The organism is Prevotella koreensis (genome assembly GCF_003977605.1).
In the GTDB taxonomy this organism is placed as follows: Bacteria; Bacteroidota; Bacteroidia; order Bacteroidales; family Bacteroidaceae; genus Prevotella; species Prevotella koreensis.
Genome location: NZ_RYYU01000001.1, coordinates 1 through 57671, shown reverse-complemented (window position 1 = coordinate 57671; position 57671 = coordinate 1). Strand labels below are relative to the sequence as shown.

At 44.7% G+C, this 57671-nt stretch carries 46 protein-coding genes and 1 pseudogene (1 of these 47 running past the window's edge); 7 read left to right on the top strand and 40 right to left on the bottom strand.

Annotation, left to right across the window (positions count from 1 at the left end; genetic code table 11):
- The 24 genes from EHV08_RS00235 to EHV08_RS00120 form a co-directional block, all read right to left on the bottom strand.
- A protein-coding gene (locus EHV08_RS00235; protein WP_126677452.1) for a tetratricopeptide repeat protein crosses the window boundary here: on the bottom strand, nucleotides 1-143 show its 5' portion. The gene continues 1066 nt to the left of window position 1, outside the view; the window shows 143 of its 1209 coding nt (coding positions 1-143); it begins with the start codon at nucleotides 141-143; its stop codon lies beyond the left edge, outside the window.
- A gap of 27 nt (nucleotides 144-170) precedes the next feature.
- The gene (locus tag EHV08_RS00230; RefSeq protein ID WP_126677451.1) at nucleotides 171-1340 is read right to left on the bottom strand and encodes a tetratricopeptide repeat protein; all 1170 of its coding nucleotides are present in this window, start codon (nucleotides 1338-1340) and stop codon (nucleotides 171-173) included.
- A gap of 34 nt (nucleotides 1341-1374) precedes the next feature.
- A complete protein-coding gene (gyrA, locus tag EHV08_RS00225) occupies nucleotides 1375-4050 on the bottom strand; it encodes a DNA gyrase subunit A (protein ID WP_126677450.1) in 2676 nt (891 codons plus the stop codon).
- A gap of 197 nt (nucleotides 4051-4247) precedes the next feature.
- The gene (locus tag EHV08_RS00220; RefSeq protein WP_238987975.1) at nucleotides 4248-5105 is read right to left on the bottom strand and encodes a glucosaminidase domain-containing protein; all 858 of its coding nucleotides are present in this window, start codon (nucleotides 5103-5105) and stop codon (nucleotides 4248-4250) included.
- Between the two features lie 241 nt (nucleotides 5106-5346).
- Nucleotides 5347-7287 (bottom strand): NAD(+) synthase, encoded by a 1941-nt coding sequence (locus EHV08_RS00215; RefSeq protein WP_126677448.1) that lies wholly within the window; start codon nucleotides 7285-7287, stop codon nucleotides 5347-5349.
- A 12-nt stretch (nucleotides 7288-7299) separates the two neighbouring features.
- Complete coding sequence (locus tag EHV08_RS00210; protein ID WP_126677447.1) at nucleotides 7300-8535, bottom strand: S-adenosylmethionine:tRNA ribosyltransferase-isomerase; 1236 nt, start codon at nucleotides 8533-8535, stop codon at nucleotides 7300-7302.
- Between the two features lie 15 nt (nucleotides 8536-8550).
- Nucleotides 8551-9237: a phosphatase PAP2 family protein gene (locus tag EHV08_RS00205; RefSeq protein WP_126677446.1), complete on the bottom strand. Its 687-nt coding sequence runs from the start codon at nucleotides 9235-9237 to the stop codon at nucleotides 8551-8553.
- A gap of 5 nt (nucleotides 9238-9242) precedes the next feature.
- A complete protein-coding gene (locus EHV08_RS00200; protein ID WP_126677445.1) occupies nucleotides 9243-11804 on the bottom strand; it encodes a BatD family protein in 2562 nt (853 codons plus the stop codon).
- A 21-nt stretch (nucleotides 11805-11825) separates the two neighbouring features.
- Nucleotides 11826-12518: a tetratricopeptide repeat protein gene (locus EHV08_RS00195; protein WP_126677444.1), complete on the bottom strand. Its 693-nt coding sequence runs from the start codon at nucleotides 12516-12518 to the stop codon at nucleotides 11826-11828.
- Nucleotides 12519-12529: 11 nt separating this feature from the next.
- Complete coding sequence (locus EHV08_RS00190) at nucleotides 12530-13558, bottom strand: vWA domain-containing protein (RefSeq protein WP_126677443.1); 1029 nt, start codon at nucleotides 13556-13558, stop codon at nucleotides 12530-12532.
- 12 nt (nucleotides 13559-13570) lie between these two features.
- A complete protein-coding gene (locus EHV08_RS00185) occupies nucleotides 13571-14569 on the bottom strand; it encodes a vWA domain-containing protein (RefSeq protein WP_126677442.1) in 999 nt (332 codons plus the stop codon).
- Entirely contained in the window at nucleotides 14557-15621 is a 1065-nt protein-coding gene (locus tag EHV08_RS00180; RefSeq protein WP_126679370.1) for a BatD family protein, read from the bottom strand. The genes EHV08_RS00185 and EHV08_RS00180 overlap by 13 nt, the downstream gene beginning before the upstream one ends.
- A 69-nt stretch (nucleotides 15622-15690) precedes the next feature.
- The gene (locus tag EHV08_RS00175) at nucleotides 15691-16560 is read right to left on the bottom strand and encodes a DUF58 domain-containing protein (protein ID WP_126677441.1); all 870 of its coding nucleotides are present in this window, start codon (nucleotides 16558-16560) and stop codon (nucleotides 15691-15693) included.
- 218 nt (nucleotides 16561-16778) lie between these two features.
- Nucleotides 16779-17774, bottom strand: coding sequence for an AAA family ATPase (locus EHV08_RS00170; protein ID WP_126677440.1), 996 nt, complete (start codon nucleotides 17772-17774; stop codon nucleotides 16779-16781).
- 200 nt (nucleotides 17775-17974) lie between these two features.
- Nucleotides 17975-19348 (bottom strand): HU family DNA-binding protein, encoded by a 1374-nt coding sequence (locus tag EHV08_RS00165; RefSeq protein ID WP_126677439.1) that lies wholly within the window; start codon nucleotides 19346-19348, stop codon nucleotides 17975-17977.
- A complete protein-coding gene (locus tag EHV08_RS00160; protein WP_126677438.1) occupies nucleotides 19341-19634 on the bottom strand; it encodes an HU family DNA-binding protein in 294 nt (97 codons plus the stop codon). The genes EHV08_RS00165 and EHV08_RS00160 overlap by 8 nt, the downstream gene beginning before the upstream one ends.
- A gap of 29 nt (nucleotides 19635-19663) precedes the next feature.
- Nucleotides 19664-20980: a 30S ribosomal protein S12 methylthiotransferase RimO gene (gene rimO / locus EHV08_RS00155; protein ID WP_126677437.1), complete on the bottom strand. Its 1317-nt coding sequence runs from the start codon at nucleotides 20978-20980 to the stop codon at nucleotides 19664-19666.
- Between the two features lie 25 nt (nucleotides 20981-21005).
- Nucleotides 21006-21962 (bottom strand): signal recognition particle-docking protein FtsY, encoded by a 957-nt coding sequence (gene ftsY, locus EHV08_RS00150; RefSeq protein WP_126677436.1) that lies wholly within the window; start codon nucleotides 21960-21962, stop codon nucleotides 21006-21008.
- Nucleotides 21963-22103: 141 nt separating this feature from the next.
- Nucleotides 22104-22262, bottom strand: a complete 159-nt coding sequence (locus EHV08_RS00145; RefSeq protein WP_126677435.1) for a DUF4295 domain-containing protein — start codon at nucleotides 22260-22262, stop codon at nucleotides 22104-22106.
- A gap of 16 nt (nucleotides 22263-22278) precedes the next feature.
- A complete protein-coding gene (gene rpmG, locus EHV08_RS00140; protein WP_126677434.1) occupies nucleotides 22279-22467 on the bottom strand; it encodes a 50S ribosomal protein L33 in 189 nt (62 codons plus the stop codon).
- A gap of 5 nt (nucleotides 22468-22472) precedes the next feature.
- Nucleotides 22473-22736, bottom strand: coding sequence for a 50S ribosomal protein L28 (gene rpmB, locus EHV08_RS00135; protein ID WP_126677433.1), 264 nt, complete (start codon nucleotides 22734-22736; stop codon nucleotides 22473-22475).
- Between the two features lie 141 nt (nucleotides 22737-22877).
- Nucleotides 22878-24995: a T9SS type A sorting domain-containing protein gene (locus tag EHV08_RS00130; RefSeq protein ID WP_126677432.1), complete on the bottom strand. Its 2118-nt coding sequence runs from the start codon at nucleotides 24993-24995 to the stop codon at nucleotides 22878-22880.
- An 8-nt stretch (nucleotides 24996-25003) separates the two neighbouring features.
- Entirely contained in the window at nucleotides 25004-27139 is a 2136-nt protein-coding gene (locus EHV08_RS00125; protein ID WP_126677431.1) for a T9SS type A sorting domain-containing protein, read from the bottom strand.
- A 131-nt stretch (nucleotides 27140-27270) separates the two neighbouring features.
- A complete protein-coding gene (locus EHV08_RS00120; RefSeq protein WP_126677430.1) occupies nucleotides 27271-28077 on the bottom strand; it encodes an MBL fold metallo-hydrolase in 807 nt (268 codons plus the stop codon).
- A 119-nt stretch (nucleotides 28078-28196) separates the two neighbouring features.
- Between EHV08_RS00120 and EHV08_RS00115 the strand changes: the two genes are divergently transcribed.
- Nucleotides 28197-28661 carry a hypothetical protein gene (locus tag EHV08_RS00115; RefSeq protein ID WP_126677429.1) on the top strand — a complete coding sequence of 155 codons (465 nt, stop codon included), beginning with the start codon at nucleotides 28197-28199 and terminating at the stop codon, nucleotides 28659-28661.
- On the opposite strand, the gene tamL is transcribed toward EHV08_RS00115, so the two are convergent.
- From tamL to lepA, 3 genes are read right to left on the bottom strand one after another with little or no spacing between them, the layout of a single operon-like run.
- A complete protein-coding gene (tamL, locus tag EHV08_RS00110; RefSeq protein WP_203227029.1) occupies nucleotides 28615-30837 on the bottom strand; it encodes a translocation and assembly module lipoprotein TamL in 2223 nt (740 codons plus the stop codon). The two genes, EHV08_RS00115 and tamL, sit on opposite strands and share 47 nt — an antisense overlap.
- Nucleotides 30838-30844: 7 nt before the next feature.
- Complete coding sequence (locus tag EHV08_RS00105; protein WP_126679368.1) at nucleotides 30845-31441, bottom strand: Crp/Fnr family transcriptional regulator; 597 nt, start codon at nucleotides 31439-31441, stop codon at nucleotides 30845-30847.
- A gap of 51 nt (nucleotides 31442-31492) precedes the next feature.
- Complete coding sequence (gene lepA / locus EHV08_RS00100) at nucleotides 31493-33274, bottom strand: translation elongation factor 4 (RefSeq protein ID WP_126677428.1); 1782 nt, start codon at nucleotides 33272-33274, stop codon at nucleotides 31493-31495.
- A 110-nt stretch (nucleotides 33275-33384) separates the two neighbouring features.
- On the opposite strand from lepA, the gene EHV08_RS00095 reads away from it, so the two are divergent.
- Nucleotides 33385-33771 carry a hypothetical protein gene (locus EHV08_RS00095; RefSeq protein WP_238987974.1) on the top strand — a complete coding sequence of 129 codons (387 nt, stop codon included), beginning with the start codon at nucleotides 33385-33387 and terminating at the stop codon, nucleotides 33769-33771.
- Nucleotides 33772-34041: 270 nt separating this feature from the next.
- Here the strand turns inward: EHV08_RS00095 and EHV08_RS00090 are convergent, their stop codons facing one another.
- The 7 genes from EHV08_RS00090 to EHV08_RS11565 all read right to left on the bottom strand — a co-directional run bounded on the left by EHV08_RS00090 (nucleotide 34042) and on the right by EHV08_RS11565 (nucleotide 40502).
- Entirely contained in the window at nucleotides 34042-34767 is a 726-nt protein-coding gene (locus EHV08_RS00090) for a YebC/PmpR family DNA-binding transcriptional regulator (protein ID WP_126677426.1), read from the bottom strand.
- 71 nt (nucleotides 34768-34838) lie between these two features.
- Nucleotides 34839-37301, bottom strand: a complete 2463-nt coding sequence (gene pheT, locus EHV08_RS00085) for a phenylalanine--tRNA ligase subunit beta (RefSeq protein WP_126677425.1) — start codon at nucleotides 37299-37301, stop codon at nucleotides 34839-34841.
- A 105-nt stretch (nucleotides 37302-37406) separates the two neighbouring features.
- Nucleotides 37407-38030, bottom strand: coding sequence for a TetR/AcrR family transcriptional regulator (locus tag EHV08_RS00080; RefSeq protein WP_158676023.1), 624 nt, complete (start codon nucleotides 38028-38030; stop codon nucleotides 37407-37409).
- Between the two features lie 48 nt (nucleotides 38031-38078).
- A complete protein-coding gene (locus EHV08_RS00075; protein ID WP_126677423.1) occupies nucleotides 38079-38789 on the bottom strand; it encodes a DUF2461 domain-containing protein in 711 nt (236 codons plus the stop codon).
- A 27-nt stretch (nucleotides 38790-38816) separates the two neighbouring features.
- Nucleotides 38817-39452, bottom strand: a complete 636-nt coding sequence (gene nth / locus EHV08_RS00070) for an endonuclease III (RefSeq protein ID WP_126677422.1) — start codon at nucleotides 39450-39452, stop codon at nucleotides 38817-38819.
- 217 nt (nucleotides 39453-39669) lie between these two features.
- Nucleotides 39670-40275: an OmpH family outer membrane protein gene (locus EHV08_RS00065; protein ID WP_126677421.1), complete on the bottom strand. Its 606-nt coding sequence runs from the start codon at nucleotides 40273-40275 to the stop codon at nucleotides 39670-39672.
- On the bottom strand, nucleotides 40272-40502 hold the full coding sequence (locus tag EHV08_RS11565; RefSeq protein ID WP_126677420.1) for a hypothetical protein: 231 nt from the start codon (nucleotides 40500-40502) through the stop codon (nucleotides 40272-40274). The genes EHV08_RS00065 and EHV08_RS11565 overlap by 4 nt, the downstream gene beginning before the upstream one ends.
- A 91-nt stretch (nucleotides 40503-40593) precedes the next feature.
- Between EHV08_RS11565 and EHV08_RS00055 the strand changes: the two genes are divergently transcribed.
- From EHV08_RS00055 to EHV08_RS00040, 4 genes are all read left to right on the top strand, one after another.
- Nucleotides 40594-42048 (top strand): aminoacyl-histidine dipeptidase, encoded by a 1455-nt coding sequence (locus EHV08_RS00055; protein ID WP_126677419.1) that lies wholly within the window; start codon nucleotides 40594-40596, stop codon nucleotides 42046-42048.
- Nucleotides 42049-42301: 253 nt separating this feature from the next.
- Nucleotides 42302-44356 (top strand): molecular chaperone HtpG, encoded by a 2055-nt coding sequence (gene htpG, locus EHV08_RS00050; protein WP_126677418.1) that lies wholly within the window; start codon nucleotides 42302-42304, stop codon nucleotides 44354-44356.
- 382 nt (nucleotides 44357-44738) lie between these two features.
- A complete protein-coding gene (locus EHV08_RS00045) occupies nucleotides 44739-45986 on the top strand; it encodes an ABC transporter permease (protein ID WP_126677417.1) in 1248 nt (415 codons plus the stop codon).
- 242 nt (nucleotides 45987-46228) lie between these two features.
- On the top strand, nucleotides 46229-47893 hold the full coding sequence (locus EHV08_RS00040; protein WP_126677416.1) for an AMP-binding protein: 1665 nt from the start codon (nucleotides 46229-46231) through the stop codon (nucleotides 47891-47893).
- 108 nt (nucleotides 47894-48001) lie between these two features.
- On the opposite strand, the pseudogene EHV08_RS00035 reads toward EHV08_RS00040, so the two are convergent.
- The 3 genes and pseudogenes from EHV08_RS00035 to EHV08_RS00025 all read right to left on the bottom strand — a co-directional run.
- Nucleotides 48002-49522, bottom strand: a pseudogene (locus EHV08_RS00035) (NAD(P)(+) transhydrogenase (Re/Si-specific) subunit beta); the annotation flags it as partial.
- A 3-nt stretch (nucleotides 49523-49525) separates the two neighbouring features.
- On the bottom strand, nucleotides 49526-49837 hold the full coding sequence (locus tag EHV08_RS00030) for an NAD(P) transhydrogenase subunit alpha (protein WP_126679367.1): 312 nt from the start codon (nucleotides 49835-49837) through the stop codon (nucleotides 49526-49528).
- A 159-nt stretch (nucleotides 49838-49996) separates the two neighbouring features.
- Complete coding sequence (locus EHV08_RS00025; protein WP_126677414.1) at nucleotides 49997-51154, bottom strand: NAD(P) transhydrogenase subunit alpha; 1158 nt, start codon at nucleotides 51152-51154, stop codon at nucleotides 49997-49999.
- 250 nt (nucleotides 51155-51404) lie between these two features.
- On the opposite strand from EHV08_RS00025, the gene lipA reads away from it, so the two are divergent.
- Nucleotides 51405-53237, top strand: a complete 1833-nt coding sequence (gene lipA, locus EHV08_RS00020; protein ID WP_126677413.1) for a lipoyl synthase — start codon at nucleotides 51405-51407, stop codon at nucleotides 53235-53237.
- A gap of 381 nt (nucleotides 53238-53618) precedes the next feature.
- Here the strand turns inward: lipA and EHV08_RS00015 are convergent, their stop codons facing one another.
- From EHV08_RS00015 to EHV08_RS00005, 3 genes are all read right to left on the bottom strand, one after another.
- Entirely contained in the window at nucleotides 53619-53891 is a 273-nt protein-coding gene (locus EHV08_RS00015) for a hypothetical protein (RefSeq protein ID WP_126677412.1), read from the bottom strand.
- Between the two features lie 356 nt (nucleotides 53892-54247).
- Complete coding sequence (locus EHV08_RS00010) at nucleotides 54248-55945, bottom strand: leucine-rich repeat domain-containing protein (protein WP_126677411.1); 1698 nt, start codon at nucleotides 55943-55945, stop codon at nucleotides 54248-54250.
- Nucleotides 55946-55985: 40 nt separating this feature from the next.
- Complete coding sequence (locus EHV08_RS00005) at nucleotides 55986-57530, bottom strand: hypothetical protein (protein WP_126677410.1); 1545 nt, start codon at nucleotides 57528-57530, stop codon at nucleotides 55986-55988.
- Nucleotides 57531-57671: the final 141 nt, after the last annotated feature.

Here is a 57671-nt window from a genome sequence, read left to right as displayed (position 1 = left end):
ATCGACTCCTCTGCCTTATCAAGATTTTTGCCGCTCTTAATATTAGTCCGTGCCTGAGCGATCTCTTTCTTCTGAGCGTTCATGCACGGACCTAAGATTGTCAAGAGAAGCATTGTCAGAAACAAATACTTCTTACGTGTCATTCTTATTGGGTTATTATTCTTTATCTATTACGGCAAAGCCTGTATTTCCTCAGACTTGGCATTGTCGCCGAGGATGTAATAGCATTGCGCCAACGGATATCTCCACTGAACGAGTTCGTGGTTAGGATCCTGTTCACGGATAATATTAAGGTTTGCTATTGCTTCGTTAATCAAAGCCTTTGCCTCGTCAGTAACATTACCACCGGCCTTATCAATGATAGTCATTGCCTTCTCTTTCTGACTTGCCGCGAGGTTAAAACGAACCTGAGTGAATGTCGGGTCTATCGCAACAGCCTTTGCATTTGCAGCAATGGCAACATCATAATCCATGCTGTTGAGAGCGGTCTGACCTTTCAATGCCCATGCCATCTTGTTGTTAGGATTGGCAGCAATGGCACCTTCGAGAATCTTATTCACCTCTGCAGCATACTGCGGTGCAGAATAGAAAGTAACGATTTTACCCAAAATTGCATCATCTGCCTGGCCTGCCGGGAACTTACCGATGTATTCTTTCATCGTGTTTACGAAGTTGACAGAGTCTTCCTTTGACTTAACTTCCTTCTCCATAGCACTCAAGAAAAGATGCATTGATGTAGCACCGTATGTAGAATCGTTAAGAGCATATACAGAGTATTTCTTAACACTCTTCAAATCGTTAAGTTCTGAAGCACCGTATGTTGCGAAATATGCTATCTGAGCAGCATTCGGATCCATCTCAACCTTACCGTCATAAACGATTTCGGCAGCATCAACATAGAGTCCGAGGTTTGAGAGAACCTTGTTATAATCCTTTGAATCAAGACCTTCCTGACCGCCATCAAGCAACATTGCGCGAGCCTTGTTTATCTGCTCAACATACTTGATTGCTGCTTTAGAATTTACATGACGAAGAGATAATGCAGAGTTGATAAAGTTACGAGCAGACATATATGCCCTGTTTGCATCAAAAGCGTCGGGGGCGATGTCTTTCTTGATGTAGTTGTCTTCCTCTGTCGAGAACTCCTTTGCAGCAAGGTCACACACCTTTGTAAGAACCTTACCCTTGTCTTCATCGCTCAAGGCATCTATGCCCTGATTAACAAGTTCCATGGCATCGTTGTATGTCTTGGCTTTCTTAACCAACTTGACGATGTCCGTCTGTGCATTGGCTGATGCAGCAAACAAAGCAGCAACCGCCATCATTATTAATTTCTTCATAATAATTAATTAAAAAAAAGGTTGATATTATTCATTATTGATTATCATTCTCCGTCTCTTCAAAGTCAATCGGAGTGATGTTTTCATTCTCGTCATCTATCGGAAGATTGGCTCTTTCGTCATCAGACACTACAGTATCTCCCGCAATTCCGGTCTCGTTCCTGAACGCCTCATTGCTCTGTGCAAACGCCTCACGGCTCTTTTGCTCGGCAAGAGCCTCCAGTTCCGAACTCATGACCTTACATACACTTGCTATGACATCATTCTTTTTCGAGAGGTTTATCAGCCTTACGCCTTGGGTGTTTCTACCCATCACCCTACACTCGCTCACGGCAAGTCTTATGGTGATACCGCTCTTGTTGATTATCATCAAGTCGTTCTCATCGTTAACGTTCTTTATTGCCACGAGGCGACCGGTCTTTTCGGTTATGTTCAAGGTCTTAACGCCCTTCGCTCCACGGTTGGTGACACGATATTCCTCCACTTGCGAACGCTTGCCATAGCCATTCTCGCTGACCACCATGATGCTCTCTTCGTCAGGTTTGTTCACAACAACCATACCAACTACGGCATCATCGCCCTCATCAAGACGCATACCTCGCACACCGGTAGCCACACGTCCCATCACGCGGACAGCATTCTCGTTGAATCTTACGGCTCTTCCGTTACGGTTGGCAATGATTAGTTCGTTCCGGCCGTTAGTAAGTCTAACGTCAACAACCTCATCGCCCTCGGTTATATTTATCGCAATGACACCGTTTGCACGCGGACGAGAGTAGGCCTCAAGCGAAGTCTTCTTCACCAAACCATTCTTCGTGGCGAATACTACATAATGAGAGTTCACGAACTCTTGGTCATCAAGTCCTTTGTTGCGCAGTCGCATGAATGCCGTAACCTGATCGTCAGGCTCAATATTGAGCATATTCTGAATTGCCCTTCCTTTTGAGTTCTTGTCGCCCTCCGGTATATCATAACACTTCAGCCAGTAACAACGACCTTTCTGTGTAAAGAACATCATGGTCTGATGCATCGTTGCGGGATAGATATATTCGGTGAAATCCTGTTCACGGCTCTTCGCTCCCTTGCTTCCCACTCCACCTCTTGTCTGTTCGCGGAAATCCGAAAGCGGTGTGCGCTTGATATATCCGAGGTGGCTAACGGTAATTACCACGGGATCGTTAGGATAGAAGTCTTCGGCGTTGAACTCATGTTCGTCAGGCACAATCTGTGTGCGACGGTCGTCCCCATATTTCGCTTTAACCTCCTGAAGTTCCTCTTTCATCACTTTCTTGCATAGTTCCGGGTCATCAAGAATGCTTTGCAGATACTCAATCTGTTTCATCAGTTCGTCAAACTCGGCATGCAACTGATCCATGCGCAATCCTGTCAACTGCGACAGACGCATGTCAACGATAGCCTTCGACTGTAATTCGTCAAGTTCAAAACGCTCCTCAAGATTGCGCTGTGCATCAGCCGGAGTCTTCGAAGCACGAATTATTTTCACCACCTCATCGATGTTGTCGCATGCAATAATCAGTCCTTCCAATATATGCGCACGCTCTTGAGCCTTCTTTAGGTCAAACTTCGTTCGGCGTATTGTAACCTCATGTCTGTGTGCAACAAAGTAACTGATGCACTCGCGCATCGTAAGCAGTCGCGGATAGAGTTTAGTATGGTCGTTACGACTGGGCACCAACGCAATGTTATTTACAGAGAAAGAACTCTGTAGAGCAGTCATCTTGAACAGTTTGTTCAGAATGACATTGGCATTAGCATCTTTCTTTATGTCAATGACGATACGCATGCCTTGTCGTCCGGTTTCGTCATTGGCATTTGAAATGCCCTCAAGCCTTCCCTCTTTCACGAGGTCGGCGATATATTCTATCAGTTGCGCCTTGTTTACTCCATACGGAATTTCCGTTATGACAATCTTGTCGTGGTTCTCGTCGCTCTCTATTTCTGCCTTTGCACGCATCATGATGCGACCGCGTCCTGTCTCGTAAGCCTCCCTAACGCCCTGTAGTCCGTATATATATGCACCGGTAGGGAAATCGGGAGCGGGTATATATTTCATCAGTCCGTCGGTATCAATCTCCGGGTTGTCAATAAATGCGCAGCATCCGTCAACCACCTCACCGAGATTATGCGTCGGCATGTTCGTTGCCATACCTACGGCAATACCGTTTCCACCATTAACCAACAGGTTTGGAATCTTCGTCGGCATCACGCTCGGCTCCGTCAGTGAGTCGTCGAAGTTGCTCACCATATCCACGGTGTCCTTCTCCAAGTCGTCCATGACGTGCTCGCCCATCTTCGAGAGGCGGCACTCTGTGTAACGCATGGCAGCAGGCGAGTCACCGTCAACAGAACCGAAGTTTCCTTGTCCGTCAACAAGCGTGTAACGCATATTCCATTCCTGTCCCATGCGCACCAATGCTCCATATACCGAACTGTCGCCGTGCGGGTGGTACTTACCAAGCACCTCTCCAACTACACGGGCACATTTCTTATACGGTTGGGTACTAACATTGTTTATACCCTTCATTCCGTACAATATGCGTCGGTGCACCGGTTTGAATCCATCACGTACATCCGGCAGGGCACGTGCCACGATTACCGACATAGAATAGTCGATATAGGAGGTTTTCATCTCCTCCTCAATGTTGATTTTTATAATCCTGTCCTGGTCAAATGTCTGATTTTCGTCCATCTTATCTTATATTGTTAATTTCCTTAAAAATGCCCTTAGAGAGCGTTTAAACGCGTTCTGATGCGTTTTTCGAGCCTTTAAAACATGGCAAAGTTAATACTTTTTCCCGATATACGAAAACATTTAAGCCTAAATTTACGCATTTAAAAGAAAAAGAATTAACATGCCCGCACATTATGCAATATACGTTTGTAATATCAACGTATTCGCAGTTTGTCGCCCACCTTGACCATATAGTCAGGCGGAAGGTTGTTTATCTTATACAGTGTCTTCACCCTCATCGCGTATATCTGTGCTATGGAGTGAATGCTCTCGCCTTCTCTCACTTCGTGATACTTGCCTTTATACACCTTCGAGGCATGTTTCGACTTCTTTTCAAGATATATTGGAGAGCCGGGCTTCAACCTCATCTTCCTTGGAATCTCATTATATTTTGCCAACCTTCTCACAGAGACACCGGTCTTTTCACTGATTGATTCCAGCGTTTCACCATCCATTACAACAACGTATGGAGTATTGTTGCATATCAACACCTTGAACTCTTCTATCGTATCAATAGGTTTATGATGCTGCCGTTTGCTCTTATCGTAATCGTAGAGTTGATATTGCTCGATTATCCTTATCAATATGTCTGCGTATGCAGGGTTCGTGGCATAGCCTGCGGCCTTAAGTCCCCTTGCCCAACCACGATAATCCGACTTTGACAGCGAGAAAAGACCCCTGTAACGTTGACCTTTGACGAGGAAAACACTATGGTCTTCATAACTTTGGCGCACATTGTCGTATGCCCTGAAACACTCACCTGCGAGGTCATCGTCATGATATATCGTCCTTCCTTGCCATCCATGACACTTTATGCCGAAATGGTTGTTACCGTTACGAGCCAACTCGCTCTGCCCTGCCCCACTCTCTATGAGACCTTGGGCAAGCGTTATGCTCGCAGGTATTCCGTGAAGTTTCATTTGTTCCATTGCCAAACCGGCATATCTTTCGATGTATTTCAGATACGCAGGGTTAAGTCTCGCGTTCTGTGCATTGCACTGAATTGCGACCACAAGTATAAGTAAAATTCTAAAAACGTGACGCATGGGGATTTCGTTTAAGTTTCACATTAGTTTTATTATAACATCATCAGCACTCCGTTTCTTTGCTTTCATACAGCAATTTACACTAATCATATCGTGCAATTTGGCGAATTTGAAAAGCAATTCGGGCGAAATTCATCTGCAAATTCGGCTGTTTTGGTCAGCAAAATCGCCTGTTTTACAATACGCCGGGTATGCCAATGTAGAGGTATCAGAGTTTCCATAGGTCGGAAGAAGCATCTGATGGCATGCGCCAGTCGCCCCGCGGGCTGAGACTGACACTGCCAACCTTAGGGCCGTCGGGCAGACACGAGCGTTTGAACTGCTGCGAGAAGAATCGCCTTATGAACACGTCAAGCCAGTGCTTTATTGTCTCTTCGTCATATTTCTCGTTGTCTGTTCCGGTCTTGAAAGCATTTAGTGCCAATAACAATATCTTTTCAGGTGTGAAGCCGTAGCGCAACATGTAATACATGAAGAAATCATGCAACTCGTAAGGTCCCACAAGTTGTTCGGTCTTCTGTTTTATGTTGCCACCCGCATCGGCAGGTGTAAGTTCCGGGCTTATCGGCGTGTCTATGATGTCGAGCAATGTGTCGCGCGACTTTTCATCAATTCCGTCACTCTCTGCCACGCTTCTCACAAGGTAGCGTATAAGCGTTTTCGGAATGCTTGCATTGACTCCATACATCGAGATATGGTCTCCGTTGTATGTTGCCCAGCCAAGTGCCAGCTCCGAAAGATCGCCGGTTCCGACTACCAATGCCGACTCCTTATTGCTAAGATCCATCAATATCTGAGTACGCTCACGTGCTTGTGAGTTTTCGTATGTAACATCATGGTTATCAACATTATGTCCAATATCCTTAAAGTGTTGGGTAACAGCCTCTGCAATACTTATCTCGCGCATCTCTATGCCTAACGACTCCATTAGCGAGAGGGCGTTGCGATAAGTCCGATCTGTTGTGCCGAAGCCCGGCATGGTTACTCCGAGAATGTCTTTTCGCGACATTCCCAACTTATCGAAAGTCTTCACGCACACGAGCAATGCAAGCGTACTGTCAAGTCCTCCACTAATGCCGAGAACCACACGCTTGCATCTTGTGTGCACAAGTCGTTTGGCAAGTCCCATCACCTGTATGTTGAATATCTCGTCACATCTGTCTTGCAGTATTTCCGTTGATGGCACGAACGGTGTGGGGTTGATGTCTCTCAAAAGATGGAAAGTGCTACGCTCGCTTGTATTTGGCAGACATTCTATCACCCTCGGTTCTTCTTTTACAAGAGCCTCGGATGCTGCGAAGATGTTGTTGAGTCGTCTTTCCGAGCGCAAGTGTTCAATGTCTATCTGTCCTACAACGAGTTGCGGGTCTATCGAGAAACGCTTGCCATGTGCTATCATTTTACCATTCTCGAACACCAAGGCATTTCCGGCAAACACAACATCTTGCGTACTCTCGCCAAATCCGCAAGAACTAAATACGTAGCCGCTGATGGTGCGTGCGCTCTGTTGTGAGATTAGGTTAAGCAGATATTCATGCTTGCCTATCAGTTCGTCTGATGCCGAGAGGTTGAAGATGATGTCTGCACCCGAGACGGTCAGAATATTGCTCGGCGGTATGGGGCTCCAAAGGTCTTCACACACCTCTGTTCCGAATATCACTCCATCGGATGTGCGGAACAAAGTGGGTCTCCGGGATATAATAACCTGCTGTTTGGCGTATGTGATTATTGTTTCGCAAGGGATGTCGCGAGCCGAAGAGAACCAACGTTTTTCATAGAACTCGGAATAGTTGGGCAGAAACGTTTTCGGAACAATGCCCAGCAAAGTGCCTCGTTGTATCACTGCGGCACAGTTCAAGAGCAACGAGCCCACTATCACCGAAACTCCAATGATGACAATAATGTCTGACGAGCGGGTGTGCTCGACAATCCTTTCCACCGATTTTTCGGCCTCAACCAACAATAGTTGCTGATGAAAAAGATCCTGACAGGAATAGGACGTGATGCCCAACTCAGGGAAAACAACTATCTCAACACCTTTTCCGTCGGCTTCGTCTATTAGTCGTATAGTCTCTGTCGTGTTAAATTTACAATCGGCAACCTTGACTGACGGTATGGCCGAAGCAACTGTTACAAATCCGTATTTCATAGGGTCTATATTTTAAACATTATCCGTTGGCGGTATCAAAAGACTGCTGTCGCCATAACTCAAGAAACGGAAATCGTGAGACAAGGCATAGTCGTAAACCTCGCGCCAATGTCCTTTCAGAAACGCACTGACAAGCAACAGTAATGTGCTTTGCGGTTGATGGAAATTGGTAATCAGTCTTCTGACATATTTATACTCATATCCGGGCGCAATGATTATCTGTGTGCTCGTGTGCAATGACGAGAGATTGTTACGGTCGAGATAGTCAATGATGTTCTGCAAAGCGTCTTTCGGCGAAACGGTATGGCTTTTCTCGTAAGGCTCCCACTGGTTTACGTGGAGTTGTTCCTCCGGAATTTCAGGGTTTTCGGCAAGTTTTGAGCCTATGAAATATAGGCTTTCAATGGTTCTTACGCTCGTAGTGCCTACTGCAACGACCTCTGCGTCATGGGCAACGATGCTCTCCAGCACCTCACGTTTAACGCATATATATTCCGTGTGCATTTCATGTTCACCGATTTCGGCCGACTTCACCGGCTTGAACGTTCCTGCTCCGACATGCAGTGTCACCTCCTGACGCTCTATTCCCTTGTCATCAAGAAGTTTAAGAACATCGTCACTAAAATGGAGTCCGGCCGTTGGAGCGGCCACACTGCCTTTTATCTTTCCATATACGGTTTGATATGTGGTCTTGTCGCTTTCCTCTGTATCTCTGTTAAGATACGGAGGGATGGGAAGTTCGCCAACGGCTTCAAGTATTTCGCTGAACGAATAGTCTTCACAATCCCACGAGAAACACACATTTTCATACTGTGAAGATTCTGCTTTCTCTCTCTTTTCAGCCTTTAAAACCACTGTTTTATCACCAATCTTTATCTCACGGACGAGCGTTTCACCCTTCCATTTCTTCAGATTGCCTATCATGCAAAGCCAAGAGCATGACTTTTTCTGTAAAAAAATGCGTTCGTAATCGGCCGGAATGTATGGTTCGAGAAGGAAAACCTCAATCAACGCACCTGTTGTTTTGCGGAAATGAAGCCTTGCCTGTATCACTCGCGTGTTGTTGAAGACCATAATAGAACCGCTTGGGAGATAATTCGGAAGATTGTAAAAAGCATCTTCACCCAATTTCCCATCCTTATACAACAACAGTTTGCTATGGTCTCTCTGCGACAAGGGGAACTTTGCTATCCTCTCATCAGGCAGTTCGTAATTGAAGTCTTCTATTTTTATTTCTCTTGTAATCATTGTCCGTTACGTTATTCATACGAAGATTGCCGCTATTGAAGCGACAAGCAACGTAAACATCATTATATTGAATATCAAATGAATGTCGTTATAGTTATATCCGGTTGATGTGTATTGGCTTGAGATATAGTTCATGTTGGTGGATATTTTCACATATACCTTATTATATATTATATACACGATGAAGCCCACCGATGCTCCGCAAAGCAAGCCTACAAGAATATCACCGGGATAATGGACACCGAGATAAAGTCGGGTATAGCAGTTCAGTAACGACCATAACACCATAAGACATGACAGCATCTTACTTCTGAACAGCAAGGATACGAACGTAGCAATGCCCATTGTGTTGGCAGCATGGCCGGAGAAGAATCCGAACTTGCTTTCTCTGAATCCGTTAACGACATCGATACTGTATTTTATTATTGGGTCGTTGGTAGGTCGCCAACGCTCAAAGTATGGCTTTGCCAGCACATCGGCAGCCAGACTCGTAAGCAATACACACACTATCGCTGCACCTATTGCCAGCAATATCTGTGGCATTGTTTCGTTGTTCTTTATTATCACGACAACCAAAGCCAAATACAGAGGCACCCAAGTCAGGGCATTGGTGAGCACAAGCATAAGTCCGTCAACATATAGCGAGTCGCTGCCGTTGAAGAATGTCAGTATCGTTTGGTCGAGTTTTATAAGTTCTTCCATCTGTTTTAAATTCTTTCCAGCACTTTGTTAGACACCCATCCCTCCTTACCGTTGGCAATGTGTATGCACTTCCAGTCGTTCATTGAGTCATCTATAATCTCTACTTTCGTTCCCTCGTGAATAAGGAATACATCGTTTCCGCTTGTCTCCGGACTCGATTTGACATTGGCCGAGGGTGAGATAATCACGGCACCCGTGCGGTTTACGAGCATTGTGCGTTGTCGGTAGGCGAAGATATTAGACATGATGAACAAGAGCAGCATTGCCAATCCTGCGAAAAATCCTATCTTACGCAACCACACACGAGAAGAGAATATATATACGAAAGCCAGGCACAAGGCCGAAACAAGGGCAACAAGTGCAATGTAGGCCCAACCATCAACGTTGGTAAGACTTACCAAAGAACGATACCATGTCACGAAAAACATCTCGCTCTCCGGCGCAATCTTGTCTATTGTCTTTGAACGTGCAAGTTGCAGATTGAAACGTATGTCTGCATCTGCAGGCGATAACAGAAGAGCACGTTCATAATTAATTATTGCCTTTGTTATATTATCCGAGCGGTAGTATGCGTTGCCCAAGTTGTAATAAACGTCCGAACTCACGCCATTCTTCAGCATTTGTTCATAATAGTTTATTGCCTGTTGGTAATTCCCTTTACGGTATGCGTTGTCAGCAGAAGCCTTCAACGAACTTCCGGCATACGCTGAAAGCGGCATTAAGAGCAAAATCAAGAGTGACAAGGTTGCACCCGCTTTCTTGGCTTTCTTCACCGTTTCTTCTATCTTCATTATTGCAGTCATTGCCGATTCGAATGTCTTGTTCATGTTTCCTTTTGCATCACCGGGGGCATAACGTTGGTACTCACACTCATCAAGTGCACCTACAAAATTACTTATAACTGTCTCTTCGACACCTTTTTCATTAAGAATGTCATTGATATTCTCACGCGAAAGATGCTCCACCGGGATATTGAACTTGTCACCAACATATCCCCACAATGCTCTCAACACCTCATCATAAAACTCTGACGAGCGGTTGGCAAGCATCAATGAGTTGGCCACTCGCAATCTCTTGGTCGCCACCTTGTTCGCTTTCTTACCACGCATCATAACCACATTGGCATTGTTCAAGGCTCGTTTTCTGAACATGAACATCAGCGTGAGGAAAACAAGCAGAAGTACGCTTATTATCAACAGGTAGGCCAACGAACCGAAGAAGAAAGCATCAGAAGCCTCCACTTCAACGTCCTTTTCCTTTATCGGTCTGATATCTTTATTCTTTATATCCATGAAATCGTCAGACTCGGCAGTACCATCGCCCTGTTCCACGGTGATGTTGAACGACTGTGTCTTTATCGTCTTATATGTCTTGGAACCGGTATCGAAATAGGTGAACTCTACTGCCGGTATCGTGTAATTGCCCGGATTGCGAGGCACTGCAAGGAAATCGTAAATCATATTACCATCAAGACCTGTGCTCATGAGTATCGTCTTGTCTGTCACCTTCGGGTCGTACTTGTCAAAGTCTTTCGGGAAAACCACCGTTGGCCGCTTTATAAGTTTCAGGTTTCCGTTACCACCGACTACAACACGCAACGACAATGGTGTGCCGGCCTTTACGACATTATTGTCCAACTGAGCCGAGATATTGAATTTTCCCACTCCTCCAGAGAACCCGGCAGGCTTGGCAGGCAGTGGTTCCACATTAATGGTGATGCCGGGAGCATTGATGCTTCGTTTCACTTCAACATATCCGGAACCTCCATTCAGAAACGCTTCGAAAGGATCTACGTTTCTGTTCTGCTGCACCACAGTACCATTAAAAGTGATACTCGGAATCTCAAGTTTGCCGGTCATCTGTGGATACATTACATACTGACTCCATGTGACACAACGATAATTGCGCCCATTCAAGTTTTCTATATGGAAAGACTTCTGCTGAGGCAACTTCACCTCTTGTGTATGAAAGCCTGTAAGATCGGGCATCTTACCCTCAAGTTGACTCAAATCTACCAACGTATATACTTTATATGTAAGCAACACAGGCTCTTGCTCATATACACGTGTCTTGTTTGCGCTTACCTTTATAAACAAGTCGCTACCGGATATTGGTGTACCCGCGCTGTTAACTCTTCCCGATGGTTCGCTGTCATCATGCATACGCGGTGCTCCACCGGTATTTGCGGCCGTACCCGAAACATTTATTTTAGCGGCAGAAGAACTGATTGTCTTACCTCCAACAGTCAAACGGGCGGCAGGAATGGTGTAATTACCGGCCTTGCTCGCACTCACAATGAATGTGAACGTTACCGAACAACTACTCCTTGTATGACCATTTGTCATCTGATAACTTGCCTGTTCCGATTTATACGGCCCTGCTATCAACTCCAATCCTTCCGGAATATTGCCCAAACGCAGTTCTCCCGTGCTCTGCGCATTTATGGTGTACGACAATCGGAAGTTATCACCGGTCGTAACATGTGACGGCGCATTGACAGTAAGTGTTTGTGACCGTGCAGTCACAAACATTACAAGTAAAGCCAAAAGGGTGAAATATTTTTTCATAAATGACCAATCTATTATTATTTACCAATTCTTATTGTTGCGGCTTCTTCGTGGCTGCTGCATCGCCTTTTGCAACCTCTGCTGTGTTTGTTTCTCGTCTTGCATCGCCGCATTCAGCAACTGTTCTGCATTATCCTTGCTCATCTGTTCATTCTGAGGAGGATTCTGCTGCTTCTGCTTGTCGTCTTTATCGTCTTTATTCTTATCTCGTTCTTTGTCCTTATTGTCCTTATCTTGTTTTTTATCTTTATCCTTATTATCGTTATTCTTATTGTTATTCTTCGGCTGATTCTTCAATAATTTCTTGCATAATGCGAGATTATACCTCGTCTGATCGTCGTTTGGATTATCTCGCAGTGCCTTCTTATATGCTTCGATGGCCTTGTCGTACATCTTATGATTTTGGAAAACGACACCCATGTTATGGTTCGACTTTGCACGACGGAACTTGTTTGTTTCGAGTTGTGAGGCTCGTTCAAACTGCAAAACGGCCACAGAGTCTTTCTGCAACATCATCAAAGCACAGCCCAAATTATACACCGCCTGCGGATTTTCAGCATTAACCGACAATGCCTTACGATACTCCACCTCTGCCTTGTCAAACTTCTTGGCACGATAAAGCCTGTTGCCGCTTCTGATATAATCGCGGTCATTCTGTGCGAACGCCGTTGAAACGACTGTCAAGAGTATAAATATGACAATATTTCTAATCATCTGCTATCACTTCAATTTGTTTTTCTCTTAAAGAGTTTTATATTCTTCAACATCGGATTACGTCTCTCCATAATACAAATCTCTGCTATCAACAGCAGCAGCACTATTATGGCAACGGCTCTGAATTGCTCGTCATATTCGCTGTATATCACGCTGTCTATCTCGCCTTTTTGCAGTTTTGTCAATGCCGCATTGAGTTTCTCTTGCGCCACATTTGTATTATCAACGTGTATATATACCCCGCCGCCGGCATCGGCAATCTGCTTACACATACCGTCATTGAGTGCCGACATGACCTCTGCACCCGAATTATCCTTTATATATCCGCCTTGTCCATCAGGAATCAAGGCTCCTTTCGACGATCCGACACCCAAGACAAAGACATTCATTCCTTTCTTTCTTGCCGCAGCGGCAGCCTCTTCTGCCCCGCCTTCATGGTCTTCTCCGTCAGTGATTACGATGATAGCCCGACCGATGTTATCGGCTTTCGTGAAACTGCTTGATGCAATTCTTATAGCCTCGGCAATGTCGGTGCCCTGAGAGGAAATCAATTCAGGTTCGGTGTTCTGCATGAACATCTTGGCCGAAACATAGTCGCTCGTGATAGGCAGTTGGATAAACGCCTCACCGGCAAATACCACAAGTCCAACCTTATCGTTGGTAAAGTTATCCACCATGTTCTCTATCAGCATCTTACTCTTTTCCAAGCGCGACGGAACAACATCTTCTGCCCTCATAGAGTTACTGATGTCGAGTGCGATTATGGCCTCTATACCGTTCCTTGTCTCATTGCTAATCTTCGAGCCGGACTGCGGACGTGCAAGCATTATTATGAGCATTGCCAAAGCCGACTGCAGCAGCCAGAACTTCACTATGCGGCGGGTCTTTGACACACCGGGCATCAGTTCGTTCAGAAGAGTGATGTCTCCGAACTTCGCAAGTTTCTTTTTCCTGTTTCTCTGCATGACCCATCTGAGGGCAACCATCATCGGGATGAGAACCAAGAGGTATAAATATATAGGACTCTCGAATCTGAACATTTGCTTTCTTTGTTATGGAATACGACGGAATATGGTAAGACGCAAAAGCACTTCGAGCAACAATGACAGCAGGGCAGCCAATGCAAAAGGCTGATATATGTCATATCGTCGAGAGAATTTCTTCACGTCCATTCTCGTTTTTTCCAATTTATCTATATCTTTATAAATCTGTTTCAACTCCTTGTTATTCGTGGCACGATAGAAATGACCATCAGCAGTAGCGGCAATATCGCTAAGTGTTTTGGTGTCAATATCTGCCTTGGCATTGACATACTGCGTTGTACCACCCACCTGAACAGGGTATGGCGCAACGGTCTTTGTGCCCACAGCGACCGTATAGACACGAATACCGAGACTCTTCGCGATATTCGCTGCGGTGAGCGGAGAGATGTCACCCATGTTGTTACTACCGTCGGTAAGCAGGATAACAACCTTGCTCTTCATCTTGCTTTCTCTCAATCTGCTTACGGCATTGGCCAGTCCCATACCAATGGCGGTACCATCGGCGATGAGTCCTCGTGCCGCAATATCGGTTCTTACATTCTGAAGAAGATTCAGCAAAGAGGTATGGTCGGTGGTCATGGGGCACTGTGTGAAAGCCTCGCCGGCAAATACCGTCAGTCCGATATTGTCGTTGGGGCGGTCGGATATAAATTCCGTTGCCACCTCTTTGGCTGCCTCTATGCGGTTAGGTTTCAGGTCTTCGGCGAGCATACTCGTCGAAACGTCCATTGCCAGCATTATGTCGATGCCCTCGGTTGTTCGGTTTCCCCACGCTGTATGTGTCTGCGGGCGTGCCAGAATTATAACAACAAGCACGAAAGTGAGCACACGCAGCGCATCAGGCAACCACATAAGTCTCACCTTAAGACTCTTTGAAGCATAGCGATAGACGTTGGTATCGCTCATCTTCATCGTAGGTTCGCTCTTCTTCCAATATAGCACATACCATAGGAAATATGGCACGAGCAGCAACAACAGCAAGAAGCACTCTTTATTCAGAAACTCCATATCTCAAGTTCATACGACAACAGCGTTGCCGCGTTATAGATTATATATACCAGAATGACCACACAAACAGCAGTGAGCGCACCGATTGTCCATTTCAAGATGCGTCTGTAACGCATGCCTTGTTTCTCTTCGGTGGTAAGTTTCGGTTCTACTCGCTCCACCTGCGGACGGTCTTCAACCTTTGTGGTGTTGATGAACTGTATGGCATTCACAAGATTATTGTCGTTCTCGTTGATTTGTGTCGAGTGCTTGGCAAACTTCACGAGGTCGGCTGTCTCGAACAAACTCCTCAACTCCATTATCATATCACTGTCGCCATTTGCTTTCAGACCGGATATTATCTCGGAACTCGTCATCTCCATTGCACTGAATCCGAAACGCTCCTCGATATACTTTCTTAACGTGTCTGTAAGTTGGGTGTAGTATTCTTTCTGATTTTCCGACGATGTCATGTTGTCTGCCTTGATGCGCTCTATCTCTCTCATGGCCTTCTGATGCGGAAGAACACGCTTAACAAACCTCACCTTGGCTATCACAGGTTTGTTTTCCTTGAACCTCGTAAACAGATAATAGGTCAGGATGACGAGCAGCGTCAGCAACACACTCATACTGAAAAGCCCACTCCAGTCTTCCCATTTGAAAGGATTGTTCTGTACGTCCTTCGGAGGATAAAAATTCTCCGGGTGCAACGTATCTACCTCTACCGTGAACACTTTAAGAGCGAGTTCACGACTCTTATAGTCCTTCCCATCAACCTTCACATTCATCGGTGGGATGTAATAGATGTTCTCATCGAAGGACGTTAGTGTATATATTCTCGACACCTTCAGCATGTCGTTGTCGAGTTTTGACGTGTCGGCAACACTTTGTTCAACAACCTCTAAGCCCGGAGTAATGTGTTCCAAAGGCTTATATTCAGGAAGAACGAGTTTCATGCCCGACTTCAATGTCACGTCGAGAGTGATGTGTACCTGTCGGCCGATATATGTTTCGGTGGAGTCAAGTCTCGACTTCACCTCAACTTGAGCAGACATTGGCAACACGCTCAACATCAACACTATCAGCGATATTATCTTTTTATATCCTACAAACACCTTTCAAAAGCATTAATTTGTTTACGACTATCCTCGCATTGCAAACAATTGCATCAAGGATTTCACATAATCATCGGTTGTACAGATAGATACATTATCAACCCGACTCTTTATAAAGGTATCGCGCAACACACGCTGCCGCTTCATCCAATAGTTATGATGGGCAGCACGAAGTTTCTTACTACCGGTGTCGATATACATCTCATGACCTGTCTCGGCATCGAGAACTTTCATCAGTCCCACATCGGGAAGTTCGCTTGCACGTCGGTCATACACTTGAATAGCCACCACATCGTGCTTGCGATTGCATATAGTGAGGGCATTGGCGAAATCTCCTTGGTCATAGAAATCGCTCAGAACGAAAGCCGTGCAACGTCTCTTTGTGACACTTGTAAGGAACTCCACGGCACTTTTCAAGTCGGTTTTCTTGCTCGAAGCATTGAAATCGAGCAACTCACGAATAATATACAATATATGCTTGCGGCCTTTCTTTGGCGGGATATACTTCTCTATCCTGTCTGAGAAGAACACCACGCCTATCTTGTCGTTGTTCTGTATGGCACTGAAAGCCAGCGTCGCGGCTATCTCTGTAACCATTTCACGCTTCATGCACTTCTCTGTTCCAAAATCCAGCGAGCCGCTGACATCTATCAGTAGCATCACCGTGAGTTCGCGCTCCTCCTCATAAACCTTGATATACGGACGATGGAAACGGGCGGTGACATTCCAGTCAATATCGCGAACGTCATCGCCGAACTGATATTCGCGAACCTCACTGAAAGCCATACCGCGCCCCTTGAACGCAGAATGATACTGGCCGGCAAATATATTGCGGCTCAATCCTCGCGTCTTTATTTCTATCTTGCGAACTCTTTTCAGTATGTCCGTTGTTTCCATTTTCTTATTTTTCCTTGTACTTTAATCCTAAAAAACGTCATTAAAACACGTTCTGTCAGAAGTTTAACCGCACATCGCAAAGCCGGCAACAATGACACGCTCGGCAAACTGGGCGAAATTGGTCGGCAAATTGGGCGAAATTGCTTTTCAAATTTGCCTGTTTTACAAAACAAATTGGGCGAAATTGTTTTCCCAACAGCCAAAAAGTAAGGAATTATTTATGGTACTTCTACCTTGTTTATGATGCTGCTAACAATTTCCTCGCTGCTCACGTTACTTGCCTCAGCCTCGTAACTCAGTCCGATACGGTGGCGGAGCACATCGTGAGCCACGGCACGCACGTCTTCGGGAACGACATATCCTCTGCGCTTAATGAACGCGAAAGCCCTTGCAGCCTTGGCAAGATTGATAGAGGCACGCGGAGAACCGCCAAACGTAATCATGTCTTTAAGCGACACCAAGCCATACCTGTCGGGATAGCGCGTCGCAAAAACTATGTCGGCAATATACTGTTCTATCTTTTCGTCGATATAAACCTGTCTTACCACCTCTCGTGCATCGAGAATTTCTTTTGCCGAAATAACCGGAGTTACCGTGGGCAATGCGCTCTGTAAATTCTCTCTTATGATGAGTTTCTCTTCGCTTATGGTAGGATAGTCTATTATCACTTTCAGCATGAAACGGTCAACCTGCGCCTCCGGCAACGGGTATGTTCCCTCCTGCTCTATCGGGTTCTGGGTAGCCATTACAAGGAAAGGAGTTGGCAAACTGAATGTCTCACTGCCAATGGTCACGATATGTTCCTGCATGGCTTCGAGCAATGCGCTCTGTACTTTGGCCGGAGCACGGTTAATCTCATCTGCCAAAACGAAGTTGGCAAACACCGGACCTTTCTTCACATGGAAGTTCTCGTCCTTTTGTGAGTAGATGAGTGTACCAATGACGTCTGCCGGAAGCAGGTCGGGAGTGAACTGAATACGACTGTAAGCAGCATCAATAAGTTGTGCAAGAGTTTTTATTGCAAGGGTCTTTGCAAGTCCCGGTACACCCTCAAGCAGAATGTGACCATCGCTAAGCAGACCTATAAGGAGCGAATCTATCAGATGTTTTTGTCCGACAATCACACGATCCATGCCCATAGTGAGCGTACTAATAAACGAACTTTGTTGCTCTATACGATTATTCAATTCGCGTATATCAAATGCTTCTGCCATAGTTTATATCTATTTTTGTTTGTATTCTTTATTTAAGCGCAAAAGTAATACTTTCGCCTTTGATAGTCGAAAAAACGCGACTAAAAAGTATTAAAAAAGTTTCTTAAAACTTACTTTTAAGAAACTTTATGTTTATTACCCTTAAAGTTGTGCCAAACCTGCCTCTAAGCGTTATATTGCCGAGGAATGGAAGGTGTTCTTCACCTCTTTGTTTTCTTCTTCAAACTGAGTTTGGGAATCTTCAATTTCTGCCCTTCTTTCAATGTCGTTGTCCCGTTATGCACCTCGATGTAGCAGACCATATCCTTACCGAGATAGGCTTTCGCAACAGATGTCATAGTCTGTCCTTTCTTTATGGTTATCACCTTGTCGGTACCCACGATGTTGTAAGCACCGTGCTGTACGAGTCGGCGCGAATATTCAAGTGCTTTATCGTTTGTTTCCGGTTTTGCCACCGGCTTTGCCGGCTCTGCTTTTTTTACCTCCGGCTTTGGTGCCGGCTTCGGTTTCGGTTCGGGTTTTGCCTTTACCTCTTTTTCCTTTATCGCCAATGCAGTGATAGAATCCTCCACAGCCTTTTCTATGCTTGCCTGCTTCAATGAGTCTGCCTGCGATGCGGAATCAGCGACATGCTTATCCTGCGACGAATTTCTCGCTGTCATTACATGGTTTGTAATAATTTGTTCGTTAGCCACAGTTTCTCTTTCATTGTAAAAAGAAACGAAATAATACACCAATAATCCCGACACTCCGATAAGCGCAATGGCTATAAGCCAACGCTTCCATGCACTGTTTTTTTCTGTTGCATAGATGCTTTCAGTGTATGATTCCTCCGTTTCTTCCTGTTCCACAGCAAGAGGAATGGCGGCAGACGGTTCTTCATCTACGGTTTCCTCTATCGTTTCGCCTTGTGTTTCCTCCTCCTCATCGGCATCTTCAGGCTTCTGTTCTTCAAAACAATCATCACTTGTGTCCTCACATGCAGCCTCATCAGTTACATCTTCTGTTTCCTCGCTGTTCTCGTCTTGACTCTCTATTGGCTTTACATTGCTATTCATGAAATTCCATACGAGCAATGCCTCGCTGAAAGAATCGTCCTGGACGAGCGGCGTATCATCGGAAACATCAGAAGGTTTCGGTCCTTCCGCTGTTTCTTCCGGAACTGTTTCTTCGGGCGTTTCATCCACATCGGGGTTTTCGTCAGGCATATTATCCTCTTCTGAAATGGTTGATTCGAAATCGGAAAAATCAACTCCGTTGCCCAGTACTACGGTTTCAAACTGTGAGAAAGGCTTGTTTACCAAGTCTTTCATTATTGCATCGGGCGTGAAAGTTATCTTCTCGCGCCCTTCGATTATTATCTCTTCACCGGTGTTTACATCAACACTTTTTCGTTGCTTTACATCTATTACCTTGAAAGTACCAAGTCCTTTTATCTTTAAGAACTTGTCTTCATGCAACCCATCATGTATCGTGTCGAGCACGGCCGACAAGAAATTCTGTGCATCGGCAACACTCATACTGCATCGTTCGGCAAGCCGTGACGACAACTCCTGTAACGTAATCTTACTCATTGCCTACCCCTCCATTTTTAAGTTTCTCCTTAACAGAGGCCACAGGTTTGAATCCGAGCACTAATTTCGGTGGCACAAGCATGCGCTGTTTAGTACTTGGATTGACTACAACACGCTCCAATCTCTTCTTTACCTCAAACGTTCCGAAGTTAGGCATCTGTATTGAATCACCCTCTTGGAATATGTCTCCCATGATGTCTATGGCCTTGTTTAGCGTGGCCTGGGCATCATCTTGGGGCATTCCAAGTCTCTGCGACAGTCGTTGTATGAAGTCTTTGTTGTTCATATTGATAAAGGTTTCTTCAAGTTATGTTATCATGCACCTGTGGTTTGTAATATAGGAGTGCCGTAGAGATCGAATTCTTCAGAATCGGTAATCATCACATCGTAGAATTTGCCTACTCTTAAAGTCTTTTCGTTGGCACGTATAAGCACCTCCGGGTCAACCTCCGGCGAACTGTATTCTGTTCTTCCGACGTAGTAATCGCCCTCTTTTCGGTCTATAATGACCTTCATCACAGAACCGACACGCGTTTCTTCGAGTTCGGTACTTATCGTCTGCTGGAGCGTCATCAATTCTGCAAGGCGTTTTTCCTTTATTTCTGCCGGGACGTCGTCGGTATAATGTTTTCCGGCGTATGTACCTTCTTCCTCCGAATAAGCAAAGGCACCCATGCGTTCGAAGCGCATTTGGCGAGTGAAATCCATTAATTCGCGGAAGTCTTCCTCTGTTTCTCCGGGAAAACCAACCATTAAAGTGGTTCTAAGCGTTATGCCCGGAACGGCCTCTCTGACTCTCTCGATGAACTTGTAAGTCTCGTCCTTGGTTATATGACGGTGCATTGCGGTGAGCATGTGGTCGGAAATGTGCTGCAAAGCAACATCAAGATATTTGCAAACATTCTTCTTTTCGCGCATCACATCAAGCAATTCATAGGGGAATTGCGCAGGATAGGCATAATGAAGTCTTATCCATTCTACTCCTTTCACATCGGCAATATCACTGACAAGTTCTGCGATATGCGACTTGCCGTCAATATCCTTACCATAGAATGTGAGTTCTTGGGCTATCACCTGAAACTCCTTTACTCCCTGTGCGACAAGTGCTTGCACCTCCTCTATTATCTCTTGCTTGGGGCGGCTCTTATGTTTTCCTGTGATAATCGGTATTGCACAATATGCGCAATGGCGGTCACAACCCTCGCTTATCTTTAGATAGGCGTAGTGTTTGGGAGTTGTGAGAGTACGCATTATGGGTTTTTCCGGTGTTTTTGCTAATCCGAGATCTGCGATAAGTTGTTTATAATCGAATTTACCATAGAACTTATCCACCTCCGGGAGTTCTGCTTCGAGTTCCTCACGATAACGTTCAGAAAGGCAACCCATGACAAAAAGTTTGCCCAACTTGCCCTCTTTTTTTCGCTCTATAAACTCCAATATCGTGTTTATGCTCTCCTCTTTGGCATCACCAATGAAGCCACAAGTGTTTATTACAGCAATCTCACCGCAGGGCTTATTGCTATCGTGGGTACATGGATATCCGTTTATCTCGAATTGTTTGATAAGAATCTCGCTGTCAACAAGATTCTTAGAACATCCAAGGGTAATTATATCTACATGATTATGCTTCAAAACTCTCTATTTCCTTTATTGAAACTTATTTCGTATTAAACAAAGAATCAACAAATTGCCGTCTGTTGAACAACTGCAAATCTTCCATTCCTTCACCCAGTCCGATGTATTTTACCGGCACTTTCAACTGGTCGCTGATGCCGATTACCACTCCACCCTTGGCCGTTCCGTCAAGTTTGGTTATGGCAAGACTTGTTATCTGTGTCACGGCAGCAAACTGTTTGGCCTGTTCGAAAGCATTCTGCCCTGTGCTTCCATCGAGCACCAAGAGCACTTCATCGGGCGCATCGGGCACCACTTTCTTCATAACCTCCTTAATCTTCTTCAGTTCATTCATCAGGCCTACTTTGTTATGGAGTCGCCCTGCGGTATCTATAAGCACCACATCGGCACCGTTCGCTTTAGCCGAACTTAACGTATCAAACGCCACAGAAGCAGGGTCGCTACCCATCTGCTGCTTTATTACCGTGCATCCCACACGTTCTCCCCATATACACAACTGCTCAACGGCAGCCGCACGGAAAGTGTCTGCAGCACCGAGATAAACCTTCTTCCCTGCACTCTTGAACTGATGAGCGAGTTTTCCGATTGTTGTTGTCTTACCGACACCATTCACACCGACAACAAGAATTACGTATGGGGTATGGTCGGAAGGCAAGTCCCAGTTATCGTTGTCTTCCGTGTTATTCTCTGCCAGCAGTTCCGCAATCTCCTCACGCAGAATATTGTTGAGTTCGGAAGTGGACACATACTTGTCGCGAGCCACCCTTTCCTCTATCTTACTGATGACTTTCAATGTTGTCTCTACACCAACATCACTCGTAATAAGAACCTCTTCGAGATTGTCGAGAACGTCATCATCGACCTTTGACTTGCCTGCCACGGCTCTTGCCAACTTGGAAAACACGCTTTCCTTCGTCTTTTCAAGCCCCTTGTCGAGAGTCTCTTTTTTCTTCTTATTGAATAAACCGAAAATTCCCATACTGTCTGTTTTTGCCTACAAAATTACACAAAATCTTTTATAAGAACAAATATGAAATGCCTTTTGTGTAAATACAGGTACAAAATAAGCCGCAAACATAATCAATGTTGCGGCTTATTTCTGTAGTTATGTATTCTGAAATTAATTCTTGAAGAAGTCCTTAACAGCCTCGTTAGGAACCATCTGCTCATCAAAGATGTAAGCACCGGTCTTCGGGCTTCTTACCATCTTGATAACCTTTGTATATGCACGCCCGTCCTTAGAACCTTCATGGAGGGTGGCGACAGTTTTCTTTGCCATTTCGCTTCTATTTTATTTATTTAATTTCTTTATGTACAGTCATACGCTTAAGCAGGGGATTATATTTCTTAATCTCCAAGCGTTCCGGCGTATTCTTGCGGTTCTTTGTTGTGACATAACGGCTTGTTCCGGGGAGACCGCTATTCTTCATCTCTGTGCATTCAAGTATAACCTGAACTCTATTGCCTTTTGCTTTCTTTGCCATGATGCTTATTCTCCTATAACTTTAATGTCTTTCCAGTCACAGTATCCCTTGGCAACGGCACGCTTAAGAGCTGCATCAAGACCCACTTTGTTAATTAGGCGCAATCCTGCTGCACTTATCTTAAGGCTTATCCAGCAACTTTCCTCTACATAGTAGAACTTCTTGCTGAACAGGTTTACATCAAAGGAACGCTTGGTGCGATGCTTTGAGTGGGAAACATTGTTGCCAATCTGCGCCTTCTTTCCCGTAATTTGACAAATCTTCGACATTGCTATCTACTTTTCTTGATTTTTGATACTTATTCCAAACAGGGTGCAAAATTACTAACTTTTTCCCGATTAACAAAATATTTCTCTTATTAATATCGGTAATTAAGTTTTTTTAGTTCGCTTAATTGGCAAAAATGCTTATCAGATAGTTATTTTCTTAAAAAATACGTGTCCATCATCTGTTGTTGCTTTGACAATATAAATACCGCCAAACATTTCCGCAGTTTCTACCACTGTTGCATAAGAGGTTTTCACACATCTTCCGTCAAGACTGTATATTGCAACTGAAACAGGTTGTGAAAATATTATGCGACCATCAAAATATATGATATCATTACATTCACTTTTGCCTATTTCATCCAATCCGCTCGTGTTCCCTTTAACGAAAAAGGCTGGCATTAACGTCTGTGTATGGGTGTTACCAATTGCATCATCAAGTTTTATGCACAAGTCGTACCATTTTCCTTTACCATTGATTGATGCCAACGATGCTCTATAGAAATATCCGAAGCCAGGCATGAAGAATTTTTCAGGCACGATATTGGCTTGCAATGTTGTCCAAGAATCTGCTCCATGTTCTGAATATGACACCTCTACACTATTTATTGGTTTGCAGTCATAGTAACGCATATTTGCAGAATTGTCATCATGATGATACTGCATGTCACCGGCAACAAACTCAAGCATCCCACTGCCGGCATCGTCAATACGGTCGGTTATTTGACCATCGGATGTAATGAAACGCAACATCTGTATAGAAGGAGCAGTTATGTCATCGCCTTTTGCCTTGTGACGCACTACGGTAACATTCTTACCTGCCATGTCATCAACCTTTATATTCTCTTGAGTAAAGGTATGAGTCTTAAAATCTCCATCTGCATTTTCATTTTTAACAACAGTCTTACGGTCTGCTTCATATACTTCTCCGTAACGTCCGAGATAGGTAAGTAGTTTCGTACTCTTTCCGTTATAATCTTTTGATTTCACAGATAACAATGGACAACTGTTCCCGTATATATACTGACTTGATGCCCCATAAAGTTTCCATGACAGAGCAGGATTTCCCGGATAAACAACCGGTGTTCCACCACCTACTGGGACAATAAAACCATCGGTAACATCATATCCGTAGTCAATAAAATGCAAGCTGGTCTTAGAATTTCCGGCAACCGGAAGTCCTATAATATGATGGTATTGATTATTGGCTTCAGCATACACATCACCCATCATGGGATTGACCATTACGTTAAATCCTCCATTCTCGTGTTCGGGTAAATCTATATACAGAACTGTTTCATTATTTGGCAATACCATGTTCTTGTTCTCCGATTTACTGCTAAGCAACCATTTTCCATCGTATGTACACCATACACGACAACCATAGATATGTGCATTCGCATTTTTATCTCCTTCCGGAGTAGGAACGAATTTCTGCTTGTAGCACTGTAAATCTTCCGGCTTGCTTGATATAGTGGCAGAAGCAGTAAGCGGAGTCTCAAACTTAAAGAAATAGGTCGCATTATTAATTTTCGAGCGCATGTTTGCTGTATGTAACAATGTAAACCGATTGCTTATCGCATTAAAATAATAGTCTACATCATAACCTTTAATTCGGTACGGCCCTCCTATGATAGTGTGAACAACTCCCATTCCTTTAAGAGAAAAGAATGTGTAACTGCGATAACTGTTGACATTGCCGGCAACAGCCACGGCTCCATTCTCATATTGATCCAAAGTTAGAGGTGTGCTATTCTCGTCAAAAAATTTAAATGTCAACGGAACATTTGCCTCGTCTTTTACAAATGTTATCGTTATGCCATCAGTAATTTCGACATTCTCTTTGAACACAACATAAGTTCCTGTAGGCTTACCCTTGAACATAGCATGCATATCATAAGTTCCCGCAGGCATCTGACATGTAAAGGTCGCCTCTTTCCCAGACTTATCTACAACTATCACTCCTTGTTCTTTATTATAGGCCGTTATACCGAGAGGAGTAGCTTTATTTGCATCATAATCATATACAAACGTAACCGTAACGGTCTGTTCATCGGTATTATTTCGATTATATGCCGGAGCATATATCATGACACCTTCCGATGTCTTGAAATGTTCATACCCCATATATTGAGGTAAAAACAATTCCGTTTTACAACCATCATTGTCAATGGAATATTCCGTGGATGTATCAACCACGAGTTGTGCCGACATACAAAGCGGCATAATTAACCCAACAAATATAGAAATTATCGTTTTCATAATATATTTTAAATTAAGATTTTCGAAGTTATTTGTTCGATACCAGAAACAAGAACTTTAACAACATACACACCACGAGGTAGGCTACCTATGTATATTTTACCATCGGTATTGCTGGAAACCAAACGGCCATCAACCGACAAGAGTTGAATAGTCGCGTTCTCTACACCTTTCACAATAAGCATATCTCCAACAATTTTGATATATGACTGCAATGACTGCATCTCATCAAGACCTGCAAGAGTTCCGTCTATGCAGAATGCAGGACTGATTGTCTGTGTTTGGCTATTACCTGTGGGGTCGGTGAATGTTACCATCAAATCATACCATTGTTTTTCCATGCTTGCAGGAATATTTTCAAATGACCCACGGAAGAAATATCCAAAACCCGGCATGAAATAGAAATCAGGAATCTCCTCCATCGGTATAGCGAGTATATTATCCTTTCCAAATGGAGTACACGTAACCTTAATGGTTGCAGGACTACAAGTATAATATCCGGAGTAACTTTCAGGCACAGGATTGTAAGAGAAATCTCCACCGGCAATCTCTACAACACCATCGGCAGGATTAGCAAATCGATCTGTGATATTTCCGTTTTTGTCTTTAAACTGAAGCATCTGCATTGTAGGGGGTATATGGTCGCTTTCATTTTGCATCATTACAAGTTCGGTTTTGTTTTTACCATCCAGCCCATCTACTTTAACGTTATTGTTTTCAATAGTGATTTTATATACATCAGAACTAACTTGTTGCTCACTCTGTTCAGCAAGCATGTAGTCGGCATCACGCAATTCGCCATATCGTCCGATATAACTCGAAATGATATTCAAATATTCTTTTCCACCATTAATCTCTGGAACTATACGCAGTGAATTTATCGGACAACCTGCTCCATAAATCACATTGGATACGGTCTTCTCCGTAAACGAAAATTTAGGGTGACCGGGATAAAGTTGTGAGCGCACATGATTCTCAGGAGCATTGTAACCTCCGTTTTCCTCATATCCTGAATTAACAAAATACAATCCATCTTTATCACCCATTACTTGCTGTCCCCTGATAAAATTGAACGATTTGTACTCGTATCCTCCATACGTTTCAATTTTCATGTATTCGCCCATTAGTGGCTTTACGAGAACATTGAACATGTCTTCCGAGTTGTCATTATCTTTTGGTAGATCAAGGAAGAATTTCGTTGTGAGATCGGAAGATGGCATATCAGGGATATATGATTGTTGTCCAATCAAGGCATCACCATTATATACCCCCGAAAAATAATAACCCGGCACATGATTCTCTGCTTTTTCTTTCCATTCCGGTGTTGGCTCGAATTTTTGGTTGTATTCAATGTATCGTGTGGGGTTGTTGATAATTATCGTGTCTTTTTTGAAATCGTCAAGTACATACTTGTTAAACCAATACACCTCTCCCTTAGACACCATACGCGCCTCACATAATTTATAACGTTCGCTCAAGTGGTTTACGTAGAAGTCTGTCTCATGTCCCTTAAACTTATATCCACCGCCGATATTTGCAGCCACATTACCAAATCCTTCCAATATAAAGAACGTCAAAGAGGAGTAGTCATCAATTGTGCCTTCTTCAACAATCTGATAAGAAGTATTATATACCGGCATGTGCATGCTGTTGCCATCTTGGTCAACTGTGCGGAAAGATATTCCTGTCTTTGCCTCGCTCTGTGACAACGTAAAATTGGCATCTGCATCTAATTTAACATTCTCCTTGAACACATAATAAATTTCACCATACGGTGATAAATAACATGCAAACATATCGTATGTACCCTTTGGCACTACCTGTGTAACGGTCTTATTACTACCATCATAATCAACGTGGAACATACCATTTTCCTCATTATACACCGATATACCAACCGGGGTAAAGGAAGCCGGACTGTCAAAACCGGTTGTCAAGTTGACTGTTTCAGCCCCCTGCTTTAAAGGTTGTGGTTTAGGGGTACAGAATATAAAATTACCATTCTTTCTAACAGTATTGTTATTTTCGTTGATTAAGTTGCGTGAAAGATGATTTACACGACCAATTGGAATCGTGTCAATGATGTTTGCCGATGCGATTACCGAAATTGACAGAGCGGCAATAAGAATAAAACAATGCTTCATGACAAAAGGTTTAATAATTAAAAAGGTAGTTTTAAATAGTTAAATTAGATTTGCCACAAAGATACTACAATATTTTATAATTTGCAAATTTCCAATCAAATAATCATACCATTACACATCGTTTTATATTTTTATAAAGTCAAATCACAAACATCGCTTGGTGTTTTGCGCTTCAAGACATCAAGCACAAAGTCTTTTCCCGGTATTATTCCATAATTTCTCAATATCATATCAACGGTCTTACGTGCAAGTTCCGGATGGTTGTTCTCTTCGCTTAAATGGCAGAGCCACACATGTTTCAGGCTTTCCGTGCAGCATAATACCAAGGCTTCGGCACAAGCCTTGTTGGATAGATGCCCGTTATCACCCCCCACCCTAACTTTCAAATGTTGCGGATAAGTTCCTGTTTTCAACATTTCCTCATCATGGTTTGCCTCTATGACAAGATAATCAGCATTTGAAATATATTCTTTCATCTCGTCGGTAACATGTCCGACATCAGTCATAAGGCAAAATTTAACTCCCTCATTCTCAACCATGAAACCAACATTATCGGCACTGTCATGCGGAATACCAAAGGCTGTAACCATAAAATCGCCAATGCAAACAGATTCCCCTTTATGGATATACTTCATATTTGCACCGTTAATTTTATTTCTTACGCAGTAATTACGCCCAATCCCGGCATGCACTTCACGCGTTGCATATACCGGAACTTTCAAATCGTTACTCAGACTGCCAACACATTTCACATGGTCGGCATGGTCGTGAGTGATTAGAATATTATGTATGTTTGACATGGCAAGTCCGAAGTCGGCAAAACTCTTTTTCAGAAACCTGACACCGACTCCGGCATCAATCAGAAGCCCGTCTGTCTCAGTGAAAAGATAATAGCAATTGCCGCTGCTTCCACTGCCAAAAGAAATAAACCTAAGCATTACGTGTATATTTTGATACAAAAGTACTTAAAAGTGGCCAATTTGCAAAAAAAAATCTATATCTTTGCACTGATTTAATCTTTTAATAATTTTTTTAAACTTTCAAAAGACTAAAAAACATGATAAGGCTAAAGAAGTTGCCATACATAATGATTATGGCATTATTCACCACAATAGTATCATGCACCATCGCAGATACAATAAGACCGTCTGCAGAAGGTGACATTGCAGAGAAATTTGCAAACGAATATTTCAACCTCAGATATAAAAATGCCACCCAATATTGCACCAAAGAGAGTGAGAATTTTCTAAAATTCGCAGCAAGCCAAATCAGCAATGATGAATTGGCTATATTAAAAAATGCAGATAGCGAGGCCACTATCGAAATAGAGGACGTAGAAAGCGGCAAGCACGAAAGCGAAGTAACGGTAAAGGTGAGCAACTATTTCGAGGCAGACACCATAGGCAAAACAGGCAGAATAGTTGACGAAGGACTTTTCAAACTATCGCTTGTAAAAGAAAACAAGAAATGGAAAGTCAGAATGGAAGGCCTACCGCGAAATGAAAAGCGAAGTCGCGACTGAACTTAGGATTTAATATCGGATAGTGTTCACTACTTGTTTCGTATGCCGGATTAATGGCTTTCATTCCCAAGTCGAAGCGCATAATGAAATACCCGAAGTTTAGACGGAAGCCCAAACCGTATGCCACCGCTATCTCTTTATAGAAATCCTTGAGAGAGAACTGACCACCCGGCTGCTCTGCATAGTTACGCAACGTCCAGATATTTCCGGCATCAACAAAAAATGCTCCGTCAATTTTCCAGAACAGGAAAGTGCGATACTCCGCACTCAGGTCAAGTTTCATATCTCCCGTTTGGTTGATAAAATCAATTGCGCCATTGGTCCCTTTAAACTTTCCCGGTCCCAATCCTCTGACATTCCATCCACGAACAGAATTGGCACCACCGGCGAAATATCGCTTGTCAAACGGCAACACCTTGCTGTTTCCGTAAGGATATGCCATACCGAACGCGCCATGCAAAGCAAGCACATTATGCTTATCGAACTGATATAGACGCGAGTAATCAATATCTAACTTCACGTATTGCGCATACGCTATATTAAATAAGGTGTATTGTCCGTTTGAGTTCTTCTTCCCTTTAGATATATGCGACACGGCATTCAGCAGGTTTCCCGATGTCTCTATGCTTGCCCGCAACGCCCTGACACCGTTGTTATAGTTCACACCGAAACCAACCTTGGTAATGAACATATCTTCATAGTTGTACCGAAGTATCGCATTCCTGCTCCCGGCATTGTCAAGATATTCTTTCTTGAACGTGTAAGAAATCCACGGCATATATATATAATTAAGGTCGAGCAGGTCGAACCGATATGCCGCATGATGCCCGAAGTCGTTCCATTTATACCTCCACGCGGCCGAGAAAACTCGTCGATGAAACTCCGGACGGTTCTGCATGTCAAAACTTACAGACAATTCGCTCGTGGCACGAGAATTTCTTCTGAACGATTTTGAAAGGAAAGGAGCAAGAAATCGCGGAAACTCCAATCGCGTTTCGACTCCTAACTCTGTGTAATTATGGTTCTGATAACCCTCAAGACCGGTTATCGCCTCGTATGCTCCACGCAGTTCCACGCTCAACTGCTCCGACCCGCGGAACAGATTCCTATTGGTCCAAGTAATGGAAGCCGCAGCACCGAGATTTCCGGCGGTATTAGTGCCCTCCGGACTGAAACTTATGCTGTTCGGTTTCTTACGACTTGTATGTATCACACAGTCGAGCAATGTCGTGTCTCGGCGTTCTGTGAAACTGATATTGGTATATCCCAACGCCCCGAGTTTCGCAAAATTATTATATGTTCGCTGTAAAGCATTTGCACTGTACGGCCGCCCGACATCTATTACAGTGTTATCATTCAGCACCCTTTCTCTCAAATGGGTGTCCTCCTCACCTAATCCGACATGCTTCACCGACCCGATGAAATAGCGCGGGTGCAACGTCTCCTCTGCATTACTGTTCGGTTTATACCGTAGCAGATGAAGCACCACATCAACCTCTCTCGCATTATGCGTGGAATCGGCAGTGAATCTGATGAAATCTATATTAAACCTATAAAATCCGGAATTATGCAACAAGTTTGTTATGCGCTTCCTCTCGTTGTTCAGGTTGGACACGGTGAACTGCATTCCGCTATGTATTCCGCGGTTAGCGGGGTCTTCAAGACCGAGCAGTTTCTCTATCACAGGGTCTTCAATGTCATACTCAACGTTCCTTATATAGAACGGTTCGCCGGGACGAAGTTCATATTCCAGACTTACTTTTTTCCCTTTAAACTTCTTGTTCAGCGCAACTGCAGCATTCATATATCCCATGTTCTGCATTGCTGTTATCAGGTCTTTGCACGACATATCGGCCTGTACGCTGTCAAAGATAACAGGCTTTTCACCAATATTTTTCAGTGTTCGGTTAATCCATTTTGTGGTGTCCCTTCCGGCAAGTGAATAGGTACGCAGCGGCACTTTGAACATAGAGAACCATTTAGAGTTGCCTTTCTGTCGTATATACTGCCTCAACATCTCCACGTCAAGATTCTTCACATCGCCCTTTATCTCCACCTTTGAAAGCAGATATTGGTTATCCGGCACAAACTTTTGTGTCGAACAACCAACAAGAATCAGTGCCAAAAGGCACATCACCATGAGGCATAAATATGACTTGCCGTGCTGTTTATTCATGGCTGCGTCAGTCAAGCAATGTGCTTGAACGCACGCGACTAAGAGTCTCCGGAGTCATTTGCAGGTAACTTGCAATATATACAAGCGGTGCTCTCAATGTCACCTGCTGATTCTGTTTGCACATTTTGCGATAACGATCCTGCGCTGACTCGAAGCGAACGAGGTCGGCATGCACCTGCGACTGTATCAGACTCTCTTCCAATATCTTGCGATAAAGTATCTGTATGTTCACATTATGCATGGCCACCTCTTCAAGGCGAGCCTTCGGAAGGGCGTAGATGACTGTCGTTTCGAGTGCTTCCATCTGCAACTTTGTAGGCTCCTCGCGGAAAAGACTTTCTATACACATTACGATATTACCCTCCACTGCCATGTGCTCGGTAAGTTGTTTGCCGTTTTTGAAATAGAACTGCCTTACAAGTCCCTTGTCTATATAATATATATGTTTGCAAGTTTCTCCTTCTTTGAGAATCATTTCGCCCTTAGCAAACTTCATCGGCACCAGCACACTCTGCAAGATATCAAGTTCTTCGTGTGTCATGGTGCTATACTTACGAGCAAGTTCTCTCGCAATATCCCTAATCGTCTTTGTCATTTCCTTCATTGCCATACCTCCCTTCACGTTAAAGTTTTCAGTGGATATTATATTATCGGGTCAGTCAAGTTTCAGAACTGCGAGGAAAGCCTTCTGCGGCACCTCAACATTTCCTATCTGCTTCATGCGTTTCTTACCTTTCTTTTGTTTCTCAAGCAACTTGCGTTTACGGCTAACATCACCACCATAGCACTTTGCCGTAACGTCCTTGCGCACCTGTTTCACCGTTTCCCTCGCTATTATCTTCGCTCCGATAGCCGCCTGAATGGCTATATCGAACTGCTGGCGGGGTATCAGTTCTTTCAGTTTCTCACACATTCTTCTGCCGAATCCCACGGCATTGTCCTGATGTGTCAGTGTAGAAAGAGCATCGACAGGTTCGCCGTTCAACAGTATATCGAGTTTCACGAGTCTTGAAAGACGGAAACTGTCTATATGATAGTCAAACGAAGCATATCCCTTTGAAATGCTCTTCAGTTTGTCATAGAAATCTATCACGATTTCGCCCAACGGTATCATGAAATGCAGTTCCACACGGTTGCCGCTGACATATTCCTGATTAAGCAGTTCTCCACGCTTGTCAAGACATAGTTTCATTATCGGCCCGATGTAGTTACTATCGGTTATTATCGTGGCTTTGATATACGGTTCTTCTATATGCTCTATCATTGTCGGTTCAGGCAGTCCGCTCGGATTATGCACTTCCAAAGCATCCCCCTGCTTGGTATATATCATATACGACACGTTCGGAACGGTTGTTATCACGTCCATATTAAATTCGCGGTCGAGACGTTCCTGCACTATCTCCATGTGAAGAAGTCCGAGAAAGCCACAACGGAAGCCGAAACCCAATGCCACGGAAGACTCCGGGAAGAACGTCAGCGAGGCATCATTGAGTTGCAGTTTCTCAAGCGAAGCACGCAGGTTTTCATATTCTGTCGGGTCGATGGGATATACTCCGGCAAACACCATCGGCTTGACCTCTTGAAATCCGGCAATGGCTGTTTCGCAAGGACGTGCCGTATGGGTTATGGTATCGCCCACTTTCACCTCCTTGGCATCCTTTATTCCGCTTATGATATATCCCACCTCACCGGTGCTTAGTTCCTTACGCGGTATCATATCCATCTTCAGCACTCCCACCTCGTCGGCATCATATTCCATGCCGGTGTTGAAGAACTTCACCTTGTCGCCCTTCTTGATGGAGCCATTGAGTATCTTGAAATATGCTATAATGCCTCGGAACGAGTTGAACACCGAGTCGAATATCAATGCCTGTAACGGGGCATCGACATTTCCAACAGGATGCGGAATGCGTTCCACCACCGCTTTCAGTATGTCGTCTATGCCTTCGCCGGTCTTTCCGCTTGCACGTATAATCTCCGAACGGTCACAGCCTATGAGTTCCACAATCTCGTCTTCCACTTCATCGGGCATTGCGCTGGGCATATCGATTTTGTTTATCACGGGGATTATCTCCAAATCGTGCTCGATTGCCATGTATAGATTGCTGATTGTCTGCGCCTGAACGCCTTGCGTGGCATCAACCACGAGCAGCGCTCCCTCGCATGCGGCGATACTGCGGCTCACCTCGTAAGAGAAGTCAACGTGTCCCGGAGTGTCGATAAGATTGAACACGTATTTCTCACCATTAAGTTCATACTCCATCTGAATGGCGTGGCTTTTGATAGTGATACCTCTTTCTTTCTCCAAATCCATGTTGTCGAGCATCTGCCCGTCGGTAATCTTTATTGTGTTAGTACACTCAAGGAGTCGGTCGGCAAGTGTACTCTTGCCGTGGTCTATATGTGCTATTATGCAGAAATTACGTATATGTTGCATGTGTATTTACCCAAAACTAACGGCAAAGTTACAAAAAAATGAGTTTTAATGGTTATTATTTTCATTATTTTTAAATATTTAGCGAGAAATTCCTTATTTTTGTACCCATTATGAAGAAGTTACTGTTATTTGCATCAATCATTTTCCTCGCTTCGTGCCATGAGAGCCTGGAGGACAGGGCGGCACGAGAGTCGAAAGAATACACCGAGAAAAAATGTCCGGCAACTATCGATGAATTTACAATTATCGACAGCATCACGTTCGACAAAGCAACAAAGACCGTACATTCATATTTCTCGTTGCGCGGCAATGCCGATACCGTGGGAGTGCTGAAAGACGACAATGTGCGTCCGGCACTTATCGACGAACTGAAACGCAACACCAACAACCGTGTCTATAAGGATGCCGGTTTCTGCTTTGCTTATACCTATTACTCGGCGAGCAGAAAAGGTAAGGTGCTATACGAAACGACACTGAGCACAAAGGATTACGAATAGTAAGCCTGCAACAAACCACAGAACATTCTGCGAAAGCACATATCCGAAAAAACAAATTCGGCTGTTTTGCAGACCAATTTGGGCGAAATTGAAATGTAATTTCGCCCAAATTGGTCTGCAAAACAGCCGATATTGGTTTTCAAAAGACTAATTCTGCCATATTCCGTGACTATGATTTAGTAACAAAGCCATTATCATTAGCATGCCGTAATGCCACAGACATATTATTGGCTGTCCGCAAAAGGCAGGCAGAAACCTACATGAGGCGGATTATTCCGGCTTCATGTTGGTATATACAGTCTGCACGTCATCGAAGTCTTCGAGTTTCTCCACCATCTTGTCGAGTGTCTCGCGCTGCTCAGGCGTAACCTCTTTCAGGTCGTTGGGGATATACGTGAACTCTGCTCCCGTAACCTCAAACCCGTTCTCTTCAAGATGTTTCTGTATCTCACCGAAACTCTTAGGGTCGCCATATATAGTGATGCTGTCTTCCTCTTCGTCTTCATCGTACTCATCTTCCACGCCGTAGTCGATAAGGTCTAGTATCAGTTCGTCCATGTCGATGCCATCCTTCTTCTTGAAAGTGAACACACTCTTGTGGTCGAAAAGGAAACTCAGCGAACCGGTAGTACCGAGGTTGCCGCTGAACTTGTTGAAAACCGAGCGCACATCACCCACCGTTCTCGTTGTGTTGTCGGTCAGAGTATCAACAAAAACAGCCACTCCGAACGGACCATATCCCTCGTATGTCACCTCCTTATAGTCGCTCTGATCCTTGCCCATAGCGTTCTTTATCGCGCGTTCGATATTGTCTTTCGGCATATTCTCGCGCTTGGCATTGGCTATGATGGCACGCAATGCCGGGTTATTCTCTGGTTCGGGACCTCCTGATTTTACGGCAATGGCAATCTGTTTACCAATTCTTGTAAACGTCTTTGCCATGTGTCCCCATCTCTTCATCTTTGCTGCCTTACGGTATTCAAATGCTCTTCCCATAAACTATGTTCAAAATATTATTGTTTTTTATTTATATTACATTTTGATTTTCATTCCATGTCGCTCCGCGTTCATCGCAATTCCGCTCCAATCTCTTTCTTCAGATTAGCGATAATCTTATTCATTATACTGTCAATCTGCTTGTCGTTAAGCGTTTTCTGTTCGTCTTGCAGGATGAAATTCACAGCATAACTCTTCTTTCCCTCAGGCAGATTCTTACCCTCATAAACATCGAAGAGTTCCACTTTGCGCAGCAATTTCTTCTCGCTACGATATGCCACACTCTCTATTGTGACAAATTCCACATTCTTATCAATGAGCAGCGCAAGGTCGCGACTTACCGCCGGATATTTGCTTATCTCGCGATATTCCACCTTTTGCTTCTTTATCGTCTTCATTAGAGCCGTCCAGTTGAGTTCGGCATAATACACCTCTTGGGCAATTCCGGCAGATTTCAGTATCGCCTTGCTCACCAATCCCATCTCCACAAGTTTCTTTCCGCCACGGTTTTCGATAACGGTAGCCTTTGAGAAGATGTCGCCGGTGCTCTCCTTGAACATCAACATGGCGAACGGAACTCCTATACGCGAAAGTATATTCATAACGTATGCCTTGAGTTCGAAGAACGTTGATTGTTCGTCAGCATGTGCCCACGAGCCGGTCACGCGTTTTCCGGTAACCCAAAGTGCAATCATGTTCTCTTCCTTGTATGCCGCCATAGGGTTGTCGGCGTTCTGTTTATCGGGAGAGAAAGTATATACGTTTCCACGCTCGAAGAACTTCAGGTTCGGGTTTCGGCGGTTTACGTTGTACGCAATACTTTCAAGTCCTCCGAAAAGCATTGTCTGACGCATCACGTTAAGGTCTGAACTAAGCGGGTTCATAATCCTTACGAGGTTTTCTGCGGGATAACTTTGCAGTTTGTCGTAGTACGCACTCTTGGTCAGAGAGTTGTTGAGTATCTCATTGAAGCCGCAACCGAGGAGTTGCTCTCCCACCAGATTGGCAAGCACGTGTTTCTTGTCCTCATCGCCTTTCACTACAAGCGATGACTTCAATTGCGTAGGAATTTCCACATTATTATATCCATACACGCGTAGGATGTCTTCAACAACGTCGCATGGACGCTGCACATCAACACGATATGCCGGTATTTCGAGTTTCAGTCCGTCAACATTCTCCTCCAAGATTTTCATTTCGAGCGATGTCACGATGCTCTTTATTGTCTCGGCCGGAATATCTTTTCCCACCAGTCGGTTAACGTAAGAGTAGCCCAAGTCAACTTTCGCATTCTCTATTTTCTCGGGATATACGTCCTTTATCTGCATCGAAACCTTTCCTCCGGACAACTCCTTGCATAGCAACGCGGCCTGCTTCAGTGCATAAATAACACCCTCCGGGTCTACACCACGCTCGAAACGGAACGACGCGTCGGTGCTTAGTCCGTGACGACGTGCGCTCTTACGAATCCATGTGGGGTGGAAATACGCGCTTTCGAGCACGATGTTGCGTGTGTTGTCATACGTCCCTGAGCCCTTTCCACCGAACACTCCGGCAATGCACATGGGGTCTTCGGCGTTGCAGATGGCGAGGTCTCGCTCCGAGAGTTTGTGCTCTTCGCCGTCAAGTGTAATGAAAGGAGTGCCTTCAGGCATTGTCTTTACAACAATCCTGTTACCTTTCACCATGTCGGCATCGAAGCAGTGAAGCGGCTGACCGTATGCCATCATCACATAGTTGGTTATATCTACAATATTGTTTATCGGGCGCACCCCTATCGTATTGAGTTTGTTTTTGAGCCATTCCGGACTTTCCTTCACCTCACAGTCGGTTATGCTGACGCATGCATAGCGTTTGCATGCTTCCTTATTGACTATTTCAACGTCTATCGGCAGCGTCTCATCATCAACGACGAAAGTCTCGTCAGACGGGCGGTGGAGCGAAGTCTCGTATCCGTTCTGCTTCAACCATGCGTACAAGTCACGTGCCACTCCCCAGTGTGAGAGGGCATCGGCACGGTTGGCCGTTATGTCAACCTCAATGAGCCAGTCGCTTTCAAGATTATAATATTCGGCTGCGGGCATACCAATCTCGGCATCCTCCGGGAGCACTATTATCCCATCATGACTGCTGCCTACACCTATCTCGTCTTCGGCACATATCATTCCGTTAGACTCCACACCGCGAAGTTTTGATTTCTTTATAGTGAACTCCTTATCACCGTCATACAGAACGCATCCGAGGTCGGCAACTATCACCTTCTGACCTGCGGCAACGTTCGGCGCACCGCACACTATTTGGCGCGTTTCTCCGTTACCAAGATCAACAGTGGTTACATGCAGATGGTCTGAATCCGGGTGCATGTCGCAGGTCATAACCTTGCCAACAAACAACCCCTTCAGCCCGCCGCGTATGCTCTGCACTTCTTCAAGTGCACCGACCTCAAGACCCTCGCTCGTCAGAGCGTCACAAACTTCTTGTGGCGAAAGGCTGAAATCAACATATTCTTTCAACCACTTATAAGATATATTCATTATAATCTATAGATTTTAATTTCCCGTATTAATACGCTGCAAAGGTAATTATTTTTTTTCAAACCCAAAAGTATAAAATAAAAAAAGGCATCCGAGCCAAGGCTTTTACGGTTTGCTGAAAAGTTCGTTCACGCGCTCTATGCCTTTCGGTGTACAGAAACCGCGCATCAGAACAATCCAGAAATTACGGAATATCTCTTGTATGCCGTATCGCAAATACAACTTATTTTCCATTATATAGTTCATCGAAGCATCGCCAAGTCTCAAAACGACTCCGTAGTTAAGTCCCTCTACGAAATAGCCATTCTTCACTCCACTCTCTATAAAGGTTTTGGCATTGCTCATTTCCTCCTCGTGCGAGTTGTGCAGAAATTCTATAACATTGGTATATTTGTGAAGTTCTGAAAAGAATTTCGGGTCTATCTGTCCCAAGTCTGCCATCTTCATATTGAAGAACTCGATGATTATGTCCATCTCGTTTTCGGCATGACAGGCATATTGCCGAATGTGTTCTTTCGCCCGCATATAGTCTTCGCGAACACACTCGAAAAGCAGTGTTTCCTTGTTCTCGTATATTTCGTAAAGCGTGCGCTTTGATATTTGCAAAGCGTTGGCAATGTCGTCCATCTTTACAGACTTTATTCCGTTCTTTTTGAACATAGCCATCGCCATGTTCCGAATCTTATAACGCAACTCTTTCTTATAGTCAGTGACATTGTTTGTGTGCATAAACTCCTTCTGTTCCAATAACATTTGTATATTAATAGCCGCTCCGGCCTATTCGTAATCGGCGATAACTGCATTTACGAAGTCGTTCATCGGCTTCGCCACCTGAAACACCTTTGCCATTTCATCGAGCCATCCGTCGCCATCGAAGAATGTGTCGGGCACACGCTTCCAGCAGCAATAGTCTTTCATTTTGAGATATTCAAGATGCTCATAGTCGCGGGGGAAACCCTTCGGAGCATTTGAGAGCATCGACAGACCGAACCCCTTGGGAGATGCGGCCTCATCTTTCCACTCGCCATCGCCCGGCTTTCCAAAGAAATTCAGGAACTTACGGTCTTCCACAATACCAAGCCAACGGTCGATGTTTCCCATTATCTCGTTGCGACAAGCAGTGAGAACGTTCATCGGCATCCAATAATTGCCACAAGCAAGCAGACAGTTGCCGGGTTCCATGTGTATGTAGTAGCCTCCGCTTATCGACTTTCTGCCACGCAAGCAGATAAAGGCACCGAGATGACGCTTATATGGTGACTTGTCTGGAGAGAAGCGAGTGTCGCGATAGAAACGATAGACCGTATCCTTCACTGTGATGTGGGCAATGCTCGTATCGAACTCCGAGATACGCGAGATTGCCTTTGCTATACCCTCTTCGAAGTCTGCCCTTATGGCATCATATTCCCCGCGATGTTCATGAAACCACGGACGGTTATTGTTCTCGGCAATATCCTTGAGAAAATTTATTATTCTTTTCGACTGCATTGTATGTTTTTTTATCGTTAATTAATGTCACACTCCTACTTTCGGACAGAAAGAATTGAAGGGACATTCACTGCATTTGGGCTTTCTGCTCTGGCATATATATCTGCCATGCAACAGCAACCAGTGGTGTGCATCGGCCTGTACATCGGCCGGGATATTCTTCTTCAGCGTCAGTTCCACTTTCAGCGGCGTATTGTCTTTTGACGGAACAAGTCCGAGACGGTGGCTCACGCGAAACACATGTGTATCCACGGCTATCGCCGAACGACCGAATCCTACGGCCTGCACGACATTGGCGGTCTTACGTCCAACGCCCGGTAGTTTCACGAGTTCTGACATATCCGATGGCACTTCACCTCCGAAGTCGTTTACTATCATGCGCGACAAATCAACGAGATGCCGCGCCTTGGAGTTGGGATAACTTACACTGGCTATCAGTTCGAGTACATCCTCCGGCTCTGCACTGCTCATCGACATTGCATCGGGATAGCGCGAGAACAGATCTGGGGTTACTTGGTTGATGCGTTTGTCGGTGCATTGCGCACTAAGTACGGTCGCAACAAGCAACTGAAACACGCTTCCGAAATTCAGTTCGGTGGAAACGTGTGGCATCTTTTCGGCGTAATATTCAAGGATATATTCGTAGCGGGCCTTGCGGGTCATGTGGGTGAGCGATGAGCGATGAGGGTTGCGGGTTGAGAGTTGAGCGTTAAAGGATGAGGGTTCTTTCTTCGCTCTGCTTCGAAAGCGTCTCCTGAAGGAGCCGAGCGGAGCGATGAAAGATGAGCGTTGAGGGTGAAATATACTGAAACGAATTAGGAGTTACGAAGAATGCGCGAGCAAACTTATAACTCCTAAATCATAAACCTTTAAGCAATGATTATTTCTTGCTTTCAGCCTTTGCCGGCTCTGCGGTCTTTGCTGCAGGCTTGTAAGCCTTGTTCAGTCCGGCAACCACCTCCTTGGTGATGTCTAACGATTTGTCGCTGTATAGCACATTATCGCCTGCCTTGCTGAGAATAATGGAATATTTCTTGTCCTTGTTATACTCTGCAAGGAAGTGCTGAACGCTGTCACGGAGAGCCTTACTGTAGTTTTCCGACTCTGCTTGCAGTTCGGCAGCAAGACGTTGCTGCAGTTGCTGCAGGTCAACCTGCTGCTTCTGTAGGCTTGCATTCACCGACTGTGCCTGCTGCTGAGTGTACTTATTGCTCTGAAGATTCTGCTGGAACTGGGCTGCCTGAGTTTGCAGAGCCTGTCCTTTCTGGTTAAGAGTATTGTCTGCATTCTTGCTTTTCTTCTCGAACTCGGCCTTGAAATCCTTGCAGAAATTATAGGTAGAGTCAAGTTCCTCTATATCCACGTATGCTATCTTCAGTTCCGAACTTCTGGGTGCGTCGGCGTTTTGCTCACCGCTTTTACCTTCGTTGTTACATGCTGTCAAGGCAACTACTGCCGCCATAACAAGGAAAAATTTCTTTTTCATTCTTTTTTATATTTTATTTTGTTTCTTATCTTTTTTGCCTTTTCCGCACTGTGTCTTGCCTCCTTATCTTGGTCGATAACGCAATGTATTCCAAGTCTGCGCATTGCTGCACTGTCATGAATATGCTGCGACTCGAAGCGACCTTTCTTCTTGAAAAGCACCTTAACACTTAATAATGCTAAACAAATAGCAATTATTAACACTGTTAACACGAGAGTTTCAACCATTTTTATTACTTTTGCACGTGAAAGCACACATTACTGTTTGCGACTGCAAAGATAATGATTTTTTGTAAAACACACAAATTTATATTGAATAATGAACAAATGTGAGTTAAAACCCGCTTGCGTATTCGAACAATTCGCAAAAATCAACGAAATTCCACGCCCTTCAAAGCGCGAGGAAAAAATCATTGAGTATCTTAAGAAATTCGGTGAAGAACGCGGTCTTGAAACCGTGGTAGATGAAACCGGAAACGTAATCATCCGTAAAGGGGCAACACCGGGCTACGAAAAGAAGAAGACCGTAATCCTGCAAAGCCACATGGACATGGTTTGCGAGAAACTTGTCGATATCGAATTCGACTTCGACAACGACCCAATACAGACCTACGTAGATGGTGAATGGTTGGCAGCAAAAGGCACAACTCTCGGTGCTGACGACGGTATCGGATGCGCCATAGAAATGGCAATACTCGATAGCAACGACATCGAACATGGTCCGCTGGAGTGCGTTTTCACACGCGACGAAGAAACAGGACTTACCGGTGCAGAGGGAATGAAGCCCGGATTTATGACCGGCGACATGCTTATAAACCTTGACTCTGAGGACGAAGGACAGATCTTCGTTTCTTGTGCAGGTGGAAGAAGCACCACTGCAAAATTCCGTTACGAGAAAGAGAATGCTCCCGAAGGTCTCTTCTTCATGAAGGCTTCGCTGAAAGGTTTGGTTGGCGGACACTCCGGTGACGACATCAACAAGAAGCGTGGCAATGCTCTGAAGATAATTGCACGCTTCCTTTACCTTGTTCAGGAGAAATATGGTCTGCGTCTCGCAAGTTTCAATGCAGGAAAACTGCACAACGCAATACCACGCGACGGTATGGCCATCTTCGGTGTTCCGGCCGACAAGAAGGAGAATGTAAAGGCCGACTGGAACGTGTTCGCTGCTGAAGTAGCAGATGAATACCACGTTACCGAGAAGTCCATGCAGTTCTCAATGGAGAGCACCGACAGCGAGAAAGTGCTTCCATTGGAAACTTCCACAAAACTTATCCGTGCATTGCAGGCCGTTGACAACGGAGTATTTGCAATGTGTCAGGACGAAGCACTCGCATGGATGGTAGAGACATCAAACAACGTTGCAAGCGTAGAGACTACCGATACCGAAGTTACTATCGTTTCTTCACAGCGAAGCAACGTGATGAGCGCGCTCGACAATCAGGCTGCCACAATCAAGGCGTTGTTCCAACTCGCCGGTGCAGAGGTGGTTCAAGGCGACGGTTACCCTGCATGGAAGATGAATCCGGACAGCAAACTCACTGCCATAGCAGTGGAGAAGTACAAGAAGCTTTTCGGTAAAGAGCCGAAAGTTCTCGGTATTCACGCAGGCTTGGAGTGCGGACTTTTCTCTGAGAAATATCCTAACCTCGACATGGTTTCATTCGGTCCGACCCTGCGCGGAGTACACTCTCCCGACGAGCGTCTGCACATTCCTACCGTTCAGATGGTATGGGATCACCTGCTCGAGATTTTGAAGAGCATCCCGGAATGAGACTTTCCGTCTGATGACGAATAACAAACAGAATGTCCCTGCCTACGCTTTTGCAACGTAGGTGGGGACTTTTCTTTTTTCACTACAGCAACAGAAACAATACGACAGACCATCCACATTGTCATAATAAAGAATTTCATGCACGTACATATATAATAATATGTAAACGGTAGAGAGCGAAAGTACATCCCGATAGTTTGGCACGACTTTTGTAAAAGGAGTATTTAGAAATCAATTTATAAAGTATATAATCATGCAAAAAGGAAACATTGGGGTTACGACAGAGAACATTTTCCCCGTGATAAAAAAGTTCTTGTATTCTGATCATGAGATATTCTTGCGCGAAATGGTAAGCAATGCCGTTGACGCGACACAGAAATTGAAAACCCTTGCAGACAAAGGTGACTTCAAAGGAGAACTCGGAGAACTCGCTGTAAAATTGCAACTCGACACTGAAAAGGGCACACTCACCATCAGCGACCGAGGCATAGGAATGACCGAGGAGGAGATTGACAAGTACATCAATCAGATTGCTTTCTCCGGAGTTACCGATTTTCTCGACAAATACAAGGACTCCGCAAATGCTATCATAGGACACTTCGGTCTTGGTTTCTACTCGGCATTCATGGTGTCCAAGAAAGTGGAAATCATAACAAAAAGTTACAAAGATGGTGCGAAAGCAGTGAAATGGTCGTGCGACGGCTCACCGGAATTCACCATTGAAGATGCCGAGAAAGAAGATCGCGGCTCAGACATCGTGCTGTACATTGACGACGACTGCAAAGAATATCTTGAGAAACAGCAAATAGAACAACTGCTGCAGAAATACTGCAAGTTCATGCCCGTGACAATAACATTCGGCAAAGAAACCGAATGGAAAGACGGCAAGCAGGTGGATACAGACAAAGACCACGTAATAAACAATGTGGAACCGCTATGGACAAAGGCACCGAGCACGCTGAATGACGAAGACTATAAAAACTTCTATCGCACTTTATACCCGATGCACGATGAGCCGTTGTTCTGGATACATCTCAACGTTGACTATCCGTTCAACCTCACCGGAATACTCTATTTTCCACGCATCAAGAGCAACATCGAGATACAGCGCAACAAGATTCAACTCTACTGCAATCAGGTTTTCGTAACAGACCAAGTAGAAGGCATCGTGCCCGACTTCCTCACATTGCTGCACGGCGTAATCGATTCTCCGGATATTCCACTGAACGTGAGCAGAAGTTATCTGCAAAGCGACCGCGACGTGAAGAAGATTTCGACATACATAACGAAGAAAGTGGCCGACAGACTCGCCGCGATATTCAAGAACGACCGCAAGGATTACGAGGAAAAGTGGGACGATTTGAAAATCTTCATCAACTACGGAATGCTCTCACAGGAAGACTTCTACGACCGTGCGAAAGATTTCTCACTGCTGAAAGACGTTGAAGGAAAATACTATACGTTCGAGGAATACAAGACATTGATAAAAGACACGCAGACCGATAAGGACGGAACCCTCGTGTATCTATACACAAACAACAAGGAGGAGCAATACACATACATCGAGGCGGCACAACAGAAGGGTTACAGCGTGCTTCTCATGGACGGCCAACTCGACACACCGGCGGTGTCAATGCTCGAACAGAAATTCGAGAAAACACGCTTCACTCGCGTGGATTCGGACATCATCGAACGCCTCATCGTAAAGGAAGACGAACCGAAACAGACTCTCGATGCTGACACCGCTGACAATCTGTCACAGGCTTTCCGCTCGCAGATGCCAAGCATTGAAAAGACCGAGTTCTATGTAGAAGTGCAGGCTATGGGCGAGAATGCTCGTCCGGTGCTCATCACACAGAGCGAGTATATGCGCCGCATGAAAGACATTTCGCGCTATCAGCAGGGCATGGCATTCTATGCCGAGATGCCCGACACATACAGTCTGGTGCTCAACAGCGACCATCCGTTGATAAAGAAAATCCTCGAAGATGAGAAAGAAAAGACCGCAGCCGACCTGAAACCGGTGGCAAGCGAGATTAAAGGACAGGAGGCACGACTTGCCGCACTGCGACAGGAACAGGACAAAAAGAAGCCTGAGGAAATAACACAAGAGGAGAAAGACGATGTCAACAACACGCAGAAGGCTATAGAGGAGCAACGCTCCAAGAAACAGCAGATAATAGCCGACTACGCAAAAGGCAACGACATCCTGCATCAACTTATCGACCTCGCACTGCTTCAGAACGGTATGCTGAAAGGTGCTGCACTCGATAAATTCCTCAAACGCAGCATAGACCTCATAAAGTAAATCACTGACACTATTCATAAAAAGCCCCCGAAAGCATAACGAACGCTTCCGGGGGCTTTTTCAATATATGTCAATGAAACACAAGGATACTCCTAATTAAAAACAATAACAGATATTATTGAAAAACAATTTGGGCGAATTTGCAGACCAAAATGGGCGAATTTGAAAACCAATTTCGCCCAAATTGCAAAGTAAATTCGCCCATTTTGCTTTCCCGAAGTTATGCTTATGATGGTTTTAAACACGCTGAATGCTTCCTATTCAGGTATCATCGCGGGCATCAGCACAAAGTAACAGAGTGTTAATTAATGGCGATGTAATAAAAACGGGAAGCAAAATTTGGTGTTTCATGCAATAAATCGTAATTTTGCAAATCGGAAAGATGAACTTCGCTTTATACATCGCAAGGAAGATATACAATGACAAGGGCGACAAACGACAGGTGAGCCGCCCGGCGATAAGGATTGCAACCATTGGCGTGGCAATCGGTCTTGCCGTGATGCTTATCAGCGTAAGCGTGGTGCTTGGCTTCAAACACACGATAAGAGACAAGGCTATCGGTTTCGGCAGCCATATAATTGTGGCCAATTTCCTATCGCTGCAAGACGAGCGACCCTACCCTATCTCAATGGACGACAGCATAATGAACAGACTGAAAAACATCGAGGGGGTGAAGCATGCGCAGAGATATGCCATGAAACAAGGCATACTGAAGACCGACAACGACTTCATGGGCGTGATGTTCAAAGGCATGGCAGAGGAGTTCGACACCACATTCATTCATCAGAACATGCTGGAAGGTTCGATTCCGAAATTCAGTTCGGAGGCGAGCAGCAACAAGATTCTCATATCAAAGATGAATGCCGACAAACTCGGACTGAAACTCGGCGATAAAGTTTTTGCATATTTCATAGACAACGATGACGTAAGGGCGAGACGGTTCGACATCGTGGGCATTTATCGCACCAACCTTACCAAATTCGACAAGGCAATATGCTTCTGCGACCTATACACTTCGGTGAAACTAAACGGTTGGGAAAAAGACCAAGCAAGCGGTGCCGAACTAAGCATTGACGACTATCGGCAGTTGGAGGTGGTAGAGGAAAACGTGGTGAGGAACATCAATAGAACCAGCGACAAATACGGTCAGACATACTCCTCCGCGACAATAGAGCAGATGAATCCGCAGATATTCACATGGCTCGACCTGCTTGACATAAACGTCTGGATTATACTTGCACTTATGGTATGCGTTGCCGGCATCACCATGATTTCGGGTCTGCTGATCATCATTTTGGAACGCACCAACATGATAGGTCTGATGAAAGCACTCGGTGCACGCAACAAAACCATACGGCACACATTCCTATGGTTCTCGGTATTCATAATCGGACGTGGCATGCTGTGGGGAAACATCGTGGGAATAGGTCTCCTTTTGATTCAGCATTTTACCGGTTTGGTGTCGCTCGACCCAACGACATACTATGTCAACACTGTTCCGGTGGAACTCGATTTCTACATAATGGCGGCAATAAACATCGCCACACTCACAATCTGCGTGCTCTCACTCATCGCCCCCAGTTACCTCGTTTCATTCATACATCCGGCAAAGTCGATGAGGTATGAATAGCCAACCGGCGTTCAAAATCAAACACATATTTCTGAACAGCTACTTGTCTGTTTGGCAATGTCCGTTTTTTCCTATTTCTTGTTCTAAACTCGTAATATTCCATAAATTAGGATAATTACGTCAATAAAAATCGAAATAGTGCACAAAACATTTGCAAATGAGCAAATAACATTTTACCTTTGCACACAAATTACATAATTGTGCAACAATATTGTTATAAGAATTATAGATAAATATCAGAAATGGATACACCGAAATTCAACTCTATAATACAGAAGAGCATAATAGAGCATTGGGACATGGATGCCCTTACCGATTACAAAGGAGTAACATTACAATATAAGGATGTGGCACGCAAGATTGAGAAACTGCATATAATGTTCGAAAGCAGTGGCGTGGTGAAAGGCGACAAGATAGCATTATGCGGTCGAAACAGTGCCCACTGGGCAGTGGCATTCCTGGCAACACTGACATACGGAGCGGTGGCCGTGCCGATACTACACGAGTTCACACCCGAACAGATACACAACATCGTGAATCACTCAGAAGCAAAACTGCTGTTTGTGGGCGATGTGGTGGCAACGACAATAGATGGAACTAAGATGCCGGACATTGAGGGTATCATCTACATACCCGACTATTCGCTTGTATTGTCGCGCACCGACAAACTGACTTATGCACGCGAGCATCTGAATGAAATGTACGGACGCAAATATCCTAAGTATTTCCGTAAGGAACATGTGGAATACTACGTGGAGCAATCGCCCGACGAAATGGCTCTGATAAACTACACGAGTGGTACGACAGGTTTCTCGAAAGGAGTGATGATACCATACCGCGCACTTTGGAGCAACTACGATTTCGCAATGGACGTTATCGGCCGCGATTACGTGAAAAGCGGCACCAACACTCTCAGCATTCTGCCCATGGCACACATGTACGGCATGGCTTTCGAGTTCATTTTCGAGTTCCTGCACGGTTGCCATATCTTTTACCTTACGCGAATACCATCCCCGGCAATCATCGCACAGGCGTTTGCCGATATAAAACCGTCGATTGTGATTTCAGTTCCGTTGGTAATCGAGAAGATTATAAAGAAGAAGGTGTTCCCGAAACTTCAGAACCAACGTATGAAGCTGCTGCTCAACATGCCTGTGATAAACAAGAAGGTAAAAGAAAAGATTTGCGAACAGGTGACGAATGCGTTCGGTGGCAACTTCTATGAGGTAATCATTGGCGGTGCGGCTTTCAACCAAGAGGTAGAGAAATTCATGCACGACATTGGTTTCCCATATACCGTTGGCTATGGCGCAACAGAATGTGCACCGATTATATGCTACCGCGACTGGCGCGAATTTGTTCCGGGAAGTTGCGGAAGAGCAGTAAGAAACATGGAAGTAAAGATTGACAGCAGTTCACCGTCGATAGTGCCGGGGGAAATATTGGCACGCGGCATGAACGTAATGCTGGGCTACTACAAGAACGAGGAAGCTACAAGGCAGGCAATAGACAACGAGGGGTGGTATCACACCGGCGACCTCGGAACAATGGATGCAGACGGCAACGTGTTCATAAAAGGGCGCAGCAAAAACATGCTTCTCGGAGCAAGCGGACAGAACATTTACCCCGAAGAGATTGAAGACAAACTCAATTCGATGCCTCTCGTGATAGAAAGCATCATTATACAGAAGGACGAAAAACTCGTGGGACTTGTGCATCCCGACTTTGACGAGATGAAAAATCTGGGACTGTCTAAAGAAGACCTCGAAAAAATAATGGAACAAAACCGTCAGGAACTGAACGCTGAAATGCCGGCATACAGCAAGATTTCGGCAATAAAACTCCACGAAGAGGAGTTCGAGAAAACGCCGAAGAAGAGCATCAAGCGCTTCTTATACAATGGTTGACGCACGCAAATAAAACAAAAGTCGTGGCTATCGGAACATTCGCTGATAGCCACGACTCTTATTATATACCCGACAAAAGCCGGCTTGTAGAAACGATTATCTTGCAGTTACTCCGACAATGATGCGCTGAAGTGTCTCTTTGGCATCGCCAAGTTCGAGATAAACGCCATGACCGCGAGTGTAAAGAGGATTCTCCACACCGGCATATCCGGGGTTCAGGTCGTAATTACAGATTACAACTTCGGGAGCCTCGTCAACGCTGAGCACCGGCATACCATAGATAGGAGTGCCCTCGGCATTTCGTGCTGCGGGGTTGAGCACGTCGTTCGCACCAATTACCACCACGGCATCAACGTTCTTAAAGTCGTCGTTTATCTGATCCATCTCGTAGAGTTTCTCGTATGGAACGTCTGCTTCAGCAAGCAACACATTCATGTGACCGGGCATTCGACCTGCCACAGGGTGGATTGCAAAGCGAACATCGGTGCCACGACTCTCAAGCAGTTCGGCAAGTTGTTTCACCTTGTGCTGCGCCTGAGCCAAGGCCATACCATAGCCCGGAACTATTATCACGCGCTTGGCCTCAGCGAGAACCTTATCGGCTGAAGGAGCATCGGCAGCCTCTTTCGGGGCAGCCTCAATCTGACCATCGAGCACTTTAACCCTGTCTTCCAGTTTGGCAACGATGGCTTCCAGTTGTTTTATTCTTTCTTCTAATTTCATTACTCTTGTTATTAATTCTTTATTTTCTTCTTCTTGGTTATCTGTTTCGGAAACTGTCTTGGTTGCTTTCTTAGGAGCACGTGGGACAAGGATGTTGATAAGGCTGCGGTTCATGGCGCGGCACATTATCTGAGTGAGAAGCAATCCCGATGCACCGACTATACCGCCGACGGCAACAAGGAATATATCGCTGATGGCCATACCGGCAATCGAACCTGCCACACCCGACAAAGAGTTGAGCAGTGAGATTGTGATAGGCATGTCTGCACCACCCACACGGATAGAGAAAAACAGACCGAACAGCGACGAGGTGAGGATGCAGACCACGATTACCATTATGTTTCCACTGAATGTTCCGAGCACTATCAAGGCCACGGTGAGTAGCAAGAACAGCATGGTGAAAAGCGAATGTCCCGGCCATATCACCGGTTTCTGAGAAAGCATGCGATGAAGTTTGCCCGCAGCAATGAGACTGCCGACAAGCGTCACCATACCAACAGAAATGGCGAGCATCGACGTGAAAAGCATGAACGGCATGTAGCCATTCTTAACGATTTCTGAAATTTGCTCACTGCTGAACCCCACCTGCGTGGCAGAAAGCACACCGACCAATGCCGAAGCACCACCACCAAGACCATTGAACAAGGCCACGAGTTGAGGCATCTGTATCATCCGGACTCTGCGAGCCATCATTCCGCCTATCAATGCTCCGACAAGAATGGAAGGATATATCGTCCATGCCGAAACAACACCACTGAAATAAAGCGTTGCAACGACACCAACCAACATGGCAAGGGCAGAGAGCAGGTTGCCACGAACGGCACTACCCACCTTGCTCATCATTGATATGCCAGCAAGCACGGCTATTGCTAATACGGTGCTGATTATGATTTGCATTGTTGCCATAGGTTAATTCTTTTTCTTCTTATTGAACATCTGGAGCATCCGGTGAGTGATACCAAAGCCACCAAAAACATTTATCGCCGCCAACACAATAGCAAGACATCCCACCACCTGAGCCAATACAGACCCAAGTCCACCTATCTCCGGACGGGTAAGGGCATAGCCTGTAGCCGTAATTGCTCCCACAATGGTAACGCCCGACAAGGCATTCATGCCCGACATCAAGGGCGTATGCAGCAAACTGGGCACATTCTTTATGATGAAGTAGCCCGCTATCGTGCATGCAATGAAAACAACTACTAATATAATAGGATTAATCATTATATGTCAAACGTTTCAAATTAAAATATAAAAAGATAATAGTCGAATGTATGCCGTCATGGAATGGAAATCCATAACGACAAAGGTTAAAGACAGAATGTAATGTGAGAAGTCACTTGACACATCATTTTGCCTTTAACCCTTGGCCTCAACCTATCAGAGTCCCATTGCCTCGCGGGCACCGGTGTGAACGAGTTCACCGTCGATACATACAAGACTCTTATTGATTACTTCGTCGGTGCGGTCGAGGTTCACCTTGCCGTCCTTAACGAGGTACTTCACGAGGTTATATACGTTGTTTGCAAACATCCAAGTAGAACTTGTCGGGAGCAGACCCGGAATGTTCTTCACACCCATCAGAGTCACGCCGTGCTTCTTCTCGATGCCACCTGCCGGTGTCAGTTCGCAGTTACCACCTTGGTCGATAGAGATGTCAACAATTACAGAACCGCGCTTCATTCCCTTCACCATTTCTTCGGTTATGATGATAGGAGCAACCTTTCCCGGGATGAGAGCAGAACAGAACACGATGTCCATTTCCTTTATGGTGTCGTTCAGTTTCTCACGCTCAACAACGAGAACATCCTCCGGCAGACGCTTTGCATAGCCACCCTCGCCCACTGCGAGTTCTGCGGGAACACCGGTGTCTGTAACCTTTGCGCCGAGAGAACTTGCGTTCTCGGCAGCCATCGGACGAATGTCGGCAGCGTAAGTGATAGCACCGAGGCGCTTCGCTGTAGCCAAAGCCTGAAGACCGGCAACACCAACACCAATCACCATTACCTTGGCCGGCTCTATTCTTCCTACTGCGGTGAACATCTGTGGCATGAATGTGGTCATGTGGTCGGCTGCCATCAAGATGCCTTTATAGCCTGCACAGGTACTCATTGAAGTAAGTGCATCGAGGTTCTGCGCACGAGAGATGCGTGGAATACCATCAAGTGTGATGGCTGTAACGCCCTGCTTTGTGAGTTTCTTAACCATTTCGTGGTTGATGGGAGATGCAGGGTGAATGAACGTGATGAGATACTGACCCTTGTGCATCAGTTCCACCTCATGCTTGCCGAGAGTCTCATTGAAAAGAGGTTCCTTCACCTTCAAGATGATTTCTGCCCTGTCATAAACTTCAGCAGCGCCTTCAACCAATTTCGCACCGGCCTTTACATAGTCCTCATCGTGATAGAGCGCACCGTCGCCGGCCGATTTCTCAACGAGCACTTCAAAACCATCTTTCACGAACTTACCCACAGTTTCCGGGGTAGCCGATACACGAGCTTCGTCGTGCATGATTTCCTTTGGAATTCCAATAATCATAATTAATGTAGATTTAAGATTTAACTTTTACGTGTATTTTCAATGTACAAAAGTACTATTTTTATTTTTCAAGCAAACTTCAACAGCCTCTTTTATTCTCCTTTTTAGCGATAATTAACTTATGGGGGCATAAAAGTTTATCGGCATAATAATGTTTTGTTTCGTTACTTGCTTGTAATTGGATTATTTTCCCTAATTTTGCAAAGAATTTAAAGATAGAATAAGAAAACAACTTATATTAATTTTACTGATGAAATACATAATTGTGCCTGACAGAGCAGAGGCGAAACAGTTGCCATTCTACTTCGCAGTAGAGGAATACGTGGCGAGCAAATATACTGATGATGACTATTTCTTTGCTTGGCAGGTGGAACCTACGGTGATGCTCGGACGCAACCAACTTATTGACAACGAGGTGAATGTGGAGTATTGTCGAGACAACGGAATACACATATTCCGCAGAAAGAGCGGCGGCGGATGTGTCTATGCAGACAGCGGTTGCATACAATTTTCTTATATTTCCTTTTCCGAAAGCGTGAATTTGGCATTCGGCGATTATATGAACAATGTGGCACGATTGCTGCGGAGCATCGACATCGACGCGCAACTGTCCGGACGCAACGACATTCTCGTGGGCGGAAGGAAGGTTTCGGGCAGCGCATTCTATCGGCTGCGCAACCGAAGTGTGCTTCACAACACAGTGCTTTTCAACACGCAACTCGAACATCTGGCGAAAGCACTAACACCATCGCACGAGAAACTGCAGAGCAAAGGTGTGGCATCGGTATCGCAACGCGTCAACAACATAGGGCAATACACCAATCTCACGCTCGACGATTTCCTCGCATACGTGCGTAAATATATGTGCGGTTCGGAACAACTGGTACTCACCGAAGAGGACATGCGGGAAATTGCCAAGATAGAAAAGGAACTGGCTTCAGACACTTTCGTTTATGGAAAGAACCCGAAATTCACAGAGGTAAGAAAAAAAAGATTCCCCGATATTGGCACGTTGGAGGCACATATCGAACTAAAGAACAATGTCATAACTAACATAAACCTTGCCGGAGACTATTTCCTGATAGGCGACCTCGACCGCGAACTTATCGATCTGCTGCGCGGAACGCAGTTCACAAGAGAAGCCGTGACAGAAAGACTTGAAGGCATAGACCTCTCCGCAATAATACGTGGAATGGAACTGCCACAGTTGCTGAGACTGTTATTCGGCCGACCTCCGCACGTGAAGAAGCCCGAATGGCTAAAAATTAACCTGACATCAACGCAAAATTCGGGCGAAACGGCAAACGTAATCGCAAAGCATCATCTCAACACGATATGCACAAGCGGACTATGCCCCAACCGCACCGAGTGCTGGGCAGCACGCACAGCGACACTTATGATTGGAGGAAACGTATGCACACGCAGTTGTAAATTCTGCAACACCCTGTCCGGACGACCGGAAAAACTCAATCCGGCAGAACCGCAGAACGTGGCCGACTCGATAAAGGCACTCGGACTGAGATATGCCGTAATAACATCTGTTGACCGCGATGACTTGAAAGATTATGGTGCAGAGCATTGGGTAAAGACCATTTCGTGTATAAAGAAAGAGAACCCGGACACTATACTGGAGGTGCTCATACCTGATTTCATGGGAAACAAGCAACTTGTTGAAATGGTGATGAAAGCACGCCCCAACGTCGCAGGGCACAACATGGAGACCGTGCGCAGACTGACGCCGAGCGTGCGCAGTGTGGCTCGGTATGAGCGCAGTCTTGACGTGCTGACAGCAATCACGCAGTCGGGTGTAATGGCAAAAACCGGCTTCATGGTAGGACTGGGCGAAACAATAGAGGAAGTGGAGGAACTCATGGACGACATTCTCGCAACAGGTTGCCGCCGACTTACCATCGGACAGTATCTGCAACCCACATCACGCCACCTGCCTGTGGCAGAATATATCACGCCCGAACAGTTCGAGAAATACAGACAGACAGCCCTAAACAAAGGCTTCAAGTTTGTGGAGAGTGGTCCGTTAGTACGTTCTTCCTACCACGCCGAACGTTCTTTCCACGCCTCTTAGCACTGACATACCACAGCAATTTGGGCGAAATTGCAAAGCAAAATCGGCGAATTTGGTATGCAATTTGGGCGAATTTGGTTTACAAAATCGCCCAAATTGTTTTCTCATCCACATGTTATATCGTACTCAAATTCGGGATAAGACTTATCAAAAAGAGTTCTAACGGTATCGTTATTTACACATCTACCGGCAATGCCTACAGTTTATTCTCAAAGAAACAATATACATCACGTACCAAAATGACGGCATATCATAATGGTCATTATTTCATTTCTGACATTTGACCTTTACGTTCACGATGGCGTCTGTCATTACCATCAAACAAGGGTAAAGACCAATAGTATCCTAAATAATTTTTGTGAAAACGCATACAAAGTTGCATCAAATCATATGATTTGACGTATTTTGTTCCAACGGTAAACAGTCCCCCCTATGTCTCAAATTCGTTCTCGGGCGGTGGCGTGAATGGCTTGTGTTGTTGTTGAGCAACTTTATGGTGAAGCCGTGTTCGGCATTGTACACGGCAATTCTCCGTATTGGTTTGGGGTATTGTTCGGCTGTTTCGTTTCCTTTGAGGCTCACAATCTCATCTATGAGTACTTCCGGGTGAACATTGTCAGACAAGTCACGCTCTTCAATTCGCTTATAAATCAAGTTGTGCTTGACTCTGACCACAAAGGAGTGAACACTAAGATAATACTTTTTTTCTTAGTGAAAACAACTTCCTTCACTTTTTTGAAAATTATTTAGGACATTATTGGTATAATTCATGTTATGAACAAATCAAAAAACAATCAGATTATTAACTGTATCAATAACTATCTGGATGTAAATATGTTGCTGTAAAAAGATTTGCGTATTGACATGGATAATGGCATGTCTGTTGACATGATTTGGTTGAGAAATATATCGCGATGGAACTCCAGTAAAGAGAACAAAAATATAAACTGTGCCTATATTCTACAAAGAATAGTAAGCACAGTTTATTATCACTCAACTTAAATATAAAATCATTTAAGCACTTTGACGGATGTTCCATCTGAGTATCTTAAAATCATAATTCCCTTGCTTTCATTGTCCACCAACTGACCGAGACTGTTATATCTTGCAACCTCAAACTTATCCTTTTCTGCAAGGTCGCCACTGATATTTGTCGTTCCGACCTCCTTTATTGTTGTGAACTCGCTCCATGTGTCGGCTACGGCATAAGCGTCTTTTGATCCTTTTGGGACATAAAGAATGCAATCTTCTGTAGGAACGCCTGAGAAAGCACCACGTCCACATGTTGGAGGAGTAACGGCAGAACAATAAATTTCAGCAAGGTTCTCATTGCTCGCAAACGAGGAGTTTTGTAGTGTATTTAATGTTGATGGCAATGTGAGTTTTGTCATGTTTTCACAATATACGAATGCGATATTGCCTATAGACTCCACGCCTTCTGGAACATCTAGTTCATTCACTGAAGTACAAAAGCCGAAAGCACCATGAGGAATCTCCTTCATTGCAGGCGAGAGATCTATGATTGTAGCACCCTCGCATCCATTGAAGCATTCTTTGCCGATTGTAGTCAACTTAGAGGGCAATTTTATCTCGGTAAACGCTTCACAGCCCTTGAATGCACCATGGTCTATCTCTGTAAGAGTCTCTGGCAACTTAACGTTTGCCAAGCGAGCGTTGTTTTGGAAAGCAAGTTCTCCAATTCGTGTTATGTTCTCAGGAATGTTGACTTCCGTAAGTTTTTCACAACGGTCAAACAGACTGGAACTAATTTCGGTAAGTCCATCAGGGATATGAGCCTTTACCAGGTTTTTGCATAAACTGAATGCTCCTCCAAGTGTCTTAACACTGTTGGGGACATTAACCTCTGTCAGTGCACATGAATAGAATGCGCTTTTTCCTATTTCCTCAAGTTTGGAGTTGAATTTGACAACTGCCAAATATTCGCAGAGAGAGAAAGCATCGTCCTTGATACTTTTTAATGCATCCGGACAAGTGAAGTTTGTCAAAGTCGACCCGGAAAAAGCCCCGCTGCCAATGCATACCAGACTTGACGGCAATTGTATTTCGGTAATCCCTGTTCCAGAGAAAGCTTCGTCAGGTATTTCTGTAGCATCAGAAGGAACCGTGATTTCTTTAACTGACGAGCATCCGGACAGTACATACTTGGATATGGCAACGCCTTCCGGAAAATCAAATTTCGGCAGAGCCGTTTCCGCGAAGGCATAACTCCTGATTTCTTTCACAGAGTTTGGTATTGTTATGTCTTGCAGGGATGCGCACTTGTAGAAGCAGCTGTCGCCAATGGCTGTGACTGTTGCCGGCATCTTTATCTCCTTCAGTTTGCCACATTTGAAGAACATTGCATTGCTCATCTCGTTGTCTGTAGTGTAATACTCTACATTTTCAGAACCTTTGTATGACACGTAGTATGGCTCTCCTCCTTTTACGATAGAGGCATCGGAGAGATCGAGGTTCTCGAGTTTTCCCTCAGAAACATTGTTGTCCTGATCCAAGCCTGCCATGTCGCGTAGCAATATGAAGTCTGTTCCGTTTAACGGACCGGAGATTTTCAAGCTGGTAATATTGTACTTGTCAGCATTGGATATCTTTTCGGATAATGTCCCTGATTTGTCAAGGGATATGACTGTCTGTCCCTGTGCAGATACGGTAGATAGGACAAGTGCGGCAGAAAGTAATAATTTAATCATAGTAAAATCATTTTTTGTTATACAATATGTTTAAAATCCCTTATTTGGCAATTTTCACTATCGATCCGTCGGCGCGCCTCAAAATATTGATACCTTTCTCAATACCATTTCTCTTGGTACCGTCGATTGAGTAGTATGCATCTGAATACACAGGCTTGGCACAAGCAGTTGAAACTTCCATACCAGAGGTGGAAGCAAAATCCACTTCTTGCATGAATAACGTATAGCCGTCTGAGAGTTTTTCGTCCCATGCCGTGATGAATTTATTGTCGCCTAAACTTTCAGATACCCAAAGCCCTGTCTTTATCTTATCTGTAGCAGCAAACACATTAGGCTCGGACATATTACCGTCATTGTCCACCGTAGCAGACAGCCCTTTAACAGTATTTGTGGCATTATTGTATTTCAAGTAAAACAAAGCAGATGCTCCATCACCAATGTTACGAATCTTGAAAAAAGAATATTGGTCATCCGTCTGAAGAGGAATTAGCGTTTTTCCGCCTTTCCATTTTATCTCACCGTTCATATCCAACTTCTGATAATAAATTGTCTGACTATACTTGTTGTTCTTGTCAAAACTCTTATAGAAGCATGAGAATGTGTTATCAAATGCATTGTATGCCACCGCAGGACTTGTTGACGAAAGAGCCGTATCATCTGACTGTTCAAGCAAGATACCTTTCATATCACCGTCCAAGCCTATTGAGAGGTCATTCTTTACATAGACTAGTCTTCCCTGCTGATTGCCATCCACGACAGATATAATAGCTCCGTTATCAGGACCAGACATAACCTCAACAACTTCCATCACCTTGGGTGATGCGAATCCGTTGGCGTAAACTACCTTCGGTTCATCATACAACAGGTCACCTGTATTGCAGTCAATTATGTTTGCGTTGATATTGCCTTTGTCCACCCATAAAACCAAGGCCCTGTCGCCATTAGTCTTTTCGACAAAAGGAAAAGGATTGGCGGAACTTGTAGTTTGGAAGATTTCTTTTTTCCAGGCTATAGAGCCGTCCTTGTTTAATTTTTCAAGATGAAGACAGTCTTTTGCTGCTTCAATATCGGTAAAACTATACGCGCACAGCAAACCGTTGTCAGGAGTGTCCAACATTGACAACCCTGCCTCAATAGGATGACCGATGCCGTCGTTTAGCGCGGTTCCTTTCCATAAAGACTCTCCGTCCTCGGAAAATTTCAGGATGGTATAATTCACGTTCCCTGCATCATACCTTGCATCTTGGATTGCGACAAAAACATTCCCGTAATTGTCTTTTTGTAGATATTGGTTCCATGTAGTCCATGTCCTGTTCTTTTCACTTGAAATAACTTTTCCTCCTCTACCCAGTTTCTTGTTTCCGTCTTTATCCATTATCTGGAGTCTATAAGCTATTCCACACTCTGGAGACGGACATGCCAAAAGTACATACGTATATCCGTTTTTATTAGTCGTGAGTTCCTTGTCATAGTAAGACAGGCCCGTAGGAGTGACTAGAACGTTGTTCGACGAATCAAAGTTCCAATCTGCCCGACCATTCAGGTAAAACGTAACCAATGCGACTATAAGCACAATTCTTTTCATACGCAATATTTTTAGAAATAAATAATAATTTGTCCGCAAAATAAACACAAAATTGCTGTAATATTTGCATAAAGTCGGCAGTTTAACGCAATTGGGCTTGATTATTAAGGACATACGGCGCAAACTGCAGAAAATCCGCCA

Excerpts from the sequence above, each read along its gene's own strand:
- EHV08_RS00115 (WP_126677429.1), top strand. The coding sequence starts at position 28,197 with ATGATAAGGCTAAAGAAGTTGCCATACATAATGATTATGGCATTATTC.
- EHV08_RS00205 (WP_126677446.1), bottom strand. The coding sequence starts at position 9,237 with ATGGAAGAACTTATAAAACTCGACCAAACGATACTGACATTCTTCAAC.
- EHV08_RS00160 (WP_126677438.1), bottom strand. The coding sequence starts at position 19,634 with ATGAACAACAAAGACTTCATACAACGACTGTCGCAGAGACTTGGAATG.
- EHV08_RS00215 (WP_126677448.1), bottom strand. The coding sequence starts at position 7,287 with ATGAAATACGGATTTGTAACAGTTGCTTCGGCCATACCGTCAGTCAAG.
- EHV08_RS00230 (WP_126677451.1), bottom strand. The coding sequence starts at position 1,340 with ATGAAGAAATTAATAATGATGGCGGTTGCTGCTTTGTTTGCTGCATCA.
- pheT (WP_126677425.1), bottom strand. The coding sequence starts at position 37,301 with ATGAATATATCTTATAAGTGGTTGAAAGAATATGTTGATTTCAGCCTT.
- EHV08_RS00185 (WP_126677442.1), bottom strand. The coding sequence starts at position 14,569 with ATGGAGTTTCTGAATAAAGAGTGCTTCTTGCTGTTGTTGCTGCTCGTG.
- ftsY (WP_126677436.1), bottom strand. The coding sequence starts at position 21,962 with ATGGGAATTTTCGGTTTATTCAATAAGAAGAAAAAAGAGACTCTCGAC.
- EHV08_RS00125 (WP_126677431.1), bottom strand. The coding sequence starts at position 27,139 with ATGAAGCATTGTTTTATTCTTATTGCCGCTCTGTCAATTTCGGTAATC.
- gyrA (WP_126677450.1), bottom strand. The coding sequence starts at position 4,050 with ATGGACGAAAATCAGACATTTGACCAGGACAGGATTATAAAAATCAAC.
- EHV08_RS00210 (WP_126677447.1), bottom strand. The coding sequence starts at position 8,535 with ATGATTACAAGAGAAATAAAAATAGAAGACTTCAATTACGAACTGCCT.
- EHV08_RS00145 (WP_126677435.1), bottom strand. The coding sequence starts at position 22,262 with ATGGCAAAGAAAACTGTCGCCACCCTCCATGAAGGTTCTAAGGACGGG.
- EHV08_RS00170 (WP_126677440.1), bottom strand. The coding sequence starts at position 17,774 with ATGGCAGAAGCATTTGATATACGCGAATTGAATAATCGTATAGAGCAA.
- EHV08_RS00165 (WP_126677439.1), bottom strand. The coding sequence starts at position 19,348 with ATGAGTAAGATTACGTTACAGGAGTTGTCGTCACGGCTTGCCGAACGA.
- htpG (WP_126677418.1), top strand. The coding sequence starts at position 42,302 with ATGCAAAAAGGAAACATTGGGGTTACGACAGAGAACATTTTCCCCGTG.
- EHV08_RS00080 (WP_158676023.1), bottom strand. The coding sequence starts at position 38,030 with ATGCACACAAACAATGTCACTGACTATAAGAAAGAGTTGCGTTATAAG.
- EHV08_RS00045 (WP_126677417.1), top strand. The coding sequence starts at position 44,739 with ATGAACTTCGCTTTATACATCGCAAGGAAGATATACAATGACAAGGGC.
- EHV08_RS00065 (WP_126677421.1), bottom strand. The coding sequence starts at position 40,275 with ATGAAAAAGAAATTTTTCCTTGTTATGGCGGCAGTAGTTGCCTTGACA.
- EHV08_RS00175 (WP_126677441.1), bottom strand. The coding sequence starts at position 16,560 with ATGGAAACAACGGACATACTGAAAAGAGTTCGCAAGATAGAAATAAAG.
- rpmG (WP_126677434.1), bottom strand. The coding sequence starts at position 22,467 with ATGGCAAAGAAAGCAAAAGGCAATAGAGTTCAGGTTATACTTGAATGC.
- rpmB (WP_126677433.1), bottom strand. The coding sequence starts at position 22,736 with ATGTCGAAGATTTGTCAAATTACGGGAAAGAAGGCGCAGATTGGCAAC.
- EHV08_RS00180 (WP_126679370.1), bottom strand. The coding sequence starts at position 15,621 with ATGTTGAGCGTGTTGCCAATGTCTGCTCAAGTTGAGGTGAAGTCGAGA.
- EHV08_RS00200 (WP_126677445.1), bottom strand. The coding sequence starts at position 11,804 with ATGAAAAAATATTTCACCCTTTTGGCTTTACTTGTAATGTTTGTGACT.
- EHV08_RS00090 (WP_126677426.1), bottom strand. The coding sequence starts at position 34,767 with ATGGGAAGAGCATTTGAATACCGTAAGGCAGCAAAGATGAAGAGATGG.
- EHV08_RS00055 (WP_126677419.1), top strand. The coding sequence starts at position 40,594 with ATGAACAAATGTGAGTTAAAACCCGCTTGCGTATTCGAACAATTCGCA.
- EHV08_RS00130 (WP_126677432.1), bottom strand. The coding sequence starts at position 24,995 with ATGAAAACGATAATTTCTATATTTGTTGGGTTAATTATGCCGCTTTGT.
- EHV08_RS00075 (WP_126677423.1), bottom strand. The coding sequence starts at position 38,789 with ATGCAGTCGAAAAGAATAATAAATTTTCTCAAGGATATTGCCGAGAAC.
- lepA (WP_126677428.1), bottom strand. The coding sequence starts at position 33,274 with ATGCAACATATACGTAATTTCTGCATAATAGCACATATAGACCACGGC.
- EHV08_RS00105 (WP_126679368.1), bottom strand. The coding sequence starts at position 31,441 with ATGAAGGAAATGACAAAGACGATTAGGGATATTGCGAGAGAACTTGCT.
- lipA (WP_126677413.1), top strand. The coding sequence starts at position 51,405 with ATGAAATACATAATTGTGCCTGACAGAGCAGAGGCGAAACAGTTGCCA.
- EHV08_RS00195 (WP_126677444.1), bottom strand. The coding sequence starts at position 12,518 with ATGATTAGAAATATTGTCATATTTATACTCTTGACAGTCGTTTCAACG.
- EHV08_RS00190 (WP_126677443.1), bottom strand. The coding sequence starts at position 13,558 with ATGTTCAGATTCGAGAGTCCTATATATTTATACCTCTTGGTTCTCATC.
- EHV08_RS00005 (WP_126677410.1), bottom strand. The coding sequence starts at position 57,530 with ATGAAAAGAATTGTGCTTATAGTCGCATTGGTTACGTTTTACCTGAAT.
- EHV08_RS00095 (WP_238987974.1), top strand. The coding sequence starts at position 33,385 with ATGAAGAAGTTACTGTTATTTGCATCAATCATTTTCCTCGCTTCGTGC.
- EHV08_RS11565 (WP_126677420.1), bottom strand. The coding sequence starts at position 40,502 with ATGGTTGAAACTCTCGTGTTAACAGTGTTAATAATTGCTATTTGTTTA.
- EHV08_RS00025 (WP_126677414.1), bottom strand. The coding sequence starts at position 51,154 with ATGATTATTGGAATTCCAAAGGAAATCATGCACGACGAAGCTCGTGTA.
- EHV08_RS00120 (WP_126677430.1), bottom strand. The coding sequence starts at position 28,077 with ATGCTTAGGTTTATTTCTTTTGGCAGTGGAAGCAGCGGCAATTGCTAT.
- nth (WP_126677422.1), bottom strand. The coding sequence starts at position 39,452 with ATGACCCGCAAGGCCCGCTACGAATATATCCTTGAATATTACGCCGAA.
- EHV08_RS00040 (WP_126677416.1), top strand. The coding sequence starts at position 46,229 with ATGGATACACCGAAATTCAACTCTATAATACAGAAGAGCATAATAGAG.
- EHV08_RS00010 (WP_126677411.1), bottom strand. The coding sequence starts at position 55,945 with ATGATTAAATTATTACTTTCTGCCGCACTTGTCCTATCTACCGTATCT.
- tamL (WP_203227029.1), bottom strand. The coding sequence starts at position 30,837 with ATGAATAAACAGCACGGCAAGTCATATTTATGCCTCATGGTGATGTGC.